At 70.8% G+C, this 54590-nt stretch carries 56 protein-coding genes and 1 CRISPR repeat array (2 of these 57 only partly in view); of the genes, 25 read left to right on the top strand and 31 right to left on the bottom strand.

What is annotated here, in order from left to right:
• Positions 1 to 1696: direct repeats of the CRISPR family, unit length 36 nt; unit sequence GTTTCAGTCCCCTAGCGGGGATTTGAGGGTTGCAAC; it reaches 250 nt to the left of the window's first position.
• A gap of 604 nt (positions 1697 to 2300) precedes the next feature.
• From A9A59_RS03725 to A9A59_RS03695, 7 genes are all read right to left on the bottom strand, one after another.
• Positions 2301 to 2990 carry a TIGR03943 family putative permease subunit gene (locus tag A9A59_RS03725; RefSeq protein ID WP_098503000.1) on the bottom strand — a complete coding sequence of 230 codons (690 nt, stop codon included), beginning with the start codon at positions 2988 to 2990 and terminating at the stop codon, positions 2301 to 2303.
• Positions 2984 to 3838, bottom strand: a complete 855-nt coding sequence (locus A9A59_RS03720) for a permease (protein WP_098502999.1) — start codon at positions 3836 to 3838, stop codon at positions 2984 to 2986. The genes A9A59_RS03725 and A9A59_RS03720 overlap by 7 nt, the downstream gene beginning before the upstream one ends.
• A gap of 249 nt (positions 3839 to 4087) precedes the next feature.
• Complete coding sequence (locus A9A59_RS03715; RefSeq protein WP_098502998.1) at positions 4088 to 4465, bottom strand: LysM peptidoglycan-binding domain-containing protein; 378 nt, start codon at positions 4463 to 4465, stop codon at positions 4088 to 4090.
• A gap of 67 nt (positions 4466 to 4532) precedes the next feature.
• Positions 4533 to 4907: a winged helix-turn-helix transcriptional regulator gene (locus tag A9A59_RS03710; RefSeq protein WP_098502997.1), complete on the bottom strand. Its 375-nt coding sequence runs from the start codon at positions 4905 to 4907 to the stop codon at positions 4533 to 4535.
• 43 nt (positions 4908 to 4950) lie between these two features.
• A complete protein-coding gene (locus A9A59_RS03705; RefSeq protein ID WP_098502996.1) occupies positions 4951 to 5319 on the bottom strand; it encodes a response regulator in 369 nt (122 codons plus the stop codon).
• A 67-nt stretch (positions 5320 to 5386) separates the two neighbouring features.
• Positions 5387 to 5965: a DinB family protein gene (locus tag A9A59_RS03700; RefSeq protein WP_098502995.1), complete on the bottom strand. Its 579-nt coding sequence runs from the start codon at positions 5963 to 5965 to the stop codon at positions 5387 to 5389.
• Positions 5962 to 6864: an MBL fold metallo-hydrolase gene (locus A9A59_RS03695; RefSeq protein WP_165772476.1), complete on the bottom strand. Its 903-nt coding sequence runs from the start codon at positions 6862 to 6864 to the stop codon at positions 5962 to 5964. The genes A9A59_RS03700 and A9A59_RS03695 overlap by 4 nt, the downstream gene beginning before the upstream one ends.
• Before the next feature lie 92 nt (positions 6865 to 6956).
• On the opposite strand from A9A59_RS03695, the gene A9A59_RS03690 reads away from it, so the two are divergent.
• The 3 genes from A9A59_RS03690 to A9A59_RS03680 all read left to right on the top strand — a co-directional run bounded on the left by A9A59_RS03690 (position 6957) and on the right by A9A59_RS03680 (position 9545).
• Positions 6957 to 7592, top strand: coding sequence for an HAD-IA family hydrolase (locus A9A59_RS03690; RefSeq protein ID WP_098502993.1), 636 nt, complete (start codon positions 6957 to 6959; stop codon positions 7590 to 7592).
• A gap of 38 nt (positions 7593 to 7630) precedes the next feature.
• Positions 7631 to 8485, top strand: coding sequence for an alpha/beta fold hydrolase (locus A9A59_RS03685; RefSeq protein ID WP_165772475.1), 855 nt, complete (start codon positions 7631 to 7633; stop codon positions 8483 to 8485).
• A gap of 181 nt (positions 8486 to 8666) precedes the next feature.
• On the top strand, positions 8667 to 9545 hold the full coding sequence (locus A9A59_RS03680; protein ID WP_098502991.1) for a crotonase/enoyl-CoA hydratase family protein: 879 nt from the start codon (positions 8667 to 8669) through the stop codon (positions 9543 to 9545).
• A gap of 18 nt (positions 9546 to 9563) precedes the next feature.
• Here the strand turns inward: A9A59_RS03680 and rsfS are convergent, their stop codons facing one another.
• Entirely contained in the window at positions 9564 to 9968 is a 405-nt protein-coding gene (gene rsfS, locus A9A59_RS03675) for a ribosome silencing factor (RefSeq protein ID WP_098502990.1), read from the bottom strand.
• Here rsfS and mnmA point away from each other — a divergent pair.
• From mnmA to A9A59_RS03660, 3 genes are all read left to right on the top strand, one after another.
• Positions 9962 to 11050, top strand: a complete 1089-nt coding sequence (mnmA, locus tag A9A59_RS03670) for a tRNA 2-thiouridine(34) synthase MnmA (protein ID WP_098502989.1) — start codon at positions 9962 to 9964, stop codon at positions 11048 to 11050. The genes rsfS and mnmA overlap by 7 nt on opposite strands.
• A 131-nt stretch (positions 11051 to 11181) precedes the next feature.
• A complete protein-coding gene (locus A9A59_RS03665) occupies positions 11182 to 11844 on the top strand; it encodes a hypothetical protein (protein ID WP_098502988.1) in 663 nt (220 codons plus the stop codon).
• Between the two features lie 186 nt (positions 11845 to 12030).
• A complete protein-coding gene (locus tag A9A59_RS03660; RefSeq protein ID WP_098502987.1) occupies positions 12031 to 13056 on the top strand; it encodes an NAD(P)-dependent alcohol dehydrogenase in 1026 nt (341 codons plus the stop codon).
• A gap of 104 nt (positions 13057 to 13160) precedes the next feature.
• Here the strand turns inward: A9A59_RS03660 and A9A59_RS03655 are convergent, their stop codons facing one another.
• Genes A9A59_RS03655 through tcuA form a run of 3 tightly spaced genes read right to left on the bottom strand, consistent with a single transcriptional unit; the run spans position 13161 to position 15241 of the window.
• Positions 13161 to 13463 (bottom strand): helix-turn-helix transcriptional regulator, encoded by a 303-nt coding sequence (locus A9A59_RS03655; RefSeq protein ID WP_098502986.1) that lies wholly within the window; start codon positions 13461 to 13463, stop codon positions 13161 to 13163.
• Between the two features lie 38 nt (positions 13464 to 13501).
• A complete protein-coding gene (locus tag A9A59_RS03650; protein ID WP_098502985.1) occupies positions 13502 to 13768 on the bottom strand; it encodes a hypothetical protein in 267 nt (88 codons plus the stop codon).
• 42 nt (positions 13769 to 13810) lie between these two features.
• A complete protein-coding gene (tcuA, locus tag A9A59_RS03645; RefSeq protein WP_098502984.1) occupies positions 13811 to 15241 on the bottom strand; it encodes an FAD-dependent tricarballylate dehydrogenase TcuA in 1431 nt (476 codons plus the stop codon).
• 75 nt (positions 15242 to 15316) lie between these two features.
• Between tcuA and A9A59_RS03640 the strand changes: the two genes are divergently transcribed.
• Positions 15317 to 15538 carry a hypothetical protein gene (locus A9A59_RS03640; RefSeq protein ID WP_098502983.1) on the top strand — a complete coding sequence of 74 codons (222 nt, stop codon included), beginning with the start codon at positions 15317 to 15319 and terminating at the stop codon, positions 15536 to 15538.
• 2 nt (positions 15539 to 15540) lie between these two features.
• A complete protein-coding gene (locus tag A9A59_RS03635; RefSeq protein WP_098502982.1) occupies positions 15541 to 16557 on the top strand; it encodes a GNAT family N-acetyltransferase in 1017 nt (338 codons plus the stop codon).
• 3 nt (positions 16558 to 16560) lie between these two features.
• Here A9A59_RS03635 and A9A59_RS03630 read toward each other — a convergent pair whose 3' ends face one another.
• The 7 genes from A9A59_RS03630 to mtaB all read right to left on the bottom strand — a co-directional run bounded on the left by A9A59_RS03630 (position 16561) and on the right by mtaB (position 22374).
• Positions 16561 to 17319: a class I SAM-dependent methyltransferase gene (locus A9A59_RS03630; RefSeq protein ID WP_106427053.1), complete on the bottom strand. Its 759-nt coding sequence runs from the start codon at positions 17317 to 17319 to the stop codon at positions 16561 to 16563.
• A gap of 76 nt (positions 17320 to 17395) precedes the next feature.
• Positions 17396 to 17656, bottom strand: coding sequence for a glutaredoxin family protein (locus A9A59_RS03625; protein WP_098502980.1), 261 nt, complete (start codon positions 17654 to 17656; stop codon positions 17396 to 17398).
• A gap of 1 nt (position 17657) precedes the next feature.
• The gene (gene lgt, locus A9A59_RS03620) at positions 17658 to 18608 is read right to left on the bottom strand and encodes a prolipoprotein diacylglyceryl transferase (RefSeq protein WP_098502979.1); all 951 of its coding nucleotides are present in this window, start codon (positions 18606 to 18608) and stop codon (positions 17658 to 17660) included.
• Positions 18609 to 18689: 81 nt separating this feature from the next.
• Positions 18690 to 19436 (bottom strand): type 1 glutamine amidotransferase, encoded by a 747-nt coding sequence (locus tag A9A59_RS03615; protein ID WP_278286775.1) that lies wholly within the window; start codon positions 19434 to 19436, stop codon positions 18690 to 18692.
• A gap of 40 nt (positions 19437 to 19476) precedes the next feature.
• Positions 19477 to 19722, bottom strand: a complete 246-nt coding sequence (locus tag A9A59_RS14425) for an RNA recognition motif domain-containing protein (protein WP_423242394.1) — start codon at positions 19720 to 19722, stop codon at positions 19477 to 19479.
• 103 nt (positions 19723 to 19825) lie between these two features.
• Entirely contained in the window at positions 19826 to 21085 is a 1260-nt protein-coding gene (gene scpB / locus A9A59_RS03605; protein WP_098502977.1) for an SMC-Scp complex subunit ScpB, read from the bottom strand.
• The gene (mtaB, locus tag A9A59_RS03600; protein ID WP_098502976.1) at positions 21082 to 22374 is read right to left on the bottom strand and encodes a tRNA (N(6)-L-threonylcarbamoyladenosine(37)-C(2))-methylthiotransferase MtaB; all 1293 of its coding nucleotides are present in this window, start codon (positions 22372 to 22374) and stop codon (positions 21082 to 21084) included. Before mtaB ends, scpB begins: the two co-directional genes overlap by 4 nt.
• Before the next feature lie 65 nt (positions 22375 to 22439).
• Between mtaB and rlmB the strand changes: the two genes are divergently transcribed.
• Positions 22440 to 23219, top strand: a complete 780-nt coding sequence (rlmB, locus tag A9A59_RS03595) for a 23S rRNA (guanosine(2251)-2'-O)-methyltransferase RlmB (protein ID WP_098502975.1) — start codon at positions 22440 to 22442, stop codon at positions 23217 to 23219.
• Here the strand turns inward: rlmB and A9A59_RS03590 are convergent.
• Positions 23137 to 24417 (bottom strand): multidrug effflux MFS transporter, encoded by a 1281-nt coding sequence (locus tag A9A59_RS03590; RefSeq protein ID WP_165772474.1) that lies wholly within the window; start codon positions 24415 to 24417, stop codon positions 23137 to 23139. The two genes, rlmB and A9A59_RS03590, sit on opposite strands and share 83 nt — an antisense overlap.
• A 108-nt stretch (positions 24418 to 24525) precedes the next feature.
• Here A9A59_RS03590 and A9A59_RS03585 point away from each other — a divergent pair, with 108 nt between their 5' ends.
• Positions 24526 to 25785, top strand: a complete 1260-nt coding sequence (locus A9A59_RS03585) for a hypothetical protein (RefSeq protein ID WP_133117502.1) — start codon at positions 24526 to 24528, stop codon at positions 25783 to 25785.
• Positions 25786 to 25899: 114 nt separating this feature from the next.
• Here A9A59_RS03585 and A9A59_RS03580 read toward each other — a convergent pair whose 3' ends face one another.
• Positions 25900 to 26934 carry a hypothetical protein gene (locus tag A9A59_RS03580; protein WP_098502972.1) on the bottom strand — a complete coding sequence of 345 codons (1035 nt, stop codon included), beginning with the start codon at positions 26932 to 26934 and terminating at the stop codon, positions 25900 to 25902.
• Positions 26935 to 26997: 63 nt separating this feature from the next.
• Positions 26998 to 28152, bottom strand: a complete 1155-nt coding sequence (locus A9A59_RS03575; protein ID WP_098502971.1) for a DegT/DnrJ/EryC1/StrS family aminotransferase — start codon at positions 28150 to 28152, stop codon at positions 26998 to 27000.
• Between the two features lie 62 nt (positions 28153 to 28214).
• Here A9A59_RS03575 and A9A59_RS03570 point away from each other — a divergent pair, with 62 nt between their 5' ends.
• Complete coding sequence (locus tag A9A59_RS03570; protein ID WP_278286774.1) at positions 28215 to 29177, top strand: alpha/beta fold hydrolase; 963 nt, start codon at positions 28215 to 28217, stop codon at positions 29175 to 29177.
• Positions 29178 to 29350: 173 nt separating this feature from the next.
• Here the strand turns inward: A9A59_RS03570 and A9A59_RS03565 are convergent, their stop codons facing one another.
• From A9A59_RS03565 to A9A59_RS03555, 3 genes are read right to left on the bottom strand one after another with little or no spacing between them, the layout of a single operon-like run.
• Positions 29351 to 29674: an ArsR/SmtB family transcription factor gene (locus A9A59_RS03565; RefSeq protein WP_098502969.1), complete on the bottom strand. Its 324-nt coding sequence runs from the start codon at positions 29672 to 29674 to the stop codon at positions 29351 to 29353.
• A gap of 39 nt (positions 29675 to 29713) precedes the next feature.
• The gene (locus tag A9A59_RS03560) at positions 29714 to 30661 is read right to left on the bottom strand and encodes a hypothetical protein (protein WP_098502968.1); all 948 of its coding nucleotides are present in this window, start codon (positions 30659 to 30661) and stop codon (positions 29714 to 29716) included.
• On the bottom strand, positions 30582 to 31250 hold the full coding sequence (locus tag A9A59_RS03555) for an acyltransferase (RefSeq protein WP_278286773.1): 669 nt from the start codon (positions 31248 to 31250) through the stop codon (positions 30582 to 30584). The genes A9A59_RS03560 and A9A59_RS03555 overlap by 80 nt, the downstream gene beginning before the upstream one ends.
• Before the next feature lie 144 nt (positions 31251 to 31394).
• On the opposite strand from A9A59_RS03555, the gene A9A59_RS03550 reads away from it, so the two are divergent.
• Both A9A59_RS03550 and A9A59_RS03545 read left to right on the top strand, forming a co-directional pair.
• Positions 31395 to 31835 carry a hypothetical protein gene (locus A9A59_RS03550; RefSeq protein WP_133117501.1) on the top strand — a complete coding sequence of 147 codons (441 nt, stop codon included), beginning with the start codon at positions 31395 to 31397 and terminating at the stop codon, positions 31833 to 31835.
• A gap of 13 nt (positions 31836 to 31848) precedes the next feature.
• Complete coding sequence (locus A9A59_RS03545; RefSeq protein WP_098502966.1) at positions 31849 to 32346, top strand: hypothetical protein; 498 nt, start codon at positions 31849 to 31851, stop codon at positions 32344 to 32346.
• Between the two features lie 6 nt (positions 32347 to 32352).
• On the opposite strand, the gene A9A59_RS03540 is transcribed toward A9A59_RS03545, so the two are convergent.
• A complete protein-coding gene (locus tag A9A59_RS03540; protein ID WP_098502965.1) occupies positions 32353 to 33297 on the bottom strand; it encodes a phosphotriesterase family protein in 945 nt (314 codons plus the stop codon).
• A 41-nt stretch (positions 33298 to 33338) separates the two neighbouring features.
• Complete coding sequence (locus A9A59_RS03535) at positions 33339 to 34085, bottom strand: SDR family NAD(P)-dependent oxidoreductase (RefSeq protein WP_098502964.1); 747 nt, start codon at positions 34083 to 34085, stop codon at positions 33339 to 33341.
• A gap of 158 nt (positions 34086 to 34243) precedes the next feature.
• On the opposite strand from A9A59_RS03535, the gene A9A59_RS03530 reads away from it, so the two are divergent.
• Together A9A59_RS03530 and A9A59_RS03525 are read left to right on the top strand one after the other, a co-directional pair.
• Positions 34244 to 34678, top strand: coding sequence for a hypothetical protein (locus tag A9A59_RS03530; RefSeq protein ID WP_098502963.1), 435 nt, complete (start codon positions 34244 to 34246; stop codon positions 34676 to 34678).
• 27 nt (positions 34679 to 34705) lie between these two features.
• A complete protein-coding gene (locus A9A59_RS03525) occupies positions 34706 to 35221 on the top strand; it encodes a DinB family protein (RefSeq protein ID WP_098502962.1) in 516 nt (171 codons plus the stop codon).
• Positions 35222 to 35227: 6 nt separating this feature from the next.
• On the opposite strand, the gene A9A59_RS03520 is transcribed toward A9A59_RS03525, so the two are convergent.
• Together A9A59_RS03520 and A9A59_RS03515 are read right to left on the bottom strand one after the other, a co-directional pair.
• Entirely contained in the window at positions 35228 to 36397 is a 1170-nt protein-coding gene (locus tag A9A59_RS03520; RefSeq protein WP_098502961.1) for a WD40/YVTN/BNR-like repeat-containing protein, read from the bottom strand.
• Positions 36398 to 36455: 58 nt separating this feature from the next.
• Positions 36456 to 36959, bottom strand: coding sequence for a VOC family protein (locus A9A59_RS03515; protein WP_098502960.1), 504 nt, complete (start codon positions 36957 to 36959; stop codon positions 36456 to 36458).
• Between the two features lie 80 nt (positions 36960 to 37039).
• Here A9A59_RS03515 and A9A59_RS03510 point away from each other — a divergent pair, with 80 nt between their 5' ends.
• The 7 genes from A9A59_RS03510 (at position 37040) to A9A59_RS03480 (ending at position 43506) form a co-directional block, all read left to right on the top strand.
• Positions 37040 to 38062: a DNA polymerase domain-containing protein gene (locus A9A59_RS03510; protein ID WP_098502959.1), complete on the top strand. Its 1023-nt coding sequence runs from the start codon at positions 37040 to 37042 to the stop codon at positions 38060 to 38062.
• 56 nt (positions 38063 to 38118) lie between these two features.
• A complete protein-coding gene (locus A9A59_RS03505; protein ID WP_133117500.1) occupies positions 38119 to 38553 on the top strand; it encodes a hypothetical protein in 435 nt (144 codons plus the stop codon).
• 59 nt (positions 38554 to 38612) lie between these two features.
• Entirely contained in the window at positions 38613 to 39461 is an 849-nt protein-coding gene (locus A9A59_RS03500; protein ID WP_098502957.1) for a hypothetical protein, read from the top strand.
• The gene (locus A9A59_RS03495; protein WP_098502956.1) at positions 39445 to 39909 is read left to right on the top strand and encodes a pyridoxamine 5'-phosphate oxidase family protein; all 465 of its coding nucleotides are present in this window, start codon (positions 39445 to 39447) and stop codon (positions 39907 to 39909) included. Before A9A59_RS03500 ends, A9A59_RS03495 begins: the two co-directional genes overlap by 17 nt.
• A gap of 104 nt (positions 39910 to 40013) precedes the next feature.
• Entirely contained in the window at positions 40014 to 41645 is a 1632-nt protein-coding gene (locus A9A59_RS03490) for an ABC transporter substrate-binding protein (protein ID WP_165772473.1), read from the top strand.
• Positions 41646 to 41725: 80 nt separating this feature from the next.
• Entirely contained in the window at positions 41726 to 42664 is a 939-nt protein-coding gene (locus tag A9A59_RS03485; RefSeq protein ID WP_098502954.1) for an ABC transporter permease, read from the top strand.
• Entirely contained in the window at positions 42661 to 43506 is an 846-nt protein-coding gene (locus A9A59_RS03480; RefSeq protein ID WP_165772472.1) for an ABC transporter permease, read from the top strand. The genes A9A59_RS03485 and A9A59_RS03480 overlap by 4 nt, the downstream gene beginning before the upstream one ends.
• Here the strand turns inward: A9A59_RS03480 and A9A59_RS03475 are convergent.
• Positions 43493 to 43762: a YciI family protein gene (locus tag A9A59_RS03475; protein ID WP_098502952.1), complete on the bottom strand. Its 270-nt coding sequence runs from the start codon at positions 43760 to 43762 to the stop codon at positions 43493 to 43495. The two genes, A9A59_RS03480 and A9A59_RS03475, sit on opposite strands and share 14 nt — an antisense overlap.
• Positions 43763 to 43797: 35 nt before the next feature.
• A complete protein-coding gene (locus tag A9A59_RS03470) occupies positions 43798 to 44370 on the bottom strand; it encodes a pyridoxamine 5'-phosphate oxidase family protein (protein ID WP_098502951.1) in 573 nt (190 codons plus the stop codon).
• Positions 44371 to 44534: 164 nt separating this feature from the next.
• On the opposite strand from A9A59_RS03470, the gene A9A59_RS03465 reads away from it, so the two are divergent.
• Both A9A59_RS03465 and A9A59_RS03460 read left to right on the top strand, forming a co-directional pair.
• Positions 44535 to 46121 carry a class I adenylate-forming enzyme family protein gene (locus A9A59_RS03465; protein WP_098502950.1) on the top strand — a complete coding sequence of 529 codons (1587 nt, stop codon included), beginning with the start codon at positions 44535 to 44537 and terminating at the stop codon, positions 46119 to 46121.
• 216 nt (positions 46122 to 46337) lie between these two features.
• Positions 46338 to 48590, top strand: a complete 2253-nt coding sequence (locus tag A9A59_RS03460; protein ID WP_098502949.1) for a heterodisulfide reductase-related iron-sulfur binding cluster — start codon at positions 46338 to 46340, stop codon at positions 48588 to 48590.
• Positions 48591 to 48689: 99 nt separating this feature from the next.
• Here A9A59_RS03460 and fabF read toward each other — a convergent pair whose 3' ends face one another.
• Complete coding sequence (fabF, locus tag A9A59_RS03455; RefSeq protein ID WP_098502948.1) at positions 48690 to 49949, bottom strand: beta-ketoacyl-ACP synthase II; 1260 nt, start codon at positions 49947 to 49949, stop codon at positions 48690 to 48692.
• A gap of 291 nt (positions 49950 to 50240) precedes the next feature.
• Here fabF and A9A59_RS03450 point away from each other — a divergent pair, with 291 nt between their 5' ends.
• A protein-coding gene (locus A9A59_RS03450) for a GAF domain-containing protein (RefSeq protein WP_133117498.1) crosses the window boundary here: on the top strand, positions 50241 to 54590 show its 5' portion. It continues 159 nt past the right edge of the window; 4350 of the gene's 4509 nt are visible here — the first part of the coding sequence; the start codon lies at positions 50241 to 50243; the stop codon falls past the right edge of the window.

Genomic DNA, 54590 nt, shown 5'->3' with positions numbered 1-54590 from the left:
GGATTTGAGGGTTGCAACAGTTTCCGACGGCCATCCAGTACTCCTTTAGGGAGGAGCGGGGGTTTCAGTCCCCTAGCGGGGATTTGAGGGTTGCAACTCCAGGCTGCCGTCCAGAACTTCAACAAGCGCGACTGGAGTTTCAGTCCCCTAGCGGGGATTTGAGGGTTGCAACGATGAGGGCGCCCAGGATTGGGCGCGCCGCATCGCAAAAGTTTCAGTCCCCTAGCGGGGATTTGAGGGTTGCAACATCGTCGGCGGGTGCCTCCCCCGCCGCGATATCGTGCTGTTTCAGTCCCCTAGCGGGGATTTGAGGGTTGCAACTCCCCACGAACGATCGGCGCGGTCGGCCAGGGATCCTGGTGTTTCAGTCCCCTAGCGGGGATTTGAGGGTTGCAACTCGACGGCCTCGGGCGGGAGCTCGGACTCCCGCTCCGCTACGTTTCAGTCCCCTAGCGGGGATTTGAGGGTTGCAACATCGAGGATATCGAGGGGGTGCCGGGCGAGGTCCTGGAGTTTCAGTCCCCTAGCGGGGATTTGAGGGTTGCAACTCGACGGCCTCACCGAGCCGGGTGACCGGGCGATCCCGACGTTTCAGTCCCCTAGCGGGGATTTGAGGGTTGCAACATCGCTGACGTGCAGCGGTTCATGCGGTCGTACGAGCGGTTTCAGTCCCCTAGCGGGGATTTGAGGGTTGCAACGTCTATGGCCGGGCATACTACTGCCACCACATCGGCCGGAAGTTTCAGTCCCCTAGCGGGGATTTGAGGGTTGCAACGCCGAAAGCGTAAAGCCGAAAACAGGGACCGGTAAAGTTTCAGTCCCCTAGCGGGGATTTGAGGGTTGCAACGTCTGATGAGCCGACCGACTGGACCAAGGATAAGCCCTTCATCGTTTCAGTCCCCTAGCGGGGATTTGAGGGTTGCAACAAGACAACAATGCTGGAAAAGGAGATTGGAAAAGAATTCGAGTTTCAGTCCCCTAGCGGGGATTTGAGGGTTGCAACCGGGTACGACTACTCGGTCTGGGGGCATGGGAAGCCGGGCGCTGTTTCAGTCCCCTAGCGGGGATTTGAGGGTTGCAACTTCGGGGAACTCTGCGGCCGCGCGGAGGAAGTTTTCCAGTTGTTTCAGTCCCCTAGCGGGGATTTGAGGGTTGCAACCGCGCCGCATTGCGGATGCACTCATCGATGCCGAGTACTCAGCGTTTCAGTCCCCTAGCGGGGATTTGAGGGTTGCAACCTCGACGAGGCCGCTGACCTCGCCGCCCATTCGTGGCGGTTTCAGTCCCCTAGCGGGGATTTGAGGGTTGCAACCTGACCGCAACGCGCTCACGCGCAAGGGCGAGCGCTCAAAGTACAGTTTCAGTCCCCTAGCGGGGATTTGAGGGTTGCAACGACTCCCGGGGCCGGCCCGGGTATGTCCTCATCTACGAGGAGTTTCAGTCCCCTAGCGGGGATTTGAGGGTTGCAACCATGGCCAACGCATTCGATATCCTGTGCCACATCCGCGGTTTCAGTCCCCTAGCGGGGATTTGAGGGTTGCAACGTCAACGGGTTCGTGCCGTCGGTGCGGCCTGGGACGGGGGCGTTTCAGTCCCCTAGCGGGGATTTGAGGGTTGCAACCTCATCCTCGGGACGAGGAGTTCTACGAGGGATATCTCCGTTTCAGTCCCCTAGCGGGGATTTGAGGGTTGCAACTCTATTGACTTCTGCCCGCCGGTGTGGTATGGGGCCGGGCCACGTCCGAACCGGGCGCTGCATCGCCTCGCAGTATGCCGAACCCGGGCTGGCCTTGCAAGACCTCCCGGACGTTTTTGCGTCGACCCCGGCCGAGGGGACCGGGAGGCACCGCTCGCGAGGCAGCCGCCGCGCCGCAGCACGGGCTGCAACCGCCAGCCGCCGGTGACCGGCCTGCTCCAGGGCAGCGAGAACCGCTGCGTGCGCGGGGGAGCCGGCGGACGCAGCGGATCCGTCCCGGCCGAGGGAGCACGCGATAGGCTGGAGCCCGGCTTTGGCTGGAGCAGACCCGGGCACGCAGCCGAGGCCCGGCACCGGGAGGTCGACGCCCGCAGCCCGCTGCGGGGCAACGCGGACGCGGACGGCAGCCGTGTGTGCTGCGGGCCGGACAGGCCGGGGCCGAGGGGCGTGACCGCCGTCGGTTCGGTTATGACCTAAACGGATAGTTCACATATTATGCATGGCACCTATTTGGCACCTATTCACGGCGCGCAGGCATGGTCCTCGGCGTACTTTCGCGGCCTGGTCCGAATCTGTGACATACCATAATGAACCTCGCCGACGTTCACGGATAAATGTACGGATTTTGGGGCGCCTCGATGGGGTCTACGCTCGCGGCGAGGACGATGGGTTCGCCGCCGGGGCCGATGCCGACGCGGCCGGTGACGCGGACCCACTGGTCGTTGGCGAGCGTGCTGGCGTCCTTCCAGAGGACGGGGAGGGTGAAGCCCTGGGCATCGGCGATGCAGCAGGCGACGACGAAGCGGGCGACGCGGAACCGTTCGGGCGGGTCGCCGTCGCGGCGGAAGACGAAGCCGATGACCTCGACGGGCTGGCCGGCGATGGCCGCGGGGTCGGCGGTTTCGAATTCGTAGGCCCACTGGTAGATGTTGCGGCGGGCGGGGTCGGCGGCGCTGGCGGAGGCGCTGAACTGGCGGGCCGAGGCGGCGGAGAGGTTGAGATTGGAGGAGGCGAGGGGGCGCGGCTCGAAGGCGGCTGCGACGATGAGCGGCAGGCTGATGGCGGCGGCGGCGACGGCCCCGGCGGCAGTGGGGCGGCGCCAGCGCGGCGGGCCTTCGCGTACGGCGGCGGCGAGGGCAACCGCGGCGGCAGCCAGCAGGAGGAGCGCGGTTGCGGCGAGGATGGGGACGTACCAGCCCTGGACGAGGTTGCGGGCGGTGCCATCGAAGAGGCGCCAGGCGATGAGGAGGCCGAGCGCGGCGGCAGCGAGGGCGTAGCCGGCGTCTCTCACCATGCGCGCAGCTCCGCGACGGCGGCGCCGACGAAGGCGACCTGGGCGCAGATGACGACGAGGACGGCGACGGCAGGCCCGGAGAAGAGGCGCAGGTACATGGGGACCGATTTGAGGTTGACCAGGGGCCCGAAGACGAGGAACGCGAGGGCGGGTCCGAGGCCGACGGCGCCTCCCAGGCCGGCGACGACGAAGGCATCGACGCTGGAGCAGATGCTCAGGAGGAAGGCGAGGAACATGAGGGCCGCGATCGAGAGGAAGACGCCGCTGGCGGAGAGGAAGTCCTCCTGGTTGGCGAAGACCTGGATGGCGGCGGCGAGGGCGGCGCCGATGACGAGGAACTGGAAGAGTTCGAAGAACTCCTCGAGGATGCGGGGCGCCCAGCTCGCGGGGCCGGCGGGCGGCGGGGCATCGGCCGCGGCGGGCTCGATGTCGAGGGGGAGGGCGATGTCGCGGCGGAAGCGGGAGACGACAAGGGCGACAGCGACGGCGGCGAGGAGGGTGAGGCCGAGCCGGAGGGCGACGAGCTCGGCATCGCGGAAGGCGAGCCAGGTGGTGACGATGACGATGGGGTTGATGACGGGGGCGGCGACAAGGAAGGCGAGGGCGAATTCGCGGCGGCCGGCGAGGGCGAGGCGGTGGGCAAGGGGGCGGTTGCCGCAGTCGCACATGGGGAGGACGAGGCCGGCGCCGGCGCCGGCAGCGATGCTGGCTGCAGGGCTGCGGAAGGCGGCGGCACCAAGGATGCGCTCGACGGCCGGGCCGGCGACGACGGAGATGATGACGCCGGCGAGGAGGAAGGGCGTGGCCTCGAGCAGGAGGGCGAGGAAGATGTTGGCGAAGTCGCTCACGGGGTCATGGTAGTTGAGGGAGGAGGGAGGAGGGAGCGGGGAGCGGGGAGCCGGGAGCTGGGAGCTGGGAGCGGGGAGCGGGGAGCTGGGAGCGGGGAGCCGGGAGCGGGGAGCGGGGAGCGGGGAGGGTGATGGGCATGCCTGTTCTGCCAAGCTCCAAGCTCCAAGCTTCCAGCTGGGGGACGGGTGGCCGGCAGGGGCGGGGCAAGCTCCAACCTCCATGCTGGGGAGGGGGAGGGCGGGGCGGGGTCAGGGGGTGGGGGTTGGGGCGGGTGCGGCGGTGGGTTTGGGGATGCGGAGCTCCTGGCCGGGGAAGATGAGGTCGGGGTCGGCGAGGGCGTTGGCGGCGACGAGATCGGCGATGGTGATGCCGAACCGCTCGGCGATGGCGCCGAGGGTGTCGCCCTCCTGGACGGTGTAGGTATCGGGGTTCGGCGTTGGGGTCGGGCTGGCCGCCGAAGCGGGGGCCGGCGACGCGGTGGGAGATGATCCACCCGCCGGGGTGCCTGCGGGTGCGGTGCCGGTCGCGGTTGGTTCGCCGAAGGGGTTGCCGCCGGGCCCACCGCCTCCGCCGCATGCGGCCGCCAGGAAGGCGGCCAGGACGACGCCGGCAAGCATGGTGCGCATCGAAGCCTCCTGCGGGGCCCCTGCGGTGAAGCCTACGCAATCGTGTGATGGGCTGTAAACCGGGCGTTTAGCCGACTGGTCCGCGGGGTTCGATGCCGTGGGCTGCCGGGTCGAACCAGCGGGCGGTCCAGGCGTCGATGGCGGCGACAATCCGCTCCAGTTCGCGCCCCTTCTCGGTGAGGCGGTATTCGATGCGGACGGGGTGCTCGGGGTAGACGGTGCGTGTGATGATGCCTTCGGCTTCGAGTTCGCGGAGCCGTTCGGCGAGGAGCCGGTCGGAGAGGCCGGGGATGGCGGCGAGGATTGCGGAGAAGCGGCAGGAGCCTGCGAGGAGCGAGCGGATGATGGCGCCGGTCCATCGGCGGCCGATCAGCTCGACGGTGTGCTGGAAGGCGGGGCAGTAGGGGCTGACGTCGACAACGTCGTGCGCTTCGGTGCTCACGTTCTCAGGATACCACCGGGCGGAAGGCCGCTGGCGCAGGGGGTCAGGCCGCGCCGACCCGGTCGAGGAGGGTGCGGAGGGTCTCTAGGTCGAACGGCTTGGCGAGGAAGTGGCGACCCTGCCGGGCGAGGTCGTCGCGGGGATAGCCGCTCATGAGGACGACAGGGGTACCGGGTGCGAGGGCCTCGATTTCGCGGAGCGCTGCCTCGCCGCCCATACCGGGCATGGTGAGGTCGAGGAGGATGCAGGCGAACTGTTCGCCGGAACGGAGGCGGGCAAGGGCCTCCTCGGCGGTGGGAACGGCGACGGCCTCGAACTGCCAGACGGCGAGCGCGCGGGTGAGCATGCTGCGGACGCTGGGTTCGTCGTCGATGACCAGGATGCGGCGGGCAGGCGTATCTGCGCCGGTCACATCTTCGATGGTAAACCCGGCGTGGAGGGATTTCCAGATGCGTTTAGGTAAATTCTTACGTCTTGCGTCAGGAGGTCATGCCGCCGAGGCCGACGAGGGCGCGGCCGTGCTCGACTTCGCCCATGTGGCGGAGGCCGTGCTGGTAGACGAAGCATTCGAGCACGTCGAGGCGGCGCAGGGGCGCGCCGGGGCCGATGACGAGGGCGCAGAAGATGTTCTGCATGTTGGGTGGAAGCTGCGGGAGGACGACCTCGGCGAGGCGGTCGGCGGTGAGCGTGTCGAGGACGCGGCTGGTGCGGGCGATGACTTCGGCCTGGTAGGCCTTCCATGCGTCGAGGTCGCCGAAGCGCTGGTGTTCCATCTGCTCGACGGACTCTTCGCGGCCGAGGGCATCGACGGCGACGCCGACTTTGGCGGCCCAGCCGCCCTGCTGCCAGAGCGGGGGCTCGCCGAGGAAGATGGCGCTGATGGACTGGTCCTGCGAGCGGATGTAGTGGCTGAAGCTGAAGGCGATGGGGAGGACGCCGGCGCGCTCGTGGTGGTTGAGCTGTTCGAGGGTCATATCGCTGATGGCGCGCTCCCAGAGGGTGTTCATAGCGCGGATGCGGTTGCGCAGGGAGGCGACGAACATCTCCTCATGGCTCATGCGGGGGCTCCGGGGACGGGGATGCGTTCGGTATCGCGGGCCACGCGGATGGGGCCGCGGAAGCGCTCGGCCATGCCGGCGATGAAGCGGTCGACTTCGGGGCCGCTGTTGGGGACGGGCGGGATGAGGTGGTCCAGGACGAGCTGGCGGACACCGGCCTGCTGCGCGAGCCGGGCGACATCGCTCACGTCGATGTGGTAGCTGGGGATGTCTTCGAAAAGGGACGCCTGCAGGTCGCGGCCCATCGCACGGAGGGCGGCGATCCGCTCCCTGAGCATGGCGGTATTGAGCGCCTCGCAAACGAGCATGTCGGCGCCCGCGGCGGCGTGGAGGAGGCTTTCGCAGAAGGAGGTATCGCCGGACAGGACGGCGGTGCGGCCGTCGAAGCGGACGCGGTAGCCGAAGGCCGGGACGACCGGGAAGTGGTCGACTTCGAACCGTTCGAGGACGAGGCCGTCGCGTTCGAAGAAGGGCGCAGGGCGGGCCGAGGGGGAGAGCTCAGTGACTTCGACGACGATGCCGTCGGGGTGGAGCTTGTCGCCGTGGTGGGCGAGGCGGAAGCCGATATCGCGCCGGAGGGCGTGAAGGAAGCCTTCGACCATGTCGCCGGTTCCTTCGGGGCCGTAGACGCGGAGCGGCACACGTGCGCCGGACGTCCAGCGGAGGAAGAGGAAGTCCGGGAAGTCGGTGATGTGGTCGGTGTGCATGTGGGTGAAGATGGCCGTGTCGATGGCGGAGGGCAGGATGCCGGAGGCGAGGATGCGGCGGGCGGCGCCCCAGCCGCAGTCGACGAGGATGTGCTGGCTGCCGGCGACGATGACGTGGCCGCAGCCGCAGCGGTCGGGGCTGGGGAGCGGGCTGCCGGTGCCGAGGAAGACGATATCGAACGGCTGTCGCAATCGAATCTCCTTCGCCGCGATTCGCGGCCGCGACAGTATAGCAGGGATCGCCGGGAAGGGCTCCTTGCGGCCGGGCTCCGTACAATTCGGCTATGAGCCGGTTTCGTGCAGCGATTTTCGATATCGGCGGGGTGCTGACGCACTCGCCGGTGACCCGCATCAAGGAGTTCTGCCGGGAGCACGGGATTCCCGATGAGGTGCGCGTGGCGATCTTCGCGCCGGAGGATGGGCCGTGGTCGCGGTTCGAGCGGAGCGAAATCCCGCCGGAGGGGTTCGCGGAGCTGTTCGACCGGCACATCGCCGGGATCGACACGCGGGCAACCGGGAAGTACTTCCTCGAGTGGTTCTTCCAGGGATTCGGCGAGCGGCCGGAGATGGTGGCGGTGGTGCGCCACCTGCGGGGCAGGGTGAAGCTCGGCAGCATCACGAACAACGTGGCGCGCGACGAGCCGGCCCACCGGCGGACGAGCGGCATCGACGTGCACAGCCTGTTCGATGTGGTGGTTGAATCGGCGATTGTGGGGGTGCGGAAGCCGGAGCCGCGGATTTACCAGATCGCGTGCGAGCAGCTGGGCATCGAGCCGCCGGAGGCGGTCTTCCTCGACGACCTCGGCGCGAACCTGAAGGGGGCGAAGGCGCTGGGGATGCACACGATCAAGGTTGATGAGACGACGCGGGCGATCGATGAGCTGGAGGAGGCGCTTGGCATTCCGCTGCCGCGGCTGTAGCCGGGCCTCGAAGGCGGGATGCGGGTAGGATGGCGCGCATGGAGCCGGAATCCCGCTGGTACACGTCGCAGCGGCTGAAGCTGCACTACCTGACCTGGGGTGACGAGGCGAAGCCGCCGCTCATCCTGGTCCACGGGACGCGGGACCATGCGCGCTCGTGGGACCGGGTGGCGCAGGCGCTCATTGACCGTTTCTGCGTGTATGCGCCGGACCTGCGCGGGCACGGCGATTCGGACTGGGCGATCGGGGGGAACTATTCGATTATCGACTACGCGCTGGATATCCACGCGCTGGGGGAGGCGATCGGGCGGGCGCCGTACGTGATCATCGGGCACAGTCTCGGGGGCGGGGTGGCGCTGCAGTACGCGGGGGCGTTCCCGGAGAAGGTGCAAAAGCTGGTGACGATCGAGGGGCTGGGCGGGCTCGGCTGGCAGCGGGAGCGGCGGCCGGCGCACCAGCGGATGCGGCAGTGGGTGGAGAGCATGCGCGAGCTGGAGCGGCGCCAGCTGCGGACGTACCTGACGCTGGAGGATGCGACCCGGCGAATGCAGGAGGCGAACCGGCACCTCTCGCCGGAGCTGGCGCGGCACCTGACGGAGCACGGGGTGCGGGCGACGCAGGCGGGCTACACGTGGAAGTTCGACAACTACACGCACGCGGGGTCGCCGTACGAATTCAACATGGAGGATGCGCGGGACCTCTGGAACCAGATCCGGTGTCCGATGCTGATCATCTGGGGGCGGGAGAGCTGGGGGACACGCCCGGGCGGGCCGCCAGACCTGTCGGCGTTCCACAACTACCGGGCGGTGGAGGTGGAGGGTGCGGGGCACTGGGTGCACCACGACCAGTTCGAGCGGTTTATGCAGCTGGTGAACGAGTTCCTGGGGGAGTAGGGAGCGGGGAGCAGGGAACGGGGAGCAGGGAGCGGGGAGCAGGGAGCGCGGGTCCGCCTGCCAGGATCCAGCCCCGGGGTGCCGAGGCGGGCAGGCTTGGAACAGCCCCAGGCTCCTCCCTCGGGGTGGGGAGCAGGGGGTGAGGGGCTCCATCCTCCCTCATCGGTGTATGCTCGCGGGGATGGCTGAACCGGTGCTCTACGAGGAACGGGATGGCATCGCCGTCGTGACGCTGAACCGGCCTGGGAAGCTGAACACGCTGAACGAGGCGGTGATCCAGGGGATTGCGGACGCGATCGAGCGGGCGACGGCGTCGGCGGCGGTTTCGGCGGTCGTGCTGCGCGGGGCCGGGCGGGCATTCTCGGCGGGGTACGACCTGGACCCGGGCGCCGACGGGGTGCCCTGGCCGCGGCGGTTCGATGCGCCGCACCCGGAGCCGCGCCCCGGGGCGTGGGACCCGGTCCGCGATTTGCAGTTCATGGGCCACAACATGCGGCGGTTCATGACGCTGTGGGAGTGCCCGAAGCCGGTTATCGCCCAGGTGCACGGCTATGCGCTCGGCGGGGCCACGGACCTGCTGCTCTGCGCCGACCTGATCTTCATGGCGGAGGACGCGATCATCGGCTACCCGCCGTCGCGCATCTACGGGACGCCGACGACGATGCTGTGGGTGTACCGGCTGGGGCTGGAGCATGCAAAGCAGTTCCTGCTTTCGGGCGACCAGATCGATGCGCCGACGGCCTACCGGATTGGGCTCGTTTCGCACGTCTACCCGGCGGAGGAGCTGAGCGAGCGGACGGAGGCGTACGCGCGGCGGTTCCGGAACATCCCGGCGAACCAGCTGGCGCTGAACAAGCTGCTCATCAACCAGGCGTTCGAAAATATGGGGCTGCGGACAACGCAGCTTTTGGGGACGCTGTTCGACGGCATCACGCGGCACACCGAGGAGGCGCTGCGGTGGGTCGAGAGCTTCCGGGAGGTGGGGTTCCGGGAGACGATCCGGCGGCGGGATGCGCCCTTCGGCGATTACGGGGAGCGGCCGCGCGAGGGGCAGCGCTGAGCGACGCCCGCGGCAGGCTCAATCGGCGAAGCGGACGACCGGGGAGGTTCGGCCCCAGAGCTCTTCGAGGCGATAGTAGGCGCGCTGGTCGGCGGTGAAGAGGTGGACGATGATGTCGCCGAAATCGAGGAGGACCCAGCCGCTTTCCGGTGAGCCTTCGCGGTGGCGGAGGACGACGCCCTGCGGGCCGAGGTCGCGTTCGAGGTATTCGACGAGGGCGTCGAACTGGAGTGGCGACTGGGCCGTGGCGATGACAAAGTAGTAGGTGAACGTCGCGGTCCGCGAGATGTCGATGAGCGCGATATCGAGCGCCTTGTGCTCGGAGAGGACATCGACGGCGCGTTGCGCGAGGGTCTCGGGACTCAGACGCGAACTCCTGCCCGCCGCTGCGGGCGAAAGGAATGGTATCACAGCCGATGGCACGTCCCCGGGTCGTGGTCGGGATGTCGGGCGGAGTGGACAGCTCCGTGGCGGCGGCGCTGCTCGCCGAGCAGGGCTACGAGGTGGTGGGCGTGACGATGCGGCTGTGGACGGAGGAGCGGCCGGAGGAGTACCGGGGCCACCAGCAGTGCTGCAGCATCGAGGATATCGATGATGCGCGGCGGGTGGCCGGGCAGCTGGGGATCCGGCACTACGTGATGAACTTCGAGCGGGAGTTCCGCGAGCACGTGGTGGACCGGTTCGTGCAGGAGTATGCGCAGGGGCGGACGCCGAACCCGTGCGTGCGCTGCAATGAGCACATCAAGTACCGGGCGCTGATGGAGCGGCTGCCGGCGCTTGACGCCGAGTACGTGGCGACGGGGCACTACGCGCGGGTGGCGTTTGATGCGGCGAGCGGGCGGTACCGGCTGCTGCGGGGGATCGACCCGGCGAAGGACCAGTCGTACGTGCTGTACATGCTGGGGCAGGAGCAGCTGCGGCGGCTGCTGCTGCCCATCGGAGGGCTGACAAAGGCGGAGGTGCGGGCCCATGCAGCACGACTGGGGCTGGACGTGGCGGCGAAGCCGGACAGCGTGGAGATCTGCTTCGTGCCGGGGAACGACTACCGGGCGTTCGTGGAGGCGCGGGTGCAGCAGGAGCCGGGCGCACTGGTCGACGAGAGCGGCGCGGTCATCGGGCAGCACCGCGGAATTGCGGCCTACACCATCGGGCAGCGGCGGGGGCTGGGCGTGGCGGCCGGGGAGCCGCGGTATGTGACGGAGATCGACGCGGAGCGGAACATCGTGATGATCGGCCCGGAGGAGGCGCTCTTCGCCGATATGGCCGAGGCGGTGGAGGTGACGTGGGTGGCGGGGGAGGCGCCGGCGCCGGGCGAACGGCTGGAGGCGAAGGCGCGCTACCGGGCGGAGCCGGCCCCGGCGGTGCTCGTGGAGGCCGGCCCGGGCCGGGCGGTGGTGCGGTTCGAGCGGCGGCAGCGGGCGCTCACGCCGGGGCAGGCGATCGCGTTCTACCGCGGCGATGAGGTGCTCGGCGGGGGGACGATCGAGCGCGCCTGGCGGAGCTGAGCGCAGAGCGACGGGTGCCGCGGAGGTCCCGCGACCGGGCCATTCGGCAGGGGAAATTGGGGCGTTCGGACCGCACCGGCGTTCACACGCGTTGGGCATACTCCGTGCATCCTGAGAACAGGAGGCTCAGCATGGACGAACGTGATATCGGACGGCGCGTGAAGGAAGGGATCATCGGCGTGATCCGGGGGACCGGCGAAGTCACGGCCGCGGCGGTCGAGACGGTGGCCGACACGGTGCAGGTGGTCGTGAAAGAGGCGGGCGAGACGGGCGGCGCGGTGGCGAACCTGGCGATCAACGCGACCAAGGGTGCGATCGACGCGGTCGGGGAGGTCGTGGGGAAGGCGATGAGCACGACGGCGGAGACGCTGACGGCGACCGTCGAGGCGGCGAGCGTGACGGCGGCGTCGATTGGGAACGCGGCGAAGGCTGCTGTGATCGGGACGGTGCGGGGAACCGCCGAGACCGGGACCGAGACGCTCTCTGCGATTTCGCTCTCGGCGCGGAGTGCGGTGAGCGAGGCCTCGAAGATCGGTGCGGACCTGACCGCGGCGGCGGTGGGCGCTGTGGAGGGGGCGATCGAGGCGGCGAAGAGCGCGACGATCACCGCCGAGGAAGCCGCCAGCGCGGCGGCGACGGGTGCGGTGGAGGCCGCCGGGGAGGTCAGCGAGGCGGCTGCCATCCGGGTGCGCCGGGCTGTCGAGGGCACGATCCAGGGCGTGAAGGTGGTCGTGAAGACGGCCGTCGGCCGCGAAGGGAGCGAGAAGCCCGGCGGCGAGCAGCAGGGCAACTGAGCTGCGCCCGGCGGCGCCCGGGGGGTGAGGCCCGGGCAAGGACCGGGGGCCCGGGAGCGGGCCCTCGCAGGGTGCTCCCGGGCGTGCCGGCCGGGTCGGGGCCGGCGTTAACACAGCCGCCTGTGCCGGGCTTCAAGAATTTAGAGGTATCGCGAAGCGCATCGCATCGAAGAAGGAGGAAACGGTATGCGGGCTGCGCGGTTGCATGCGTATGGTCAGCCGCTGGTGGTCGAGGAGGTTCCGACGCCGGAGCCCGGGCCGGGGCAGATCCTGGTCCGGGTGCAGGGTGCAGGGTTTTGCCACAGCGACCTGCACGTGATCAGCGGGGAGCTCCCGGTGCTGCCGAGGATGCCGCTCATCCTGGGGCACGAGAACGCCGGGGTGGTCGAGGCCGTTGGGCCCGGCGTCCGGGCGGTCGCTCCCGGGGACCCGGTGGTGGTGTTCGGCGGATGGGGCTGCGGGTTCTGCGATTCGTGTGTCGAGGGTGCGGAGCAGCTCTGCGCGACGCCCGGGTGGGTCGGACTTTCGAATTACGACGGCGGCTATGCCGAGTACCTGCTGGTGCCGCAGGAGCGGTACCTGGTGAAGCTCGCGAAGCTGGAGCCGCGGGCGGCCGCGCCGCTGGCGGATGCCGCGCTGACGCCCTACCGGGCGATCCGGCTGGCCCGGCCGTACCTGCAGCCGGACCATGCGGCGCTGGTGATCGGGGTCGGCGGGCTGGGGCAGTACGGCATCAAGCTGCTGAAGCTGCTGGCAGGCGTGCCGGTGATCGCTGTCGATATCGATGAAACGAAGCGGGCGGTGGCGCGGGAGTGCGGCGCGGACCACGTGCTGGACGGGCGCGACCCCGAGGTGCTGGCGCAGGTCCAGTCGCTGAGCGGCGGGGGTGTGACGGCTGCGTTCGACTTCGTGGGCAGCGACGCGACGCTGGAGCTGTCGCTGGCGGCGACGCGGCCGCGGGGGAAGGTTTCGCAGATCGGGCTGGCCGGGGGGACGGCGAAGCTGCGGGTGCTCCAGACGGTCGGTTTCGAAGTGGCGTTCGAAGCGACGCTCTGGGGAACCGTGAAGGAGCTGCGGGAGGTGGTTGCGCTGGCGGAATCGGGGCGGCTGACGCCGATCGACGTGGTGTACCGGCCGCTGGACGAGATCAACCAGGCGAAAGAGGAGCTCGAACACGGCAGGGTCGGCGGGCGGATTGTGATCACGCCCTGAGGCTGCCGGGCGCGGCAGCGGTGCGCACCGCGACCCGGGCTGCGGGTGCCTCCGCGGCCCGGGTTTGCGCTGCCCGGACTGCGTAGGCCTGGGCCGGGGGGCTCTCAGCTGCGCCCGGCGGGATTGCGCGGGGGCTCGATCAGGCGGAAGAGTTCGCCGACGGAGTGCGCCTGTTCAACGGGGTGGCGGAGGGGCATTTCGGGGTGGACCTGGTAGCTGTTGCGGCGGCCGACGCGCCTGCGGGTGATGTAGCCGGCTTCGATGAGGTCGGCGACGATGCGCTGGGCGGCGCGCTCGGTGATGCCGACGCGCTCGGCGATGTCGCGGAGGCGGATGCCCGGGTCCCTGGCGATGCAGAGGAGCACGTGGCCGTGATTGGTGAGGAAGGTCCAGCCCGGGCTGCCCATTCGGGCGTAGCGTAGCCGGGCGCGGGGCGGGGGGGAAGTCAGGCGGCGCGGCGGTGGTGGACGGCGCGCAGCTGCTCGCGGAGGAGCGCAGTGGCGGCGAGGGCCTCGAGGGCGGCCTGCTTCTTTTCGGCGCGGCGGCGGGCCCGGCGGCCGAGGCGGGAGGCAATCTCGGCGATGACGGCAAAGAAGGCGGCGCCCGTCCAGGCGATGGGCGGCTCGGCGACGTCCTGCCAGCCGGCAGCGGCGCAGGCCAGGGCGAGCAGGAGGGCGGGTGCGCAGACGGCCCAGTTCCAGAAGTGCCTCATGTCTCGAATATCGGCGGGTGAGGGGCCGCGAACAGGCCGGGGTCAGCCGCCGCGGGCGCGGGAAGCGGCGTGGGCGCCGGCGATGCGTCCGAAGACGCAGCCGCGGATGACGGACGTGGCGCCGGGGTAATTGTCGTAGAAGAACTCGCCCATCGGTTCGCCGGCGGCGTAGAGGCCGGGCAGGGGCTGGCCGCGGGTGTCGATGACGCGAGCGGAGGTATCGCACTTGAGTCCGCCGAAGGTGAAGGTGATGCCGCCGGTGACGGGGATGGCGAGGTAGGGCGGCGTGTCGATGGGGAGGGCCCAGTTGCTCTTGGGCGGGTAGATGCCGAGGGTGCGCTTGCCGTCGAGCCGGTCGAGGTCGTAGTCGCCGGGCTGGACGGCGGCATTAAAGGCGGCGACGGTTTCGAGGAAGTTCTCGGCCGGGACGTCCATCTGCCGTGCGAGGCCCTCGAGGGTATCGGACTGGAGCGGCGGGCCGACGGGGCGCCATGCGCGGGCGAACTCCTCCCGCTGGAAGGCTTTCTGGTCGAAGATGCACCAGGCCTGGCCGCCGGCCTGTTCGACGATGTGCTTGGAGAACCTGACGTAGGTGTGGTCGCGGAAGTCTTCGCCTTCGTCGAGGAAGCGGCGGCCCTCGCGGTTGACGAAGATGCCCATCTGGTAGTTGTAGAGGGCGGTGACGCCGCATTCGATGCGTGGCGAGCGGGCATCGAGGACGGCGGAGTGGTAATCGCCCCACTGGCCGGCGGGCTGGGCGCCGGCGGCGATGGCCATCATGAGGCCCTCGCCGGTGTTGTAGCGGCTGCCGCGGAGGATGAGGGCGTCGCTGAAGCGGCCAAGGTAGCGGACGCGCATTTCGACGCTGGCCTGGAAGCCGCCGCAGGCGAGGATGGTGCCGCCGCGGGCGTGGAGGTCGATGAGGCCTTCGGGGCCACGGGCGCGGACGCCGGCGATGCCGCCGCCGGACGCAAGGAGGAGGTCGACGGCGGCGGTTTCGTAGCTGACGATGCCACCGAGGCCTTCGAGGCGGCGGTAGAGGAGGTCGACGAGGCCCTGCCCGCCGGCTTTCGGGCTGCGGCGGTAGCCGGCAGTGTGCGGGTAGCCGGCCTCCCATTCGAGGCCGAGGGCGGTGAGCCATTCGGCGGCGGCGCGGGCGTTGTCGCAGAGGGTACGGACGAGGTCGCGGTTGGCGCGGCCGCGGGAGATGCGCATGAGGTCGTCGAACATGTCGTCGGCGGTGTAGTCGCGCGGGCCGTAGGCGTCGGCCTCGTGGGGGAAGCGCATCTGGGCATCGGCGAAGCGGGTGTTGCCGCCGCGGTGTTCGCGCGGGGCCTTTTCGATGAGGATGACGTCGGCGCCGTGCTGGCGGGCTTCGACGGCGGCGGAGAGGCCGGCGATGCCCCCGCCGACGACGAGGACATCGGTTTCGTAGGTTGCGGCGGCGCCGGGCGACCCGGCCGGGAGCGGCATGGGCGGGAGGGTAGCGCGCTCCGTGGCGCGCGCCAAGGGGGCGCACGGCGGGCCGGGGCGGTACAGTTGACGGCGATGATTGAACACGGCGAACCGCTGCGGCTTGCTGCCCGCTGCCTGTACCTGCAGATGACGATGGGGGACCACCGCCGGGGGCAGGGGCTGATCAACATCTGCCGGCACATCGTCCGGGACGGCCGGGAGTGCGTGGGGCCGTTCCTCGATGAGACCGAGACGACGTGCGGGCTGTGGGAGGAGCGGCCGCGGCCGGGCGCTCCCGGGCTGCGCGGGTTGTGAGGATGGACGAGTCGGAGGCTGCAGGGCCCGCGCCGCTGCCGCTGATTACGGCGGAGGAGTTCGAGGCGCTGGCTCCGGAGTGGGAGGCGCTGGCGCGGGAGGCGCCGGGGGCGACGCCGTTCCACCTGCCGGGCTGGCACCGGGCGTGGCTGCGGGTGTTCCGGCCGGCTGGGGAGGCGGTGTTCCTCTCGATCCGGCGCGAGGAGCGGCTGATCGGGGCGGCGGCGCTCGACCTTTCGCCTGCCGGCGCGCGGGAGCTGGGCGACCCGGAGGTGCGAGACTACGCCGGGCCGCTGGCCCTGCCGGGCGAGGAGGATGCCGTCGCGGCCGGCATCCTCGAGTGGCTGCGAGAGGACTTTACGGGACGGCTCGAGCTGTGGGGCATCGCGGCCGACGGGCCGTGGCCGGCGGCGTTCGCGCGGGCAGCCGAGCTGTACGGCTGGTCGTTCGCGGCCGAGCCGGAGGCGGTCTGCCCGGGGGTCGACCTGCCGGGGACGTTCGAGGAGTACCTCGCGGGGCTGGGCAAGCACGACCGCCACGAGCTGCGCCGGAAGCTGCGGAACTTCGCGGCGGCGGGTGAGGCCGGCTTCGAGCGGCTCACCGGGGCCGATGCCGCGGAGGCGCTGCCGCTCCTGTTCGCACTGATGCGGGCGAGCCGGGAGGACAAGGCGGCGTTCCTGACGGCGGAGATGGAGGCGTTCTTCGGCGCGCTCGCGGCGGAGTTCGGCGGGCGGGGGATGCTGTCGCTGGGCGTGACGCGGCTGGACGGCCGGCCGGCGGCGGTGACGCTGACCTTCGAAGACGGTGAGACGGCCTACCTGTACAACAGCGGCTACGACCCGGCCTTTGCGGCGCTGGCGGCGGGGCTGGTGAGCAAAGCGTGGGCGCTGCGCGACGCGCTGGAGCGGGGGCTGCGGCGGTTCGACTTCCTGCGGGGGAGCGAGGAGTACAAGCGGCGGCTCGGCGGGGCTCCCCGCGAGGTGCTGCGCCTGCGGCTGGAGGACCGGGCGGGGCGGTAGGGCTCAGGCGGGACGGAGGGCGCGGATGACGGCGATTGGCTGGGAGAAGCCCCACGGGTCATCGCGGATGTCGAACTGGGCGCGGATGGCGGGCGGCGCCTCGGCGAGGAGGCGGCGGATGATGCCGACTTTCTCGGCCGGGGTGCGCTGGCGTGCGACCCAGTCGGCACCGTCGAGGGCGAGGACCATCCGGAAGACCATCTCTGCCTCGAAGCCGGCGGTCTGGAGGAGGCGAATCCACTCAGAGCCGCGGCAGTCGCGCACGTGGGAGGGGTCGCGGAGGAACTCGATCGTGTTGAGGAAGGTATCGGCGGCGGCGTCTTCGGGCGCGATGGTATCGGCGATGACGAACCGGCCCCCGGGGCGGAGCACGCGCCACGCTTCGCGGATGACGCGGGGGAGGTCGGGGAAGTGGTGCGCGGCCACACGGCAGGTCACGACGTCGAAGGCGGCACCGGGGAAGGGGAGGCGGGCGGCGTCGCCGAGTTCGAAGGTGATGTTGTCGATGCGGCGGCTGGCGGCGAGTTCAGCGGCGGTGGCGAGCATCTCGGGGGTGATATCGAGGGCGACGACGGCCGCGGCGTGGCGGGCGCACGCCATGGCGGTGTGACCAGCGCCAGTGCCGAGATCGAGCACGGCCTCGGCACCGGTGAGCCCGGCGGCCTCGACGATGACGGGGAGGTCGGGGCCGGCGGCGTGGTAGGAGAAGACGGCGTAGGCGCGGGCAGCGGGCCCGAACTGGTCCTGGACGTTGCCGGCCATGGGTGCACCCCGGGATGGTGGCTCCATGGTGGCAGGGCGGGGGCGGGGTGTCGACCGGGCGGGCTGGCGGCCGGGGTCAGGGGGCGGCGAGGAGCGCCTCCAGCTCGGCGCGGAGGGCCGCCTCGGCGATGGGCGCCCGGGCGATGATGCGGCCGCCGGCTTCGATGACGGGGATCTCGAGGAAGTAGCGGGCTTCGAGGGCGGGGTCGCCGGCGATGTCGACGGCGCTGACGGCGATCGGGAGGTCGCGGGCGAGGCGGGCGAGGAGGGCTTCGGCACGGTCGCAGAGGCCGCAGCCTTTTGCGCGGTAGAGGGTGACCGCGAGGGGACGGGGCATCTCAGGCCCGGGTCGGTTCGGCTTCGGCGGCGCCGTCCTTCGGCGGGGCGATGTCGTCGGGGAGGCGGCCCCAGACGCGGAGGGCGTACTCGGGGGTGATGGGGCCGGGCTTTTTGTAGAGGATGCCGGCGGCGATGACGGCGATGCCGAGGGTAACGGCCGCGGTCAGCTGGGGTACGGGGACGCCGGCGAAGGTCTGCTCATCGATGCGGAAGTAGGAGAGGAAGAAGCGCATGATGCCGTACATGGCGACGTAGGAGCAGAAGACCCAGCCGGGGACTTTGATGTAGCGGTAGCAGACGAAGAGGAGGATGCCGAGGATGATGAAGTCGCCGATCAGTTCGTAGCCGCCGGCGACAGGGTGGACGGCGTAGGTGTCGAGGGGGCGGAGGGGGTTCTCCGGGTCCTGGTTAAGGAGGTTGTACTGGTACTGGGGGCTATCGGGGTGGAGGTACTTGACGCCCCAGGGGAGGTCGGTGCGCTTTGCGATGTGCTCGCCGTTGATGAGGTCGCCGATGCGGCCGATGCCCTGGCCGAGGATCATGCCGGGGGCTGCGGCATCGAGGCCGATACCGATGGGCCACTTGTGCCAGATGGCGTAGATGAGGCCGCCGAGGACCCCGCCGAGGAGGCCGCCATAGAGGGTGATGCCGCCTTCGGTGATGCCGAAGACGATGCTCGGGAGGTCGTTTTGGAAGCGGTCCCAGTGCTCCACGACGTAGAAGAGGCGGGCGCCGACGATGGCGCAGGGGACGCCGACGAGGGCGATCTCCTGGGCGACTTCGACGGGGATGCCGTCGCGCTTCGCGAGCCAGACGGAGAGGGTGACGCCGGCGAGGATGCCGAGTGCGGTGAAGAGCCCGTGCCAGGTGAGGGTGAAGGGCCCGAATTCGGCCATGACCGGGTTGATATCGATGGTGATGGCGAGGAAGAGGGTGGAGATAGCGCCCATAGCTGGGGGAAAGGGTAGCGCCGCGGGGCCCGACGCGATAGTTCGCCGGCGCAGGCCGGGGGACCGGGGGAAAGCGGCGGTTCAGGCGGGGCGGCGGGCGCGGGCGAGGGCAGTGCGGAGGGCGGCGTCGTGGGCGCGGCGTTCGGCGGCATCGTCGAGCGGGGGGAGTTCGACCGAGGGGCCGTAGCGGCGGCGGAGGGCGGCGAGGATGAGCGCATCGGCGAGGGCGGGATTCTTCGGGAGGACGCTGCCGTGGAGGTAGGTGCCGATCGCGTTCTCCCGGCGGGCGCCTTCGGTGCGGTCTTCGGCGTTGTTGCCGCGGCCGAGGCGGACGGTGCCGAGGGGCTCCTGCCCGGGGGCAAGGTAGGTGCGGCCGCCGTGGTTTTCGAAGCCGACGATTTCGCCGAACGGGGTTTCGACGACGATGTCGCCGATGCAGCGGTCGGCGACGGGGCCGGGGTGGCGTGTTTCGGCGTCGAAGACGCCGATGCCGGGGATGACGCTGCCGTCGTGGTCGACGTAGCGGTGGCCGAAGAGCTGGTAGCCGCCGCAGACGGCGAGCACGGGGAGGCCCGCATCGACCGCTTCGCGGAGGGCGGGGCCGCGCCGGAGGAGGTCGGGGGCGATGCGCCGCTGCTCGCGGTCCTGCCCGCCGCCGACGAGGACGATGTCAACCTCGGCGGGGTCGAGCGGGTCGCCGACGTTGACGGGGAGGATGGTGCAGGCGATGCCGCGCCGCTGGCAGCGGGCGCGGAGGGCGATGGCGTTGCCGCGGTCGCCGTAGAGGTTCATGACCTCGGGGTAGAGGTGGGCGACGCGAAGTTCCACAGGGAGAGGGTAGCAGGGTTCGCGGGCCGAGGGGGTGCGGCTATTCGCCGGTTTCGGCGGGCCGGACGATGAGCACCCGCCCGTGAAGGAAGCTGCCGTTGAGGGCCGCGGCGGCAGCTGCGGCGGCGGCCGGGTCATCGAATTCGGCGAGGGCGTAGCCGCGGGAGAGGCCGGTGGCAGGGTCGAGGACGAGGTACGGCGCGGCGACGGGGCCGAAGGGGGCGAGGAGGGAGGCCAGCTCCTCGGCCGTGGTGAGGTAGCTGAGGTTGCCGAGATAGAGATGCAGGGGAGGGACCTTTCGCGGGGCCGGGGGCGCCCGCTGCTGCCCTGCGGGGCCGGGCAGCGATACTTTGCTTGTTCTACCGTACCATGCGGGCCGGGCAGGCGGGTTAGATTTCGGCCTGCACGACCTCCTCCTCGGGCACCTCGGGGAGCGGGGGGAGCTCCTTCGGGCTGCTGATGCCGAAGTGCTCGAGGAAGCGGATGGTGGTGCGGTAGAGCTTCGGGCGGCCGGGGCCGTCGCCGACGCCGGCCTGCTCGATGAGGCCGCGCTGCTCGAGGATGGCGACGTGGCGGTCGCTGTTGACGCCGCGGATCGCTTCGATCTCAGCGCGGGTGCAGGGCTGGCGGTAGGCGATGATGGTGAGCGTTTCGAGGGCGGCGCGGCTGAGGCGCTGCCCGGGGCCGCCGCCGAGGAGCTGTTCGATGTAAGGGGCGTACTCGGGGGCCGCGCCGAGCTGGTACTTCTGGCCGTCTTCGATGAGGCGGAGGCCGCGAGCCTGGTAGTCGGCGGCGAGCTGGGCGAGGGCGCGGCGGGCGGCGGCTTCGCTGACGCCGGCGGCGCGGGCGAGCGCGCCGAGGGGCTGCGGCTCATCGGCGACGAAGAGGAGCGCCTCGAGCACCCACGGGAGCTCGTGTGCGGCCGGGGGCCGGGATGCGCGCTGGTCAGCCATCGTCCCGGGCTCCAGATGGAGGCTGCTCGGGCTCGTCGACGCCGCGGGCGGCCGGGAAGATGGGGCCGGCGGGGCGGCGGGGCCGGGCGGCGGCGAGGCCGGCGGGTAGGCCGGGCGCTGCGGTGCGAACCCGGCCGGGCGCGCCGCCAGTTCGTCGTAGGTGATGCGGATCGCCGGGCGGCGGACGTTCGTGACGCCGACCTGCTCGCGGAGGACGGCGTGGACGGCGTCGACCATGAGCTTCGTGGCGGCAGCGATGCTGACGCTGCCTTCGATGGTGGCGTCGATATGGCAGTCGACGGCGCCGGCGCGGACGTCGACGCGCGGTTCGGCGCGGCGGATTTCGGGCAGGGCCTGGAGGGCATCGCGGAGGAGCGCCTCGAGGGTCTGGGCAGAGACCTCGACGGTGCCGCCGTCCTCCTGGCGGAGGCTGAGGACGCCGCGGGAGCGGGCCGGGCCGCTGCGCCAAACGGCGGCCAGGAGCGAGAGGAAGCCGAGCAGCGCGACGGCGCCGACGATGACGGCGAAGACGATGCGGGCGGTATCGCTGGAGACGATGAAGGCCTGGAGGTTGAAGGAGCGGACCTGGATGTCGAGCTTCTTGTCCTGGTTCCAGGCGAGGGCGAAGAGCCCGCCGCAGGCGGCGAGGAGGAGGATGCTGTAGAGGGCGAGGAGGATGCGGCGCAGGGCGTTCACGGTGCCTCCGCGGGGAGGGTTCCCCGGACGCCGTCATGGTACACCTCGCCCAGGTGAACGGGCGTCACGCGGTTGCGGAGGTTGGCCCCGGCCGCGTAGACGGGGATGTAATTGTCGGTGTGGCCGAACCAGCCGCCCTCTTTTTCCTCCTCCCAGAGGACGGGGCGGACGGTGCCGCGGTGGGCGCGGCGGAAGGCGAGGGAGAGCTCTTCGGCGAGGGCGAGGAGGCGGGCCATCCGCTCCTTCTTCACCTCGGGCGGGAGCTGGCCCGGCATCCGGGCGGCGGCGGTGCGGCTGCGCGGCGAGTAGGGGAAGGCGTGGATGCGGGCGAAGCCGACCTCGCGGCAGAGGTCGAGGGTGGCGGCGAAGTCGGCCTCGGTTTCCCCCGGGAAGCCGGCGATGACGTCGGTGGTGATGGCGACGCCCGGGACGACAGCGCGAATCCGCTCGGCGGCCCGGAGGAATTCGGCGGCGGTGTAGCGGCGGCGCATGGCGGCGAGGATCGTTTCGGAGCCGGACTGGAGGGCGAGGTGGAAGTGGGGCATGAGGCGAGGGTCCTGCCAGAGGGCGAGCAACTCGGGGGTGATGTCCTGGGGCTGGAGCGAGCTGAAGCGGAGGCGGAGGACTTCGGTGCGTTCGAGGATGCCGGAGATGAGGTGGTGCGGGCGGAGGGGCGGGTCGAGGTCGCGGCCCCAGGCGCCGAGCTGGGTGCCGGTGATGACCACTTCGCGGGCGCCGGCCTCGACGGCGCGCTGGACCTCGGCGGCGACGGCCTCAACCGGGCGGCTCTCCTCGCGGCCGCGGGTCCGGGGCACGATGCAGAAGGCGCAGACGTCGTTGCAGCCCTCCTGGGCCTTGACGAAGGCGCGGGTCAGCCCGGGCGCGAGCGGAGCCGGCGGGGATTCGCCCGGCGCGGCCGGGGCAGCGGCGCCGTCGGCGAGGAAGCGGACGAGCTCGGCCTTGTCGGCGTCGCGGGTGCCGGCCACGAAGTCGGCGCCGAGTTCACGCACGGCGTCGAACCCGGCCGATTGGGGATAGCAGCCGGTGACGGCGACGCGGGCCTGTGGCGCGAGCCGGCGCATCGACCGGATCAGCTTGCGCGACTTTGCGTCCGCGACGTGGGTGACTGAGCAGGTGTTGATGACGTAGGCGTCGGCCTCGCAGACCTGGTCGACGACGTCGAAGCCGGCGCGGCGCAGCCCGGCCGCGATCTCGCCGGAGTCGGCGAGGTTGAGCTTGCAGCCGAGCGTGAGGACAGCGGCGACGGGGCGGCCGGTTCGGGAAGCCATCACGAAACAGGGTACGGCATGGGAGCAGCGGCGCGCCTCCGGGGCGGGCGTGCGAAACTCCGTGCATGGCGCGCCTCCGCCCCAAGCCGAACAGCACGCCGGACGATATCGCCTTCGGCATCAACCCCGTGGCGATGGCGCTCGCGACGGGGCACGCAAAGTCGGTGCTCTACTACCGGGAGACCTCGAACGAGCGGGTGCTGGCGCTGGCGGAGGCGGCGCGGGAGGCAGGCCTGCGGGTGGAGGGGGTGGAGGCGCGGCGGCTCGATGAGCTGACCGGCGACGGGGTGCACCAGGGGATCCTCGCGCGGGTGCGGCCGGTGGAGCCGGTCGACCTGAAGGCGGCGGCCCGAAAGGCCGGGCAGCGGTCGCTGGTGCTGCTGCTCGACCGGGTGACCGACCCGCAGAACGTTGGGGCGATCCTGCGGACGGCGGTGGCGGTCGGGGTCGATGCGGTGGTGCTGCCGCTGCGGCGGGGCGCGCTGATCACGCCGGGGGTGCACCGGGCGAGCGCGGGGCTGAGCTTCGTCGCGCCGGTTGCGGCGCCCCAGAACCTCGCGATGGCCGTGCGGACGCTGAAAGAGGCGAACTACTGGGTGGTTGCGGCGGATGCGGGCGAGGGGAGCGCCGCAGCGACGGAATTCGACTGGCCGGGGCGGACGGCGCTGATCGTGGGGAGCGAGGGCGAGGGGGTGGGGCAGCTGCTGCTGCGGGAGAGCGACTTCCGGGTGGCGCTGCCGATGGATCCGCGGGTGGAGTCGCTCAATGTGGCCGTGGCGACGGGGGCGCTGGCGTACCTGTGGCGGCGGCAGCACCCGTTCCCGGCGCAGGCTGGCGGAGGCTGAAGGCGGGAGGCCGGGCAAGGGTGAAGAGCGCGAAGGCAGCGGTAGAGGCGAGGGCCATGCCGCCGGCGAGGGTGCCGGGCCCCGGTTCGACGAAGGCGCTGAAGAGGATGCTGCAGCCGGAGGCGACCGCCATCTGGGTAAAGCCGAGGACAGCGGAGGCGAGCCCGGCGGTCTCGGGGAAGTCGGCGAGGGCGGTGGCGGTGGCCGCAGGGCGGGCCATGCCGTTGCCGGCGAGGATGACGAAGGCGGGCAGGACCGTGGCGGGAAGGCTGGCGAACCCGAGCCCGGCCAGCGCGGCCATGGCGAGGGCGGCGGCCCAGCCCGTGGCGGCCGCAACGAAGACGATGCGCCCCGGCGGCCACCGGCGGCTGAAGCGGCGGCAGATGGTTGCGCCGGTCATGATGCCGAAGGAGACGAAGCCGAAGCTGAGCCCGTAGACGACGGGGCTGGCGCCGAGGTCGTCGACGAGGACGAAGGAGCTGGTGGAGATGAAGATGAGCTGGCCGGCGAAGAGGAGGCCCATGAGGACGGCGGCCGTGGTGAAGGTGCGGGAGCGGAACAGGCGGCGGTAGTTGGCGGCCAGCCGGGATGGCCGGAGGGCGGCGGGGTCGGGGGCGCGGTTCGTCTCGGGGATGAGCGCGAAGAACGCGACGCCGAGCAGGACCCCGACGCCGCCCTGGATGACGAAGACGACGCGCCAGGTGGCGTACTCCTGGACAAGGCCGCCGAAGACCGGCGCAATCATCGGCGCGAGGGCGATGGAGAGGGTGATGAGGGCGAGGACGCCGACGGCTCGCTCGCGGCGGTAGGTATCGATGACGACGGCGTTGGCGATTGCGGGCCCGGCGCCGCCGCCGAGGCCCTGGAGGACGCGGCCGGCGAGCAGCAGGGGGATGCTGGTAGCGGCGAGGCAAAGGATGCTCCCGGCGACGAAGAGCGCCAGCCCGCCGAGGAGCGCGGGCCGGCGCCCGGCGCGGTCGGAGAGGGGGCCCCAGAAGAGCTGGGCGCCGGCGAAGGCGACGATGAACAGGGTCACGGCGAGGGAGAGGGTGCCGGTGGACGTTTCGAACTCGCGGGCCATCGCCGGCATCGAGGGGAGGAAGACGTCGACGGCGATCGGGGCGAGGGCCGCGATGCCGACGAGGACGGCGGTCGCGGCGGGGCGTTCGACGCGGGAGGAGGGTGCAGCGGCAGCCACGGAGGGGAATAGTACGCGGCGGAAGCGGGGTGGGGGATGCCTGCACCGGGCGGGAACACCCGGGGCGGCGCGGGCGTTGTACCGTGCAGGGTTGGCAGGAGGGAACGCATGACCGGGAAAGCACAATTGCGGGGCGGGACGCTGGCGCTGGCTGCCGCGCTGGCGGGCCTGGCGCTGGCAGGCGCGTGCAGCGACGCGGATGGGGACAGGAGCGCAACACCCGCTCCAACCGCGACGCCGGCGGCAACCGAGTCACCGGGGCCGCCGCAGGTTGTGCCGCCGGGGACAGACCTGCTCGTGCTTGCCCTCGAGGTGGGGAGCGCGGAAACCGGCACGCGGAGCTACCCGGTAGTGGAAATCGCAAGCATTGACCCGGCGAGCGGACGGGTCGTTGCATCGTTCCGGGTTGGTTCAGCGGACGAATTCATCCTTCCGGAGTGGGTGTTTGCGACCGGGCGCGAGGTGGTGACGGTGAGCGAGCGGCGGGTGGTGCGGTGGAGCCTCGACGGTCAGGAGCTGGCGACGCTGCTGCGGTTCGAACCGACGCAGCGGCCGACGACGGCGGTGCTTTCGCACGACGGGCGGTTGCTTGCGGTGGGCTGGGAGAGCGCCGACCTGCGGGACCGTGACCGGGGCGAACTCATCGTCCTCGAAGCAGCCACAGGGCGGGTGCTGCGCCGGTGGGGGATGGACATCCTCGGGGGCGCGCTCGGGGCGTGGCCTGCACCGATCGCCTGGCACGCGGATGACGGCGGGCTGGAGGTGATGGGGTACGCGCACCGCGACGGGCCGGGGGTCTTCGCGGCGGTGCGGCTCGACGGTGAGGTGACGAAGCGCGGGGCGACGGTGGCCGCAGTCGACCCCGGTGGTCAGATGCTGGCGACGGTCCCCGGGGGCTGGTCGCTCGCCTGCGAAGGGCTCGGGCTGGGCGGGGAGGAGGTGGTGTTCGTCGAGCCGGTGAGCGGCCGGGAGCCCGGGCGGGCGCGGCTCGATGGTTACGCGCTGGTGTCGTTCATCTTTGAGCCGGGCGGCGCCGGGGTCCTGCTCCGGGGGGCTCCGCTGCAGGGTGCGCCGGGCAGCCGGGACCGCTGCTGGACGCGGGAAGGCAATGCGACGTGGCTGTTCTACCCGGCGACCGGGAAGTTCGAGCAGGTGGCGGACCCGGCGGCCGTGGTTGCGGGCTGGCGCGAACGGCTGCTGCCGGCGGTGCCGGCGGTCTCCTGCCCGGGGCAGGCAGAGCCGGCCGTCGGCCTCAACCTGCCGTGGGGGATGTGGTGTTACGGCGGCGGGGAGGTTTCGGTGGCAGGGCGGCCGGTCGCGAGGGCGACGTCAGGCGTGGTCGTTGGGGTGGTGAAGACATCGGAGTGAAGGCGGAGCACTCCCGCGGGGGCGAGAGTGCTCCAACGCCAGGAGGCGGCTGCCCGGCTGCGTCGACAGGCGATGACGGCCGAAGGGCCGCAGGCGGGGCCTGGCGTCAGCCGGTTAGAACTGGCACTCGGGGAGTTCCTGGATGAGGACGTCGAGGCCCTCGGGGTCGTACTGCTGGAGTTCGTCGAAGCTGGCGGCGACGTCGCCGAAGAGCTGGTCGATGAGCGCCACGAAGCGGGCGGCTTCGGCGTCTGCCTGTTCGATGGTGGAGAAGTCGGCTGAGCGGACTTCGCGGGTGAGCCGCTCCATCGCCGCGACGAGGTCTTCGCCAGCGGCGGTGAAGACGCGGTTGATCTCCTTGCCGTCGCGGACCGGGGGCGGCTCGAGCCGCTTGAGCGCGCGGTCGAGGGCGCGGGTATCGGCCAGGCCCTGTTCGAAGAAGTCGACGAGGATGCGCTTGACCTCGCCGGGCGTCTGGGCGGCATCGAGTTTGCGGTTGATGGCATCGGCGCCGGTGCTGAGCGCTTCGATCCAGGCCCCGAGGGCGGTGCAGACGCCGCTCACCCAGGCCTCAGATTGGGGATTGGTAGCCGGGCTGGCAGCGAAAATGACGCGGGAGCAGTCGGGGTCATCGTCGATGGCGGCGATGAGGTCCTCGACCTTCGGGTGGTCTTTGGCGACGAGGACAAGCTTTGCGCGGAAGTCGGGCTCGCCGGCCTGGTCGGCGATGCGCTGGAACTCAGCGAGGAAGTCGGCGCGGTCGGGGATGGCAGCGACACGCTTTGCGATGTCGTCGGTCCGCTGGTCGTTTTCTTTGAACTGCTCTTCGAAGGCCCTGACGACCTCTTTGCCGCCGTCGATATCGGGCTGGCCGAGGTCGTCGACGGCGGCGCGGAAGGTTTTCGCCAGCTCTCGCTGCTTCTCGACGGTTTCGGCGAAGGCTTTTTTGGCCTCGGCGGTTTTTGAGAAATCGGTGGAGGAGAACTCCTCGACGACGGCGTCGCGGTCGCGGTCCAGCGCCGCGGCGGCGCGGCAGAGGCCGTCGACCCAGTCAGCGAGCGGGGTCTTTTTCGGGGAGTCGCCGCAGGCGGAGGCGATGAAGGCGAGGGGAAGGAGCAGGGCGGCAGCCAGGCGGTACGCGGGGTTCACAGACTGCCACCTCGGGCCGAATTGGGCCGTTCGCCTCATTGTTCGGCAGGAGCACTGCCGGGCTCAAGCGTTTGCGTGAAGAATTTCGCGCAGATTTTCGCAGACGAAATCGACGTCGGCGTCCGTCATGGAGGGGAACAGGGGCAGGCTGATGGCGCCCTCGAAAATCCGTTCGGAGACGGGGAAATCGCCGGGCTGGTAGCCGAGCCTGCGGAACGCGGTGTGGAAATGGAGCGGGATGAAGTGGACGGAGGTGCCGATGCCGCGCTCGGCGAGGCGGCGGATGACGTCGTCGCGGTGGACGGGAGAGCGCTCGTTATCGACGCGGACCATGAAGAGGTGCCAGGCGTGGTGGTTCGCCTCATCGAAGGCGGGGAGGGTGAGGAGGGGCTCATCGCGGAGGTTTGCCAGGTAGCGCATGGCGGTGCGGGTGCGGGCCTCGGTGAGGCGCTCGAGCTTCGCGAGCTGGCGGCGGCCGAGGGCGGCGGCGAGGTCGGTGAGGTTGTCCTTGAAGCCGAACTCGACGATGTCGTACCGCCAGCTGCCGCCGGCGTCGTAGCGGTTCCAGGCGTCGCGGGTCATGCCGTGGAGGGTGAGGATACGGACGCGCTCGCTGAGGGCCTGGTCGAAGGAGGCGAGTGCGCCGCCTTCGCCGGTGGTGATGTTCTTGGTGGCGTAAAAACTGAAGGCGGTCGCATCGCCGATCGAGCCGATGGGGCGGCCGCGGTATGCGGCGCCGATGGCGTGGGCGGCATCTTCGAGGACGCGGATGCCGCGGGGCCGGGCGATCGCGAGGATGGCGTCCATGTCGCAGGGCTCGCCGGCGAAGTGGACGGGGATGACGGCCTTCGTGCGGGGGGTGATGGCGCGTTCGAACGCCTCGGGGTCGAGGTTGGCGTCGCGCTCGCGGACGTCGACGAGGACCGGCCGGGCACCGGTATGGACGACGACCGTGGCGGTGGCGGAGAAGGTGTAGGCGGGGACGATGACCTCGTCACCGGGGCCGATATCCCACGCGCGGAGGCAGAGGTGGAGGGCTGCGGTGCAGGAGTTGACGGCGTTGACGTACGGGGCGCCGCAGACGGCGGAGAGTTCGCGCTCGAATTCGCGGACGTTGGGGCCGCTGGTGAGCCAGCCGCTGCGCAGGGTGTCTGCCACCGCGGCGATGTCGTCGTCGTCGATGGCGGGGCGGAAGAAAGGGATGCGCAGTTCGGCCACGGGGACAGTGTAGGATGTGGCCCCGTAGCAGACAGCGAGCAACCAGCGCGGGAGGCAGCAGCGTGGGCGAGATTGTGCACCGCGAGGTGCAGGCGAACGGGATCCGGATGCACGTGGCGGAGGCCGGGAGCGGCTTCCCGGTGGTGTTCTGCCACGGGTTCCCGGAGCTGTGGTATTCGTGGCGGCACCAGCTGCGGGCGCTCGCGGAGGCGGGCTACCGGGCGATTGCGCCGGATATGCGGGGGTACGGCGGCACCGAGGCGCCGGAAGACCCGCGCCAGTACACCATGAAGGTGCTCTGCGCGGACATGGCGGGCCTGCTCGATGCCCTCGGGCTGGAGCGGGCCGTGTTCGTCGGGCACGACTGGGGCGGCGCGGTCGTCTGGCAGATGGGGCTGCGCTACCCGGAGCGGGTGGCCGCGATTGTGGGATTGAACACGCCGTACGCGCCGCCATCGAACCGGCGGACGACGGAGGCGCTGCGCGACTACCACGGGCTGACCGACGAGACGTTCTACATGCGCTACTTCCTCCGGCCGGGGGTGGCCGAAGCCGAGCTGGAGGCGGACATCGAGCGGACGTTCCACAAGATGTTCATGGACTGGACGCGGGCGGAGGACTTCACCACGTTCATGCGGGTGGGCGGCGACGGGAGCGGAGTGCTGGCGCGGATCCCGGATGACCGGCGCTCGTTCCTTTCGGACGAGGAGATCGCAGTCTATGTGGAGGCGTACCGGAAGACGGGGTTCCGCGGCGGGCTGAACTGGTACCGGGCGGCCGACCTGAACGCGGAGGAGGAGGGGGCGCCGCAGGGGCCGCAGCTGCACGTGCCGGCGATGATGATCACGGCGGCGAACGACACGATCTTGAAGCCGGAGATGGCGGCGGCGATGCCGGCGCTCATCCCGGGGATCCGGATGGAGCACCTCGAGCGGTGCGGGCACTGGACCCAGCAGGAGCGGCCGGAGGAGGTGAACCGGCTTTTGCTGGACTTCCTTGCGGGGCTGGGGCTGCAGCAGGGCTGAGCGTCAGAGGCGGGGTCCGGCCCTGAACCTCCGGCGGCGGAAGAGCTTCAGGCGGCGCCACCGCCGGAAGGGAAACAGGAACCGGAACATGACGAGCGCTCCTCGCGGCAAGGGGCTTCACCGTTCCTATGGTGGCGGGGCAGCAGCAGGTGACGGGCCCGGCACACGATGGGTCAGGGGCAGGCGGGTTCGCCGGCGCCGGGCGGGCAGCAGAGGTTGTAGCAGAACGTTGCGACCCAGCGGATGGTCTCGGGGTCGAGGCAGTAGCAGGCGCCGGGGCCTTCGATTTCGCCGCGCACGATGCCGGCTTCCTTGAGCACTTTGAGGTGCTGGGAGACGGTCGACTGGGCGAGGGGCAGGGCCGCGACGAGGTCGCTGACGCAGGCGGCGCGGCGGGCGAGTTCGCTGACGATCGCCACGCGGGCGGGGTTGCCGAGGGCGCGGAAGATGGCGGCGGCGCGCTCCTCGTCGGTGGTGAGGGTCGGGATGGCCTTCATGGCTCGAGCGTATCGCAATTCCCCGATGGCGGGGAGCCCTCAGCGGGGGAGGAGGACCTGCAGCCGCTCGTCGATGTCGCGGAGGGGGGCGCCGCCGCCGAACCGTTCGAGCACCTGGCGGCGGCCATCAAGGTTGAGGGGCAGAGTGCCGGCCTCGTGCCGTTCGAGGAGGCGGCGGAGGGCAGCGCTGACGGCCTCGAAGCCGGCGGCCTGGATGCCGCCAGGCATGGGGTGCGTCCAGATGAGGTAGCGGCCCCGGGCGAGGGCTTCGGCGGCCATGAACGACTGGCCGTCGTGGGTGGTGAGCCGGACGAGGACGGTGACCTCGCGGTAGAGGGCGTCCATATCGTCGACCCAGCCGCGAGCTTCGAGGTTGGGCGGGAGCGGGGCGGGAAGCGTCTCCGGCGGGGAGGGGATCATGAGGAAGCGGACGGCAGGAAAGGCCGGGGGCAACCGGAGCATGGTGTCGATATCGAAGACTTCGCGGTCGAAGGCATCGACCGGGTAGTAAAGGAGGACGGTGAACTGCTCCGGGAGGGGCGGGGGGTCGGCAGCAGGGAGGGGGATGGGGAGGGGAACGTACTCGGCACGGATGCCGGCGAGGCGGAGCTCCTCGGCGAGCCAGGGGGCATCGGCCCAGTGGATGGCGCGCTCGGCGATGCGGGCCGAGGCGTTGCGGCGGCGGTGCTCCTCGAGCGCGATCTGGACATCGGTGCCGACCCAGTGGATGACGACGGGGCGGCGGCGGATGCGGAGGAGGCGGTCCTGCGGGGAGCCGCGGTCGAGGCGGCTGCCGATGAGATAGACGATGTCGGCGCGGGCGACGGCGGCGGCAACGCGGGCCCAGCCGGGGAGGCTGCGGCCCGGATGGGGAAGGTAGCGCGCCTTCCAGCCGAGCCCGGCAAGATCAGCGGCGAGCCGGCGGCCGAAGTAGGGGAGCCCAAGGACGAGGACGCGGCCGCGGCCGCCGGGGGGCGGGGCAGTCACTCCGCCGGCTCCGGGGCGCGGCGGGCGCGGGGGCCAGGATGGTGGCGCCGGGCGGGACGTCGCGGTCGACGAGGGCATGGGCGCCGATGGTGGCGCCTTCGCCGATGGTGACACCGTGGAGGACGGTGGCGCCGAGGCCGAGGTAGGCGCCGCGGCCGATGCGGACGGGCCCCTGATCGCGGGGGCGGCGTTCGCGGAGGGAGCCGGGGCCGACATCGATGTGCGTGACGATGCTGGCGCGCATGGAGAGGGTGGCCTCGTCCTCGATGGTGACGCGGTCGGCGAGGTCGATGAGGACGTCGGTGCCGAGATGGACGCGGCTGCCGATGCGGAGGTTCCGGAAGTCGGTGCCGGCGTTGACGATGTGGATGGGGCCGTGGATGGAGACGTCGCGGCCGACGGCGGCGCCGAACATGCGGAGCAGCTCGTCGTGGTGGTGGGTGGCGGAGCGCAGCTCCATGGCGATGCCTTCGATGCCGTCGCGGAGGTAGCGGGCGCGCCAGCGGGCGCGGCGGAGGGGAGCGAGCGCCTGCCGGGCGGGCCGGGCGAGCGGGCGGAGGGCAGCGCGGAGGGCGGCGAGGGCTGGCATGGCGGGCGGCTCGCAGGCGGGCTGTAAACTGTCCGTAAACAGTCTGGCGGGCGCCCGGCGGGGGTGCCGGAACGGCTTGCCTGCATAATCTTCGCCGCCTACGCTGCTACCTGCGAGCGCGTTCCCGCGCTATTGGAAGGTGCAATGAAACGAGCGATCCTCCTTGCAATTGCGTCTGTCGCTGCGGCGACGGCTTCGATCCCGGCGCTGGTGATGGCGCAGGGTGCGCCGCCTTCGCCCCCGGCGACCTTCTACGGCTCGGTGCCTTCGGGCGTGGGGCCGGGCCAGACCGTGCTGGCGATTGTGACGAGCGGCGGGAGTTCGCAAACGTGCGGCGTCGGCCAGACCATCGCGGACGGCTCCGGCGTGGTCTACGTGGTCGACGTGATTGCTGACAGCCAGCTGGCCGGCTGCGGCGCCCCGGGGCGGACGGTGCAATTCTACTTCGTGGGCAACCGGCAGCTGGCGACGGATACGGCGACGTGGAGCGGCGCGGGGCCGTCGCAGCGGAACCTGACCGGCCTGGGGCCGCAGCTGACGCCGCGGAACTACGGGCCCATGGTGGCAAAGGACGGGACGAACTAGGCATACTCCCGGCATGCAGATTCGGCGCCGCGGGAGCGCGCTCCGCCAGGGTTTGCTGGCAGGCCTGCTCGCCGCGGCGCTGTGCATTCCCGGGGCTGCACGGGGGCAGGAGCCGCCCGGCCCGCCGGATTTCGCCTGGCCGTACGGGATTGTGCAGGCGGATGGCGCGAACCTCGACCCGGCGGTGCAGCCGGTGATTGCGCTGGTCAACGGGCGGGCCTGCGGCGAGGACCTCACCCGGGTGGCGGGGCCGGGGCCGGGGACGCCGGCATCCGACGTCGGGAAGACGGTGTACGTGGTGGACGTGCTGGCCGACGGGAGCCGGCCGGGCCAGCGGCCGGGGTGCGGCACGCCGGGCGCAGCCATCCGGCTCTGGTTCCCGGTTGCGCGGCGGTTCGCGGTGCAGGAGCCGGTCTTCGCGCCGGGCGGCCAGCGGGTCGACGTGGAGCTGGGGCCCGTGCTGCCGTTCCGGATGGCGGCGCCGCTGGTTGCCAGCGATGGGGTGAACTGAGGCTGCTCAGGCGGCTTCGCCGGTGAGGAAGCGGCGCGGCACCTCGCGGAGCATGAGGTCGATGGTCTCCCGCGGGACGCCGTCACGGAGGAGGGCGGGGACCGCTACGGTCGACACGAAGAGGTAGCGGGTCGGGCCCTGGGGAGGGGGCGGCTGCTGGCCCTTGAGGATCGGCATCGGGGCGTAGTCGTGCCCGAGCATCAGTCGGTGGGCCCAGCCGCGGTCGATGAGGGCTTTGACGGTGGCGTTGCGCTGCTCCCAGGTGGGGCGGCCGGGTGCGCCGGGGTAGCGGTCCATGGAGAGGTAGACGCCGCGCTGGAGGAGGCGTTCGAGGTAGTCGACGTCGGTGGTATCGGCGCTGTGGCCGATGGCGACACGGTCCATCTGGACGCCTTCGTCCTCGAAGATCTGCACTTGCTGCCAGCCGACCTCTTCGGGGGCCCACTGGTGGGTGCTGATGGGGATGTCGGTGCGCTTGCAGGCGCGGGCGGCGCCGCGGAGGATGCGCTCGCCCTCGGGGGTGACGCCGCCCATGTCGTTAGCAACTTTGATGACGCCGGCGCGGATACCGGTTGTGCCGATGCCGACTTCGATTTCGTGCACGAAGATATCGGCGATTTCGTCGGGGTCGCGGGTCCAGAAGGAGCGGGGGATATCGCGCCAGATGCCGGTGGCGACGACGACGTTGATGCCGGCCTCGCGGGCGACATCGCGGACGAATTCGACGTCGCGGCCGAGGTCGGGGGTGGTGAGGTCGATGATGGTGCCGATGCCGCCCTCGCGGGCTTCGCGGAGTTCGCGGATGACGGCGGCGCGGGTGGCCTCCCAGTCGAAGCGCCAGGGGTAGTGGTGGTTGTCTTCGCCCATGCCGACGAGGACGTGCTCGTGGCTGAGGGTGACGCCGAGGGTTGCGGCATCGACGGGGCCGAGGACGGTCTGGACGGTTGCCATGGGCGGGATTCTGCCGCGGGGGACGGGCGGCTGTCGAGCGCTCAGCCGGCCATGGTGAGGCCGCCGCTGACGCTGAGGACCTGCCCGGTGATGTAGCCGGCCTCAGGCGAGGCGAAGAAGGCGACGGCGGCAGCGATCTCGCCGGGGCGTGCGATCCGCTTGAAGGGGATGGCATTGGCGAGGGCTTCCTGGATGCGCTCGGGCTGCTGGCGGAAGAGCGGGGTATCGGTCGGACCCGGGCAGACACAGTTGACGGTGATGCCGGCGCGGGCGACTTCGCGGGCGAGCGATTTTGTGAAGGCGATGACGCCGCCCTTGGCGCCCGCGTAGACGGTTTCGCCGGTGCTGCCGACGCGGCCGGCATCGCTGGCGATGTTGACGACGCGCCCGCCGGCGCCGCGCTCGACCATGGCCGGGACGAACGCGCGGCAGACGGCGATGGGCCCGAGGAGATTGATAGCGACAACCTTCTCCCAGAAGGGGCGGTCGGTCTGGAGGAAGGGCTGGGCGCGGTCCCAGCCGGCATTGTTGACGATGATATCGGGGACGCCGAGGCGGCCGAGCACCGCATCGCGGAGGGCATCGACGGAGGCCTGGTCGGCGACGTCGACGGGGAAGGGCTCGGCGCGGGCGGGGCCGATGGCCGCTGCGGCAGCGCGGGCGGCCTCGAGGTCGATATCGGCGACGGCGACGCGGGCGCCCTGGGCGGCAAGGGTTTCGGCGATAGCGCGGCCGATGCCGGAGCCTGCGCCGGTGACGACCGCGATGCTGCCTTCGAGTTCGAACACAACGCACCTCCTGCGGGCCGGGGGCGGGGCTTCTGCGCGGACGGGCGCAGTATACCGGAGCGGCCGGCCCGGCGGCCTGACAGGCAGGCTGTAAGCGGGTACACTCCCGCCCACATTGCCGATGCTGCGCCATCGGTCCCGTCCCTGGAGGTGACGCGATGCCCGAATTCCCCTCTGTCGAATGGTTCCGCGCCGCGGCCGACCTGCTGAACGCCTCGGACAGCTTCAAGCGGCTGGGCACCTGCGATGCTGAGATGGGTGTGCAGGTGGGCGACCGGTACTTCGAGATCGACTTCGAGGCGTTCGAAGTCAAGGACGTGAAGGAGATTGATGCGAAGCGGGCGGAGGAGCTCGACTTTGTGCTGGTGCAGTCGCCGGAGGCGTGGCGGGCGATGATCGAGGACATCCAGAAGAACGGACGGGCGACGCACGAGTACACGCTGAACTCGCTGGACCTGCGGAGCGCGGAGGAGTTCGCGCGGGGGAAGGACTACCACCGGCGCGATACGTTCTACCGGTTCAACCAGACGTTCCAGGAGTTTTTCGACATGGCGGCGAAGATCCCGACGACCTTCCCGGCGGGGGTGGCATAACGGGCGCGGCCGGGGCGGGGGCGAGGCATGGCGCCGCCGTTTTCGCTTGAACTGATCCGCTTTATGGCGGCGTTCCAGGACTGGGCGAACGAACGGATCCTGCGGGCAGCGGTCGAGGCGGGGCCCGAGGCTGCGGCGGCACGCATCCCGGGGAGCTACGGCGACGGTTCGCTCCATGCGCTGCTGGCGCACGTGGTGGCCTCGGAGCGGCACTGGCTGCGGCGCTGGCTGGGCGATGCTGAGGCGAAGCTGGACGGCCCGGCGACGTGGCCGACGCTGGAGGCCGTGCGGGAGGCGTGGGAGGCCGGGCGGGGAGAGCTGGCGCGGTTCTTCGCGGAGCTCGACGAGGAACGGCTGCGGGGCACGGTCCGCTACCGGCGGAATCAGCCGCCCGTGCCGGATGCGCGGCCGCTCTGGCAGCTGATCCTGCACGTGTTCAACCATTCGACCCACCACCGGGCGGAGGCGGCAGCGATCCTGACCACGATCGGCCGCCCGCCGGAGAGCGTGGACCTGATCGACTACATCCGGCGGGACGGCTGAGGGCGGCTAGAGGAGGTCGCTGGGAACGGCGGTGACGGAGAGGATCGGCGGCAGGGTGCCAGGGAGGCGGACCCACGATTCGCCCCACTCGCGGCCGTAGTAGACCTCGCCGTTGGTGGTGCCGACGTAGACGGCTTCGGGGTCGACGCCGTCGGTGTCCATGGCGTCGCGGTAGACGCTCTGGTAGTCGTGCGGGCCCGGGAGGCCGCGTGTCAGCCGCTCCCAGGAGGCGCCGGCATCGGTGGTGCGGTAGATAGCGAACTGGCCGTTCATGACGCGGAAGTTGTCGGCCTCCATCTCGAGCGGCGCGACGAAGACGGCATCGCGGCCCTGCCTGGTGACCGCGAGGGGGAAGCCGTGGAAGGAGGGGAGGCCGTTCGTGACATCGACCCACTTGCGGCCGCCGTTGTCGGAGCGGAAGACGCCGACGTGGGCCTGGCCCCAGGCGCGGTCGGGGTTCTTGGGGTCGAGCCGGAACTTGTGGAACTCGTTGGCGGCGAGGGGGTCGACGCCCTCGGGCATGGGGAACTGGGCCGCCATCTCGGGGAACATCTGCTCGATTTTTTCGAACATTTCGCGGACCTCGGGAGTGGTAGCGATGGCGGTGTGCCAGCGCGGCTCCCAGGTTTGGCCGCCGTCTTCGGAGCAGTAGACGCCGCCGGTAGCGATAGAAACGTAGATGCGGCGCGGCGTGCGGGGGTCGAGTTCGATGGCGGTGAGGGCCGACTGGCCGCCGCCGGTCATGTACCAGAACGTCCGGTCGGGCAGGCGGTTGAGGGTATCGACTGGCTCCCAGCTTTCGCCCCAGTCGGTGGAGCGGAAGAGGCCGGCGGGCTGGGTGCCGGCCCAGACGACGCCGGGCTCATCGGGGTGGCCGGGGGCGATGCCCCAGACGTTGTCGATGGTGATGCCCATGTCCTGGGGGAAGCCGAGGCCGGGGGAGCGCTGCTCCCATGTCTGGCCGCCGTCATCGCTGCGGGCGACGGAGCGGCCCCAGGCCCAGTGGTTGGCGGCGAGGAGGAGGCGCGCCGGGCGGCGGCGGGTATCGACGGCGGCCTGGTAGACGGAGGTGCCCTTGAGCATGGGGGGTGAGAGCTCCCACCGTTCGCGGGCCGCATCGGAGCGGTAGATGAAGAAGGCTTTGCGGGTGCCGATGAGGAGGGTGGTGCCGGGCATCTGTGGTTCTCCTTCCTGCCCTGTCGCAGCGTTCTGCTGCGGGGTTCCCTGGGGTTGGTTACTGGCCGGCCGGGGCGGGCTTGCCGCGGGCGGCGGCCTCGAGCGCGGCGAGGTCAATTTTCGTCATCTGGAACATTGCGGCGAGGACCCGGTCGCGCGCGGCGGCGTCGAGCGTCGTGAGCCAGGCGTCCATGGGGCCCGAGACCTGCCAGCTGACGCCGAAGCGGTCGACAAGCCAGCCGCACTGCTGGCCTTCTCCGCCTTCGAGGAGGGCCTCCCAGTAGCGGTCGATCTCTTCCTGGGTGTCACATTCGAGCAGGATGGAGAAGGCCGGGTTGAGGCGAAACCCGGGGCCGCCGTTGAGGAGCATGAAGGGGCGGCCGTCGAGTTCGAGGGAGACGGTCATGACGGAGCCGGGCTCCTGGCCGTGAATCTCGCGCCCGACCTCGCTGTAGTGGGTGACGGCGGTGATGCGGGAGTTCGGGAACACCCGCGTGTAGAACTCCGCGGCCTCGAGCGCGCCATGTTCAAACCAGAGGTGGGTGACGAACTTTGCGGTCATGGCAGCCTTCTCATCGGGTAGTTGAGGGAAAATATAGCAGCACTCCTTTGCCGTCAACCGGGCGCGGCTATACTGCCGCCATGCCGACCGAGCGCGTGCTGGTGGATGCCGGCGGCGTGGAGGTGCCGGTTTCGAACCCGGGCAAGCTGTTCTTCCCGGCGGCGGGGCACACGAAGCTGGACCTGGTGCGGTACTACCTGTCGGTGGCGGAGGCGGCGTTCCGGGGCGTGCGGGACCGCCCGCTGGTGCTCAAGCGGTATGTGGACGGCGTGAGCGGGCCGCCGTTCTTCCAGAAGCGGGCGCCGGCGCGGCTGCCGCCGTATGTGCGGACGGCGCGGGTGACCTACCCGAGCGGGCGTTCGGCCAGCCTGCCGGTGATCGACAGCGCGGCGGGGCTCGCCTGGGCGGCGAACCTGGGGTGCATCGACCTGAACCCGTGGCCGGTGCGCGCCGATGACCCGGACCACCCCGACGAGCTGCGGTTCGACCTGGACCCGACGCCGGAGGCGGGGTTCGGGGCCGTGCGGGAGGCAGCGCTGCTCATCGGCGGGCTGCTGCGGGAGTTCGGGCTGGAGGGCTATCCGAAGACCTCGGGCAGCCGGGGCATCCATATCTCTGTGCGGATCGAGCGGCGGTGGGAGTTCGCGGACGTACGGCGGGCGGCACTGGCGCTGGGCCGGGAGGCGGAGCGGCGGGCGCCGGGGCTGGTGACGACGGCGTGGTGGAAGGAGGAGCGGCACGGGGTGTTCATCGACTACAACCAGAACCTGCGGGACCGGGCGATGGCCTCGGCCTACTCGGTCCGGGCAACGCCGGACGCCCGGGTTTCGATGCCGCTGACGTGGGAGGAGCTGCCGCGCGCCGAACCGGGGCAGTTCACGCTGGCGACGGTGCCCGGCCTGCTGGCGGAGCGGGGCGATGCGATGGCGGGAATGGATGCGCGGGCATATTCGCTGGAGCCGTTGCTGGCCCTGGCGGAGGAGCAGGCGCGCGCCGGGCTGGGCGAGGCGCCGTATCCGCCGCACTTCCCGAAGGCGCCGGGGGAGCCGCCGCGGGTGCAGCCTTCGCGGGCGCGGAAGCGGCGGCGGGGCGCCTTGAGCTGATGCGCACGTATTGACAGCGCGCCGGCGCGAAACCAGAATGCCGGCGGAGGCAGTTTGTGACGGTGCGCACAATGGCCGGGTTCCCGCTGCAGGGCGTGGCCAGGGTACTGCTTGTCAGCCTCCTGCCGATGCTGAGCTTCTTCGGTCACTGGCCGGCACTCGCCGTGCCAATTCCCGGGACAGGTATCGAACTCCAGCTGCCGTTCAGCGGGCCGGTGCCCGGCGACGGCGGCACCCACGACCACGCGGACGGGCACGCGCACGCACCGGGCGACCACGAAGCGCACTGCCACGCTGAGATGGCGACCTGCGCCGAGACGCAGGTCGGCGGGCAGGCGCCAGTCACCGTGCTGCTGGAGACCGTTTTGCAGTTGCTGGGCGCAGGCGCGTGGGTGGCGTTTGCGGCCTGCGCGGCCCTGGCGCCCCGGCCGGCCGACCCGGCAGGCATCGACCCTCCCCCGCGAACCCCGCTCCTCATCGCCGCGTCCTGATAGGCACGCTGCCGGGCCGAGGGCCCGGCGCCAGGATTACCTGCTGAGGAGCACGAATCATGCAATCCCAGGTTTCGCCCGCCGCTGGCGGGTGCAGCCCGGCGTGGGATGCGCTGATCCGCGACGCGGAGCGCATGGCCACGATTACCCCGGGCGAACTGATGCCGATCTTCCAGGGGATGATGCGGGAGGGCTGCCGCGCCTGCCCCCGGGAGCAGACGCAGGTCTGCCAGTTTATAGAGAAGCCGATGAACGTCATCGGCCATGACCTTGTGCGGCCGCTCTTCGGGATGCCGTGGGAGTTCAAGGCCGAGGACCTGATCGCGGGCGGCGCGAGCGACGGCACCGTCCGGCGCGAGGAGCTGGCGGCGGTCATCCGGGCCGTGGAGGAGACAGCCCGGGCAAACGGCCACGAGGCGGTCACGCTGCTCGATTACTCCGAGACGATTGGGCGGCTGGCGCGCGACGCCGGGTACATCCCCCCGGGGGAGATTGACCCGGAGTTCACGGCTGCGGTGGAGGCTGCGGGGGAGCCGCTGGAGGTGATCGCGCGGGGGAAGGCGGATGCACGCCGGCGCTCGGAGGCATTCCGGGCGAACCCGGCGGCCTCGGCGAGGAACGCGGCGATGATCCGCGCCGCCCTGCCGTTCGAGGCGCCGGTGCACGACCTGCTTGCCTCGCGCGAGCTGCACTGGTGCAGCCACCTGCCGCACCTGTTCAGCCGGATGATGCTGCGCCTCGGGTACACCGGGGAGGACCTGCTGCCAATGGTGGAGGCCGCGGAGGCGGTGGCGCGCGAACGGAACCACCCGGGCGTGACACCGCGCGATGCGGAAACCGCGCTGGCGCGTGCTGCGGCGGCGGCGCTCACCGCGCAGGGAGGATGTGACGATGACGCAGACTGCTGAGACGTGGCCGCCCGAGGTGGTGGCGCGCATCCAGGAGATCCTGGACCGGACGGCCGCGACGGCCGGGCCGGAGGTGGCGCGGGTGTTCGCCCGCCCCGACTGGCGGCTTTCGGCGGCCGAGTTCCTCGCGATGTGGACCGCACAGCGGTGGTGCACCGTGGCCTCGGTGGGCCCGAACGGCCAGCCGCACATCGCCATTGTCCATGCGGATTTCCAGCCGGATGGGCGGCTGACGATGCGGATGTTCACCGGGTCGGTGCGGGCGCGCGACATCGCCCAGAATCCGCGGGTGGCGCTCGCCAAGCACCTGGACGACGGCGCCGTGGCGATGGTCTACGGCACGGCGCGGCCGGTGCCGGGCACGGAGGCCGTCCGCCACGAATCGGAGACAGTCGAGGTTGAGATTGCGGTCCGGCGCATCTACGCGATGCGCCCGGTCCGTGAGTGACCCGGCCTCCACAACTGGAGCACCACAGAACCACACAACGACGCCGGCCGCCCGCGGAGGGCGGCCGGGGACAGGAGAGCTTGCTCAGGATGGAACGCGACACTTTGACTTCTCGCGTACTGACGCGGCGCCGGCTCCTTGCCGGTGCGGGGGCTGCGATGGCCGGGGCGGCTGCCTTCGGGGCAGTCGGCTGCGGCGATGACGATGACGAGAGCGGGTCGACGCCGCCAACCGCCGGGACCGGGGGCGCCACGGCGCCCGCAACCACCACCCAGGCGCCGCGCAAGGGCGGCACGCTGCGGATGAACCAGACGGGGGACCTGCAGCTGAACGCGGGCTACCCGTTCGTGGTGGCGCCACCGAACCGGATCCTGCCGTGGCTGGTGCACGAGCCGCTCATCCGATACCGGAAGGATGTCCGGAATCCCGAGCTCCTGCTCGTGGACCAGTTCGAGTACTCGGCCGACCGGACGAAGCTGACGGTACGGCTGAAGCCGGGAGTGACGTTCCACGATGGGGCGCCGCTGACGCCGGAAGACGTGTTCTTCAGCATCGACTTTTCGGTGAATCCGAAGGCGTACGGCGTGACGGTAAGCGGCACACCGAGCCAGCTGGCGAAGTCGATCACCGGGCGGAAGAAGGTGGACGACCGGACGATGGAGTTCACGTTCGACCGGCCACGGTGGGACATGACGGGGTACTTCGCCACCCTGAACATCCACCGGGAGGCGTCGCTGCCGAAGATGCTGGCGGGCGAAGCGCTGAACGGGACCGGCCCGTACATGCTGGAGAAGTACACGCCGGGCGTTGGCATCTCGTTCGTGCCGAACCGGAACTGGCACCTCTCGGCGCAGGAAGGCGGGCCGTACCTCGACCGGGTCGAGGCGCGGATCTTCACCGACGAGACGGCGGTTGCGACAGCGTTCGAGGCCAAGGAGCTGGACGTGGCGTTCCGGCTCCCGGGTGCGGATGCGCGGCGGTTCCGCGATCGCGTGCGAAAGGCGCCGCGGATCGGCGGGCTGTTCCTGGGCATGGTGGTGAAGAACCCGATGCTGGCGGACCGGCGGGTGCGGCAGGCCATCTTCTGGGCGATCGACCGGGAACGGATTGCGAAGGAGGTCGGCGAAGGGTTCTACCCGGCGACAGCGCAGATCTGGCCGGAGTACTCGCCGGCGTACGACCCCGAGCTGGATAAGCCGTACTACGACCCGGCGAAGGCGAAGTCGCTGCTGCAGCAGGCTGGCTTCAGCCAGGACCGGCCGCTGGAGATCCCGTACACCCAGCGCAGTGAGGCGAGCGTGCTGATCGTGAAGGAGAACCTGGAAGCGATCGGCATCAAGACCGCGCCGAAGCTGACGGAGACGGCAGTCTTCATCAATACACTTCGGCAGCGGCAGTACGGCGACTTCTACGTGGCCGGGATGAACTTCTCCGACCCGGCGCCAGCCTCGGCGCTGCTGAACAACTTCAACATCGCGATTCCGAACCAGGCGTACCAGGAGAGCCCGGAACTGAAGGAGATCCTCGCGAAGATCGGGACGGTGGACCCGCTGGGCGAGGAGGCGAAGGAGCTGTACCGCCGGTTTAACCGGTTGTGGGTTGAGGACCCCTGGATCGCGGTGCTGGAGCCATCGGGCGCGCTCGATGTGGTCTCCGACCGGGCGCAGGGGTTCGACGAGTACTTCATCGTGCCGCTCCAGGCACCCAACTTCGGGCGCATCTGGCTGAAGGCCTAGCCTGGCCAGCGGTGCTGGGGGCCGCGCGGGTCTCCTCCCCCCTCTCTCCCCGCGCGGCCTTCCAGCGAGGGAGGTGCACGATGGCGGTTTTCGTCATCCGGCGGCTGCTGGCGAGCATTCCGCTGCTGGTGCTGGCGACGCTGCTGGTCTTCGTAACGCTGGAGCTGGTGCCCGGCGATCCGGCCGAGCTGCTGGCCGGCGAGGATGCGACTCCCCAGCGGGTGGCGGAGATCCGGCAAGAGCTGGGGCTCGACCGGCCGCTCCTGGTGCGGTACGGCGATTGGCTCGCGGGGCTGCTCCGGGGCGACCTGGGGACGTCGCTCTCGCGGGGGATGCCGGTGCGGGAGCTAATCCGCGGGGCGCTCGGGCCGACCGTAGAGCTGGCAGCGGCTGCAGCTGCCGCGGGGATCACGGTCGGGATCGGGCTCGGGACGCTCCAGGCCGCAGCGGGCGGGCGGCTGGACGGCTGGGTTTCGGCGGCGGTGTCGCTGGCGCTTTCGGTGCCCGGTTTTGTGGTGGCGACGGTGCTGCTCTGGGTTTTTGCGATTGAGCTGGGGTGGTTGCCGGCTTCGGGCCGGGTGCCGGTGCTGAGCGACCCGATCGGCGGGCTGCGGACGCTGGTGCTCCCTGCAGGGACCCTGGCGCTTTCGATGGGCGCGGTACTGGCCCGGTTCACGCGCGGGAGCGTTGCGGCCGTGCTCCAGCAGGAGTACATCCGGGCGGCGCGGGCGCGGGGGCTGCCGGAGCCGAGGATCCTGGTGCGGCACTGCCTGCGGCCGGCGCTGGTGCCCGTCCTGACGGTGGCGGCGCTGCAGGTGGGGAATCTGCTGACCGGGGCGCTGGTCATCGAGCAGGTGTTCACCCGGCCGGGGATCGGCTACCTCGCGGTGACCGCCGTGCGCCAGCGGGATATCCCACTCGTGCAGGGGGTGGTTGTTGTGTTTGCTGCGGCGTATGTCCTCGTGAACCTGGCGGCCGACCTGGCGGCGGCGCTCGCCGACCCGAGGCTGCGGCAGTGAGCGGGCGAGCAGCGAGAGCGCTGCGCCGCGATCGGCGGGTGCTGGCAGCGGGAGTTCTTTTGGTGATGCTCGCGGGGGCGACGGCGCTGGCGGCGGTTCTGCTGCCGGACCCGGTGGCGCAGACAGCAGACGGCCGGCTGCTGGGTCCGGGGTGGACGCACCCGTTCGGCACGGACGAACTGCGGCGCGATGTGGCCGCGCGGACGTTCGCGGGGTTGCGGTCGTCGCTGGTGACGATCCTGCTCGCTGTCGTCCCGGGGGCGATCGCCGGCACGGCGCTGGGCCTGGCGGCGGGGGTGCTCGGGCGGCTGGTTGACGGGCTGCTGATGCGGGTCATCGATGCGTGGCTGGCGTTCCCGGGGCTGCTCATCGCGCTGGCAGTGCTGGCGATCACCGGGCCGGGCCGCTGGGGCGTGGGCGTGACACTCTTTCTCTTCGTCATCCCGTCGTTCGCGCGGCTCGCGCGGGCCCAGGCGCGGTCGGAGATGACGCGGGAGTACGTGCTGGCGGCGCAGGCACTGGGGGCGAGCCGGCTGAGGATTGGGCTGAACCACGTGGCGCGGAACGCGTGGGACCCGCTCCTGACGCACCTCGCACTGATGCTGGCGGTGGCGCTCTTCATCGAGTCGGCGCTCAGCTTTCTCGGGCTGGGGGTGCAGGCGCCGGCGCCGTCTCTCGGTGGCATGATCAATGCGTCGCGCCAGTACCTGCGCGAGAGCCCGGTGTACCTGCTCGGCCCGGCAGCGGCGCTGAGCTGCATTGTCCTGAGCCTGAACCTGCTGGTCGATGCCCTGCAGGATGCGTTCAGCGGGCGCGGGAGTGCGGGCCTCAAAGGCCGATGACGACGTGCCAGGGTTCGATGCGGTGGGCGGTGACGAGACCGTTCAGGACGTAAGGGTCGCGCAGGACGAACTCGGCGGCGGACTCGGGGTCGGTGAAGACGAGCATGGCCCCGTGGACCGGCTCACCAACGGCGCCGGCGAGGCGGAGGCGGCCGGCCTCGTGGTACTCGCGGGCGAGCGCGAGGTGGGTCGGGCGGTGGGGCTCGCGCCGCTCGAGGATATCGGGGACGTAGTCATAGAAGAGGACGTGGAACATGGCGGGCACATGCTAGCGTCCGCCCGGGGCCTCGGCTACGCGTCAGCGCTCCAGGGGTCGAGCCCTTCGACTTCGGTTTTCCACATCTTTCGGCCGTCGTAGCTGCGGATCCGTTCGATATCGACACGCATGACGGCGCGCTCGGGGCTATCGAAGCGTTCGAATTCGCGCTGGTAGACATCGGGCGGGACGGTGCGGCGGCCCCCGGCGGTGATCAGTTCGTGGATGAAGCGGCGGACGGAGTCGCGGTCGTCGAAAAAGGTGACGCGGCCGCGGATGGTGACCTGCTTGAACCAGTCGTTGGGGTCGAAGATGGAGAGGGAGATGGCGGGGTTGCGGCGCAGCGCGCGGTATTTGTCGCGGTTGGGGGTGGAGGTGATCCAGATGTGGCCGTCGTACCAGCAGCAGGACATCTGGGCGACGACGGGTTCGCAGGATTTGGTGACCCAGGCGACGGCGGCGCGGGTGGATTCGCGGACGATGCGCCAGAGTTCGTCGTCGTCGAGGGTGAACGGTTCGATGTACTGGCGGCTCCACCAGGCGGGGCGGGAGGTTGGGGTGGACCCGGCATCGGCGGACATGGTCGGCTCCCCTGGCAGTTTGGCCATACGGCCAGAATGCTGGCGGGATGGTGCAGAAGCCGGCCGGGGCTGTCAAGGGCGGGGAAACGCGCGGGGGACGGGGCGAGCGGCCGCCGGTTCGCCCGGGATGGCAGGTTCGGGTAGAATCGGCGGCCACAAGGGTGTCCCTACGTTTTTCACCGGGAGTCTGAATGAACACGATTGAGTTCTTGCAGATCACGTCGTCGGTCGTCCCCGACCGGGAGGCGCTGGTCGATTTCGACGGCAACGGGGGCGGGAAGCGGCTCACCTACGCGGAGATGTACCGGCAGGTGTGCAAGCTGGCGAACGCGTTCCAGGGCCTCGGGGTCGAGAAAGGCGACCACGTGGCGATCATGGCGGTCAACAGCGCGGACTTCGTGATCAGCTACTACGCGTCGGCGATGCTGGGCGCGACCTTCGTGCCGCTCAACTACCGGGCGAAGGATGAGGAGCTCACCTACATGGTGAACGTGAGCGAGACGAAGGTGCTGCTCGTTTCGGACCGGTACCGGGAGCTGGTGGAGCGGATCCGGCCGACGCTGACGACGGTGCAGCATTATGTGAGTCTCGGCGGCGCGGCCGAGGGGTACCTCCGCTACGAGGAGCTGCTGGAGAGCGGCGCGGAGGACGAGGTCTGGACCGAGATCGACGACAAGGATGCGACGCTCATCATCTTTACTTCGGGGACGACGGCGCAGCCGAAGGGCGTGCAGCTCTCGTTCCTTGATATGACGGCGTATGCGACGAACCAGCCGCCGGCCGACCTGGAGACGCACGAGAAGCTGCTCGTTTCGGCGCCGTTCTTCCACGTGGCCGGGGCGACGACGATGATCCTCGGCGTCTGGATGGGGCGGACGCTGGTGATCCTGCCGCAGTTCTCGCCGGAGCTGTGGCTGCAGGCGGTGCAGCAGGAAGGCATCACGCACGCCTTCGTGGTGCCGACGATGCTGAAGCGGATTATGGAGGTGCCGGACTTCGACAAATACGACATCTCGTCGCTGAAGCAGATCACCTACGGGGCGGCGCCGATGCCGTACGAGGTGGTGCGGAAGGCGTGCGATATCTTCCCGCCGAAGGGGATTGGTCTGATCAATGCCTACGGCCAGACGGAATCGACCGCGACGCTGACGTTCCTCGGGCCGGAGGACCACGACCTCAGCACGGACACGGAGATCAAGGAGCAGCGGCTGCGCTCGGTGGGCAAGCCGATGCCGGACGTGGAGCTCGCCATCATGGACGAGCGGAACCGCCCGCTGCCGCCCGGCGAGGAGGGCGAAATCTGCGTCCGCTCGGACCGTGTAATGAAGGGGTACTACAAGCAGGAGGATGCGACGAGCTCGGCGATCATCGATGGGTGGCTGCACACCGGCGACGTGGGCAAACTCGACGAGGGCGGCTACCTGTACATCACGGGCCGGAAGAAGGACCTGATTATCCGCGGCGGCGAGAACATCTCGCCCGGCGAGATCGAGAACGTGCTCGAGGAGCACCCGGCGATCGAGGAGGCGGCCGTCATCGGTGTGCCGGATGTCGAGTGGGGCGAGGTGGTGAAGGCGATCGTGGTGCTGAAGCCGGGCGCGACGATCACGCCGGAGGAGATTACGCAATACGCGAAATCGCGGCTGGCGTCGTTCAAAGCCCCGCAGTATGTGGCCGTGGTGGATGAGCTGCCGCGGAACGTGATGGGCAAGGTGTTGAAGACGGACCTGCGGAAGCTGTACGGGACGCCAACGAACGAGCTGCCGACAAAGTCGTAGCGGCGGACTCAAGGGACACGCCTGGAATTGCGCCCCGGTCGGAAGGCCGGGGCGCCGTCGTGCCGGGGCGGCGTAAGCCGGGACACGCGGGGCACCGTTCGGGCGGGATGAACAGGGTTCGCACCGAAGGGGAGGCTCGGGTAGGATGCGGCTACATCGTGCGCGCGGGGCCTGCCGGCGCGCACCGCTTCGAAACCTGGAACGGGAACGCGTGACATGAAGCAAGGTTCGATGACCGGCAACGGGGGAGAGCGCCGGAAGGGCACGCGGCTGCGCGGCAGCTGGGGCGGCATCGTCGTCCCGGTGGCGATCCTGGCGGCGATTTCGGCCTTCGAGACGGCGGTTCACACCAGGGACGCCTCGCGCGAGGTGTTCTTCAACATCAAGACGCCCTGGCTGATGTACTTCATCTTCGCCATATCGATGGCGGTGATTTTCGGGGCGCTGCTGCAGCGGCTGCGCGTTTGGCGGCTGGGGAAACCGCACCGAGTGAACCAGAGCCTGAGCGCGCGGATTACGAACATGCTGACGCTGGGCGCCGGGACGAGCCGGGTGAAGAACGATCGGTACGCGGGCGTGATGCACGGTTTCATCTACTCCAGCTTCGTGGTGCTGACGATCGTCACCATCCTGCTGGCGCTGGATGACTACCTGCCGGTCATCTTCGGGTCGGACCGGGAGCACCTGTTCCTGACGGGCCCGACATACCTCGTGTATTCGCTCGTGGGCGACGTGTTCGGCGTGATCGGGCTCATCGGCATCGGCATGGCGGTGTACCGGCGGTACATCTCGCCGCCCGACAAGCTGAACTGGGACCGCCGCGGGACGGAGGACGCGATCATCGTCGGCCTGCTGGGCGTTGTGCTGTTCAGCGGGATCGTGGTCGAAGGGCTGCGGCTGGCGGCGGACGAAATCCCGGCGGGGAACGAGTCGTGGTCGAAGTGGTCGCCGGCGGGCTACGTGGTGGCGAAGGCGGTGGGCGGGATTTCGCCCGATACGCTGCTCAATTTCCATGTGGGCTGGTGGTGGTTCCACGTCGTCGGAGCGTTTGTGCTGCTGACGCTGATGGCGCTGACGAAGTTCCGGCACATTGCGCTGGCGCCGGTGAACGCGTTCTTCAAGCGGCCGACCACGCCGCTCTACCTCGAGCCGATGGGCGACATCGAGAAGCTGATCGAGGAGGGCGCGGGGCTCGGCGCAGGCCGGCTGCAGGACTTCACGTGGAAGACCCTGTTCGATGCCGACACGTGCGTGCGCTGCGGGCGGTGCACGGAGGTGTGCCCGGCGTATACGGCGGGGCAGCCGCTGTCGCCGATGGCGCTCATCCAGGACATCAAGACGTACATGAACCACGCGGGCCCGCTCATCCTGAAGGGGAAGAACCCGGAGGAGGAGCTGGAGCCGCTGGTGGGCGGGTACATCAAGGATGAGACGCTCTGGGCCTGCCGCACCTGCGGGGCGTGCATGCAGGAGTGCCCGGTGCTGGTGGAGCACGTGCCGCCGATTGTGGAGATGCGGCGGTACCTGGTGATGGAGCAGGCCCGGGTGCCGGCCACGGCCCAGGCGGCGCTCCAGAACCTGGAGCAGCGCGGCCACCCGTGGCGCGGGACGCAGCTGACGCGGGAGACGTGGATCGAGCAGCTCCGGGCGCAGGGGATCGATGTGCCGATCTACGACGGCTCGCAGGAGTACCTCTACTGGGTGGGCTGCTCGGGCGCGCTGGTGGAGCGGAACATCCCGATTACGCAGGCGGTGGTGAAGCTGCTGCTGGAAGCCGGCGTCAGCTTCGGTGTGCTGGGGCAGGCGGAGACCTGCAACGGCGACCCGGCCCGGCGGCTCGGCAATGAGTTCCTGTTCGCGACGATGGCGCAGGCGAACGCCGATGCGCTGAACGAGATGGGCGTGAAGCGGGTGATCACGAGCTGCCCGCACTGCTTCAACACGTTCCGGAACGAGTACCCGGATTTCGGCGGGAAGTGGGAGGTGACCCACCACGCCGACTTCCTCCAGTTCCTGCTGGCGAAGGGCGACCTGAAGCCGAAGGAGGGGACCGGGGCGACGATTACGGTGCACGACAGCTGCTATCTCGGCCGGGGGAACGGCATCTACGACACGCCGCGGCAGGTCATCGAGGCGATCCCCGGCGCGAAGCTGGTGGAGATGCCGCGGTCGCGGGAGCGCGGGCTCTGCTGCGGAGCCGGCGGCGGGAACATGTGGCAGGAGGAAGCGGGCACGCGGGTGAACCACCTGCGCGCGGCGGAGGCCGCGAATACGGGCGCGAACATCGTGGCGACGGCCTGCCCGTTCTGCATCCAGATGTTCGAGGACGGCATCCCGGCGGTGCAGCCGGACGAGGAGAAGCGGACGATCCGGGCCTTCGATATCGCGGAGCTGCTCGAGGTGGCGGTACGGCCGACCGCACGGCCGCTGCGCGACGGCGACGTCGAGGTGCCGCCGGGCGTGGTGTAGCCGCCTCCTTCCGGAGCGAACGGTCAGCGGCCCCGGGGACGTTTCCCGGGGCCGCTGTGGTGTTGGCGGTGGGCTGCGCGAGGCGGGACGCCGCGACGGCTACGGTTCGTAGCGGACGATGGCGAGGGAGCTGTTCTGGCCGCCGAAGCCGAAGCTGTTTTTGAGGGCGGCGCGAACTTCGGCCTTGCGGGCGACGTTGGGGACGTAGTCGAGGTCGCAGTCGGGGTCGGGGTGGTGGAGGTTGATGGTGGGGTGGATGGTGCCGGTTTCGATGGTCTTGATGGTGGCGACGGTCTCCATGCCGCCGCTGGCGCCGAGGCCGTGGCCGATGAGCGACTTGGTGGCGCTGATGGCGACACGGTAGGCGTCTTTGCCGAAGACGCGTTTGATGGCGCGGGTTTCGGCGGTATCGCCGAGGGGGGTGCTGGTGGCGTGGGCGTTGATGTAGTCGATGTCAGCCGGGGAGAGGCCGGCGTCGCGGAGGGCCTCGGCCATGGCGCGGGCAGCGCCCTCGCCGTCGTCGGGCGGTGCGGCGACGTGGAAGGCATCGTTGGTGCAGCCGAAGCCGGCGATCTCGGCGTAGATGCGTGCGCCGCGGGCGCGGGCATGGGCTTCGGATTCGAGAATGAGCGCGCCGGCGCCTTCGCAGGGGACGAAGCCGTCGCGGGTGGCATCGAAGGGGCGGGAGGCTTCCTCGGGCGGGCCGTCGAAGCTGGTGAGGGCGCGCATGACGGAGAAGCCGGCGAGGCCGAGCTCGGAGATGCCGGCTTCGCAGCCGCCGGTGACGGCGATCTCGGCGCGGCCGGTGCGGATGAGCCAGGCGGCCTCGCCGATGGCCTGGGTGCCGGCGGCGCAGGCGGTGACGATGGTGCCGTTGTAGCCGCGCAGGCCGAACTGGAGGGAGACCTGGGCCGCGGCCATGTTGCCGAGCGAGCGGGCGAGGTAGAGGGGGTCGATGCGCATGCCGCCGCGCTCGAAGAGGGTGCGGGCGGCCTCCTGGATATCGGGGTAGCCGCCGCCGCCGTTGCCGACGAGGACGGCGATGCGGTCGCGGTCTTCGGCGTCGAGGTCGAGGCCGGCGTCGGCGATGGCCTGTGCGGCGGCGGCGACCATGAACTGGGAGAAGCGGGCCATGCGGCGGGCGGCCTTGCGCTCGATGTAGCGAGTCGGGTCCCAGTCTTTGACTTCGCCGGCGAACTTACAGGGGTAGCCGGTCGGGTCGACCATGGTGAGGTAGCCGATGCCCGAGCGGCCGTCGACGAGGTTCTGCCAGAACTCGTCGACGGTCTGACCGGCGGGCGTGATGGCGCCGAGGCCGGTGACGACGACGCGGGTTCGCGAGCGCAGCGTTTCGTTCATGGTGCGTATGGTACTCCGCCGGCGCTCTCGGGCACGGGCTGCGCCGGGTCGGGAGCGTTGCGGCGCGGATTTCCATTGAACCCGGCCAAAAAGTTCGTTGCAGTGCGAATGTCCGGGAACTCCCTGATACCGCGCACGGAACGCCTGTACGTACGATGCGGGCGCCTTTCGAGTTTGAGGGCACCGGGGCCCCGCGCGGGCGCCGGCGACGGGGGGACCACGATGGGGGAGCATTTGCCGGCGGACCCGGGGATGGCCGCGGGCGCGCCGGGAACAACGGCGTTGCCCGGGATGACGCGCGCAACAGCCAACACCGGGGAGGTCGAGGAGGTCGCTGCCCGCTTTGCGGAGGCGGCAGCCCGCGAACTCGGGGCCGACTGCGTGTACGTGGCGGTCAGCCGGCGCGGCAGGCGGGCGTTCTGGTGGCCGCTCGAGGGACCGCTTTCGCCCGGGGGCTGGCCGTTCGACCACCGGCGGAGCGACCGCGCCTTCGTGGAGGCGGTAGAGCGGGAGGGTGCGGCCGTCATCGCAGATACGCTGGAGCTGCCAAACCCGACGCCGGGCCAGCGGGCGGCGATTGCGGCGGGCGTGCGCAGCACAGTTCGGCTTCCCCTCACCGACGAACGCGGGAGGGCGGTCGGGTTCGTGCTTGCCGGGAGCCTGAGGCCGGGCGCGTTTTCGGGAGAGCACCTCGGGAGGCTGGCGCAGCTGGCCGCCGCTGCGATGGCGGAGCTGCGGCCCCGGCTGCTGCTCGAACGGCTGGAGTTCGAGCGGGAGGTCCGGGCAGCGGAAGCGGACCTGCTGGCCACGATCGCCGCGGCAGAGGACGAGGCGAGCCTGCTGGAGGGCGTCGCGGCGGGTGTGCGTGCGGCCACCGGGGCGGATGCGGTCTTCGTGCTGGTTGAGGGCGGCCCTGGCGGTGAGCGGACGGTGCGGTCGGCGCCGGCCGGCATGCTCACACCGGGGCTGTGGGAGGCGGCGATCGCCGCAGCAACGGACCGGCGGAATCGGCGGCTGACCGAGGAACGGCCGGGCGAGACGTGGGTGCGGGAATCGCTCGACGAGCCGGACCTGATGCCGGCGGAAGCGTTCGCGCGGGAGGCGCTGGGGATGGGGTCGCTGGCGGCGGCGGTGCGGTCGCGCCGCTGGGGCGGGCTGGGGCTGGCGGTGGTGGCGCTGCGGCGGGAGCCGTCGGCCTGGTGCTCGACGGAGCGCAGCTTCCTGGCGCGCGTCGCGAGAGTGGTGGAGCTGGGGGTTGAGCGGCTGCGGCGCGGGGAGCTGGCGGTCGCGCACGCCGTGGCACTCGAGCAGCATGCGGGGATGCTCAGCGTTGCAGCGGAGCTTTTGGAAACGCTCTGGGAGGCCCGGGAGCTGGGGCCGGCCTGCCAGGCGATTGCCGAGCGGCTGCGCGACTACTTCGGCGCCGACCATGTGGCGGTCGGGACCGTCGACCTCGAGCGGCGGCGCCGGGAGCTGCTCGGGCTGAGCTCGGCGGTGATGCGCGCGTCGGACCTGCAGCCGGAGCTGACCGACGCCGACGTGGCCGCCTACCGGGAGGCGCTGGCGCACCGCGACGAGCCCGCCGGGGATATTTTCGCGACGCTGCCGCCCAACCCGGGAACGGCGATCGGGCGGGAACGGGGGCTCCTCTCGGGGATGCGCGTGCCCTTCCGGCTCACCGACGGGACGGTGGGACTGGTGACGGTGGGCAGCAGGCGCGCGCACCGGTACACCCGGGCCGATGAAGAGCGGCTGATGGAGCTGGCGCGGACGCTGGCGGTGGCGATCGACCGGGTCCGGCTGCTCGGGCGGCTGGCGGAGCAATCGGAGCTGCTGGAGGCGAAGACGCGCGTGCTGCTCGCACTCACGCCGGCGGCTTCGATGCGGGACGCGGGTGACGTGTTCGTGCGGGAGGTGCGACGGATCTTCGGCGCATCGCATGCGGTGGTCCTGACCACGGGCCCCGGGGGTCAGCCGAGGCTCTCGGCCGCGAGCGACCACTTTTCGGCCGGGGAGCTGGCCGAACTCGAGCGGGCGGTGCGGGAGGAGCCGGACGCCTGGCGGGGGCTGGTCGTGGGCGGCCCCGTGCTGGTGGAGGATGCCCGGGCCGGGGCGCTCGACCGCGCCACGCAGATGCTTGCGGAGCACGGGCTGCGGAGCGTCATGCGGGCGCCGATCCGGGACGGGGCAGGAGCCGTGCGGGGCATCGCCACCGTGGCAGCGGCGGCGCCGCGCGCCTGGGACGGGGAGGACCTGGCCCAGTTCGGCGAGCTGGCGGCGACGCTGGGCACCGTGCTCGAACGGGCGTACCTCATCGCCTCGGCGCACGAGCAGGCGCAGCGGGCACGGGCCGTGCTCGACCTGCTGGGCGCGCTCGGTGCGCACGACCGACTCGAGGAGATGGCAGCGCAGGTAGCGGGAGCGCTCCGGGCGATGTACGGCGCGGACCAGTGCGCGATCGGGGTCGTCGAAGGGAGCAGCGTGCGGGTCGCGGGGGCCGACCCGGAGGGCGCCGGATGGCGCGCGGGCGATGTGCTGACGGCAGAGGAGGTGTTCGATGCGTGGCCGCCGGCAGGCCCCGTGGTGCACGTCTTCGACGACCTGGCCGCTGCGCCGGGGTTGACGGCGACCGCGGCGGCGGCGCTGGAGGCAGGCATCCGCTCGAGCATGCGGGTGGCGGTCCGCGACGGCGACAGCGTCTGCGGGGTGGTAACCCTCGGGGCGCGCCAGCCGGGCCGATTCGGCCGGGCCGAGGCGGAGCAGCTCGCCCAGGCGGTGCAGCCGCTGGCGCTTGCCATCCGGCACTTCCGCAGCCGCGAGGAGCAGGCCCGGCGGACGGCGCGGCTCGAGGCGACCACGCGCATCCTGGCCCGGCTGAACGCCGGCGGCACGGCCGAGCGGGTGGCCCAGCGGTTCCTCGCGGATTGCCGGGCGCTCTTCGGTGCGGCGTTCGGGGCGGTGTTCCTGGTCGAACCCGGGCAGGCCGTCGCCCGCCGCCTCGCCGTGGACGCCGGCATCGCGCTGCCGGCGGAGGCCTTCGCGGACGAACTGCCGGTCGGCCGGCTGCGGGGCGCCGGATCGGCCGGCCGGGCCGCCCCGGAGTTCGCGGCCGACGCGCGCGACGAGGCCCCGCTGCACGCAGGACACCGGGCGCTGCTGGAGGCCGGCCTCTGTTCGGTCATCCGGGCGCCGCTCGTGGTGCACGATGCGGTACGCGGCCTGGTCGAGCTCTGGGGCGAGGGCACCGGGCGGTTCGGCGCCGAGGATGCCGAGCTGCTGGCGACGCTGGCGGGGCCGCTCGCGCTGGCGCTGGAGAAGGCCTCGGCGCTGGAGTCGCTGGCGGAGAGCGAGCTGAAGTACCGCTCGCTGGTGGCGCAGGCGGAGGAGATGATCCTCACGGTCGATGCGGCCAGCCGGCGCATCCTCGATGCGAACCCGTTCGCGGCACGCGTGCTCGGCTATGCGCAGCGGGAGCTGCAGTCGCTCCGCCTCGACGATATTTCGATGGCAGACGAGGCGGAGCTCGGCGCGTTCATGGCGCGCATCCACGCCGACGGCGAGGTGCACCTCGCCGACGTGCGCTACCGGAAGCGGGACGGCTCGCCGCTCGACGTGGAGGTGGTCGCCTCGCTTGTGGCCTACGGCGGGCGCGAGGCGGTGCTCGTGCTCGCCCGCGATGTGTCGGAACGGAAGGCGCTGCTGGCCCAGCTGATGCAGAGCCAGAAGATGGAATCGCTCGGGACGATGGCCGGCGCAGTGGCGCACGACTTCAACAACCTGCTGACGACGATTCTGGGGTTCGCCGGCCTGCTGAAGCGCTCGCGCAACCTCGACAGCGACGAGCGCGAGAACGTGGCGCTCATCGAGGAGGCGGCCCGCAAGGCGGCCGACCTCACGGGACGGCTGCTGTCGTTCGCACGCGGCGGGCTCGTCCGCTTCGGGCGGGTCGACCTGCTGACGGTGATCGAGGACACGGTGCAGCTGGTGGCGCCGGCAATCAGTTCGCGCATCGCGGTGGACGTGGAGCTGCCGGAGACGCCGCTGATCATCGAGGGCGATTCGGGGCAGCTGCAGCAGGCGCTGACCAACATCGTGCTGAACGCCCGCGATGTGATGCCCGAGGGCGGGCGGATTGCGATCCGCGCGGGCGCGACCGGCCCGCTGGCGTGGGTCGAAATTGCGGACACCGGCCCGGGGATGACCGACGAGGTGCGGATGCGCATCTTCGAGCCGTTTTACACGACGAAGCCGCCGGGCTCGGGGACGGGCCTCGGCATGGCGATTACGTACGGCATCGTGCAGGGGCACCACGGCGATATCACGGTCGACAGCGAGCCCGGGCGCGGGACGACGTTCACCCTCAGCTTCCCGCTGGCGCCCGGCGGGGCCGACGCCACCGGCGACGTCTTTAGCGCAGGCGAGGGGAACCTCGTTCTGGTGGTGGACGACGACCCGATGGTGCGCCGGGCGCTGGCGGCGACGCTCGGTGAACTGGGCTACAACGTGGTGGAGGCGCCGGGCGGCGCGACGGCGGTCGAGATTGTGCGGGCACGGCCGGACCGGTTCGCGGCGGTGCTGCTCGACCTGGTGATGCCGGGGATGACCGGCTCGGAGACGTTCCGGGCGCTGACGGCCATCCGG

This window comes from Tepidiforma thermophila (genome assembly GCF_002563855.1).
In the GTDB taxonomy this organism is placed as follows: Bacteria; Chloroflexota; Dehalococcoidia; order Tepidiformales; family Tepidiformaceae; genus Tepidiforma; species Tepidiforma thermophila.
Note: the sequence above shows the minus strand (reverse complement) of the source record. Positions and strands in the feature narration are given on the sequence as shown.

What these genes read in the sequence shown, in the direction of transcription:
- A9A59_RS03700 (WP_098502995.1), bottom strand. Translation starts at nt 5,965, where the DNA reads ATGAGCCATGAGGAGATGTTCGTCGCCTCCCTGCGCAACCGCATCCGC.
- A9A59_RS03635 (WP_098502982.1), top strand. Translation starts at nt 15,541, where the DNA reads ATGGACGAGTCGGAGGCTGCAGGGCCCGCGCCGCTGCCGCTGATTACG.
- fabF (WP_098502948.1), bottom strand. Translation starts at nt 49,949, where the DNA reads ATGAACGAAACGCTGCGCTCGCGAACCCGCGTCGTCGTCACCGGCCTC.
- A9A59_RS03500 (WP_098502957.1), top strand. Translation starts at nt 38,613, where the DNA reads ATGCAATCCCAGGTTTCGCCCGCCGCTGGCGGGTGCAGCCCGGCGTGG.
- A9A59_RS03465 (WP_098502950.1), top strand. Translation starts at nt 44,535, where the DNA reads ATGAACACGATTGAGTTCTTGCAGATCACGTCGTCGGTCGTCCCCGAC.
- A9A59_RS03565 (WP_098502969.1), bottom strand. Translation starts at nt 29,674, where the DNA reads ATGAAGGCCATCCCGACCCTCACCACCGACGAGGAGCGCGCCGCCGCC.
- A9A59_RS03510 (WP_098502959.1), top strand. Translation starts at nt 37,040, where the DNA reads ATGCCGACCGAGCGCGTGCTGGTGGATGCCGGCGGCGTGGAGGTGCCG.
- A9A59_RS03470 (WP_098502951.1), bottom strand. Translation starts at nt 44,370, where the DNA reads ATGGCCAAACTGCCAGGGGAGCCGACCATGTCCGCCGATGCCGGGTCC.
- A9A59_RS03520 (WP_098502961.1), bottom strand. Translation starts at nt 36,397, where the DNA reads ATGCCCGGCACCACCCTCCTCATCGGCACCCGCAAAGCCTTCTTCATC.
- A9A59_RS03680 (WP_098502991.1), top strand. Translation starts at nt 8,667, where the DNA reads ATGGCTGAACCGGTGCTCTACGAGGAACGGGATGGCATCGCCGTCGTG.
- A9A59_RS03530 (WP_098502963.1), top strand. Translation starts at nt 34,244, where the DNA reads ATGCCCGAATTCCCCTCTGTCGAATGGTTCCGCGCCGCGGCCGACCTG.
- A9A59_RS03460 (WP_098502949.1), top strand. Translation starts at nt 46,338, where the DNA reads ATGAAGCAAGGTTCGATGACCGGCAACGGGGGAGAGCGCCGGAAGGGC.
- A9A59_RS03485 (WP_098502954.1), top strand. Translation starts at nt 41,726, where the DNA reads ATGGCGGTTTTCGTCATCCGGCGGCTGCTGGCGAGCATTCCGCTGCTG.
- lgt (WP_098502979.1), bottom strand. Translation starts at nt 18,608, where the DNA reads ATGGGCGCTATCTCCACCCTCTTCCTCGCCATCACCATCGATATCAAC.
- A9A59_RS03665 (WP_098502988.1), top strand. Translation starts at nt 11,182, where the DNA reads ATGGACGAACGTGATATCGGACGGCGCGTGAAGGAAGGGATCATCGGC.
- rlmB (WP_098502975.1), top strand. Translation starts at nt 22,440, where the DNA reads ATGGCGCGCCTCCGCCCCAAGCCGAACAGCACGCCGGACGATATCGCC.
- A9A59_RS03725 (WP_098503000.1), bottom strand. Translation starts at nt 2,990, where the DNA reads ATGGTGAGAGACGCCGGCTACGCCCTCGCTGCCGCCGCGCTCGGCCTC.
- mtaB (WP_098502976.1), bottom strand. Translation starts at nt 22,374, where the DNA reads ATGGCTTCCCGAACCGGCCGCCCCGTCGCCGCTGTCCTCACGCTCGGC.
- A9A59_RS03550 (WP_133117501.1), top strand. Translation starts at nt 31,395, where the DNA reads ATGAAACGAGCGATCCTCCTTGCAATTGCGTCTGTCGCTGCGGCGACG.
- tcuA (WP_098502984.1), bottom strand. Translation starts at nt 15,241, where the DNA reads ATGCCGCTCCCGGCCGGGTCGCCCGGCGCCGCCGCAACCTACGAAACC.
- A9A59_RS03625 (WP_098502980.1), bottom strand. Translation starts at nt 17,656, where the DNA reads ATGCCCCGTCCCCTCGCGGTCACCCTCTACCGCGCAAAAGGCTGCGGC.
- A9A59_RS03650 (WP_098502985.1), bottom strand. Translation starts at nt 13,768, where the DNA reads ATGAGGCACTTCTGGAACTGGGCCGTCTGCGCACCCGCCCTCCTGCTC.
- A9A59_RS03630 (WP_106427053.1), bottom strand. Translation starts at nt 17,319, where the DNA reads ATGGCCGGCAACGTCCAGGACCAGTTCGGGCCCGCTGCCCGCGCCTAC.
- A9A59_RS03715 (WP_098502998.1), bottom strand. Translation starts at nt 4,465, where the DNA reads ATGCGCACCATGCTTGCCGGCGTCGTCCTGGCCGCCTTCCTGGCGGCC.
- A9A59_RS03495 (WP_098502956.1), top strand. Translation starts at nt 39,445, where the DNA reads ATGACGCAGACTGCTGAGACGTGGCCGCCCGAGGTGGTGGCGCGCATC.
- mnmA (WP_098502989.1), top strand. Translation starts at nt 9,962, where the DNA reads ATGGCACGTCCCCGGGTCGTGGTCGGGATGTCGGGCGGAGTGGACAGC.
- A9A59_RS03555 (WP_278286773.1), bottom strand. Translation starts at nt 31,250, where the DNA reads ATGCCAGCCCTCGCCGCCCTCCGCGCTGCCCTCCGCCCGCTCGCCCGG.
- A9A59_RS03655 (WP_098502986.1), bottom strand. Translation starts at nt 13,463, where the DNA reads ATGGGCAGCCCGGGCTGGACCTTCCTCACCAATCACGGCCACGTGCTC.
- A9A59_RS03545 (WP_098502966.1), top strand. Translation starts at nt 31,849, where the DNA reads ATGCAGATTCGGCGCCGCGGGAGCGCGCTCCGCCAGGGTTTGCTGGCA.
- A9A59_RS03660 (WP_098502987.1), top strand. Translation starts at nt 12,031, where the DNA reads ATGCGGGCTGCGCGGTTGCATGCGTATGGTCAGCCGCTGGTGGTCGAG.
- A9A59_RS03640 (WP_098502983.1), top strand. Translation starts at nt 15,317, where the DNA reads ATGATTGAACACGGCGAACCGCTGCGGCTTGCTGCCCGCTGCCTGTAC.
- A9A59_RS03515 (WP_098502960.1), bottom strand. Translation starts at nt 36,959, where the DNA reads ATGACCGCAAAGTTCGTCACCCACCTCTGGTTTGAACATGGCGCGCTC.
- A9A59_RS03525 (WP_098502962.1), top strand. Translation starts at nt 34,706, where the DNA reads ATGGCGCCGCCGTTTTCGCTTGAACTGATCCGCTTTATGGCGGCGTTC.
- A9A59_RS03475 (WP_098502952.1), bottom strand. Translation starts at nt 43,762, where the DNA reads ATGTTCCACGTCCTCTTCTATGACTACGTCCCCGATATCCTCGAGCGG.
- A9A59_RS03585 (WP_133117502.1), top strand. Translation starts at nt 24,526, where the DNA reads ATGACCGGGAAAGCACAATTGCGGGGCGGGACGCTGGCGCTGGCTGCC.
- A9A59_RS03690 (WP_098502993.1), top strand. Translation starts at nt 6,957, where the DNA reads ATGAGCCGGTTTCGTGCAGCGATTTTCGATATCGGCGGGGTGCTGACG.
- A9A59_RS03685 (WP_165772475.1), top strand. Translation starts at nt 7,631, where the DNA reads ATGGAGCCGGAATCCCGCTGGTACACGTCGCAGCGGCTGAAGCTGCAC.
- A9A59_RS03540 (WP_098502965.1), bottom strand. Translation starts at nt 33,297, where the DNA reads ATGGCAACCGTCCAGACCGTCCTCGGCCCCGTCGATGCCGCAACCCTC.